This window comes from Clostridioides sp. ES-S-0010-02 (genome assembly GCA_020641055.1).
Lineage (GTDB): Bacteria > Bacillota > Clostridia > Peptostreptococcales > Peptostreptococcaceae > Clostridioides.
Genome location: CP067345.1, coordinates 947,402 through 1,005,072 on the forward strand (window position 1 = coordinate 947,402; position 57,671 = coordinate 1,005,072).

Annotated in this window: 51 protein-coding genes (2 of these 51 running past the window's edge); 44 read left to right on the forward strand and 7 right to left on the reverse strand. The window is 30.0% G+C overall.

The genetic code is table 11. The features are described 5' to 3' along the window. The 5 genes from JJC01_04685 to JJC01_04705 all read left to right on the forward strand — a co-directional run. A protein-coding gene (locus JJC01_04685) for a PTS sugar transporter subunit IIB (protein ID UDN59160.1) crosses the window boundary here: on the forward strand, nt 1–177 show its 3' portion. 135 nt of this gene lie to the left of the window's left edge; 177 of the gene's 312 nt are visible here — the last part of the coding sequence; its start codon lies beyond the left edge, outside the window; the stop codon is at nt 175–177. A 21-nt stretch (nt 178–198) separates the two neighbouring features. After that, nucleotides 199–1,515: a PTS sugar transporter subunit IIC gene (locus JJC01_04690; GenBank protein ID UDN59161.1), complete on the forward strand. Its 1,317-nt coding sequence runs from the start codon at nt 199–201 to the stop codon at nt 1,513–1,515. 74 nt (nt 1,516–1,589) lie between these two features. Further along, nucleotides 1,590–2,900, forward strand: a complete 1,311-nt coding sequence (locus JJC01_04695; protein ID UDN59162.1) for a 6-phospho-beta-glucosidase — start codon at nt 1,590–1,592, stop codon at nt 2,898–2,900. 22 nt (nt 2,901–2,922) lie between these two features. After that, nucleotides 2,923–3,654, forward strand: a complete 732-nt coding sequence (gene chbG / locus JJC01_04700) for a chitin disaccharide deacetylase (protein ID UDN59163.1) — start codon at nt 2,923–2,925, stop codon at nt 3,652–3,654. An 11-nt stretch (nt 3,655–3,665) separates the two neighbouring features. Then, entirely contained in the window at nt 3,666–3,983 is a 318-nt protein-coding gene (locus tag JJC01_04705) for a PTS lactose/cellobiose transporter subunit IIA (GenBank protein ID UDN59164.1), read from the forward strand. Nucleotides 3,984–4,105: 122 nt separating this feature from the next. On the opposite strand, the gene JJC01_04710 is transcribed toward JJC01_04705, so the two are convergent. Continuing rightward, on the reverse strand, nt 4,106–4,570 hold the full coding sequence (locus JJC01_04710; GenBank protein ID UDN59165.1) for a hypothetical protein: 465 nt from the start codon (nt 4,568–4,570) through the stop codon (nt 4,106–4,108). A gap of 280 nt (nt 4,571–4,850) precedes the next feature. On the opposite strand from JJC01_04710, the gene JJC01_04715 reads away from it, so the two are divergent. The 5 genes from JJC01_04715 (at nt 4,851) to JJC01_04735 (ending at nt 10,109) form a co-directional block, all read left to right on the forward strand. Further along, nucleotides 4,851–5,789, forward strand: a complete 939-nt coding sequence (locus tag JJC01_04715) for an ABC transporter substrate-binding protein (GenBank protein ID UDN59166.1) — start codon at nt 4,851–4,853, stop codon at nt 5,787–5,789. A gap of 129 nt (nt 5,790–5,918) precedes the next feature. Continuing rightward, nucleotides 5,919–6,932, forward strand: a complete 1,014-nt coding sequence (locus JJC01_04720; protein ID UDN59167.1) for an iron ABC transporter permease — start codon at nt 5,919–5,921, stop codon at nt 6,930–6,932. 5 nt (nt 6,933–6,937) lie between these two features. After that, the gene (locus tag JJC01_04725; GenBank protein ID UDN59168.1) at nt 6,938–7,960 is read left to right on the forward strand and encodes an iron ABC transporter permease; all 1,023 of its coding nucleotides are present in this window, start codon (nt 6,938–6,940) and stop codon (nt 7,958–7,960) included. Between the two features lie 14 nt (nt 7,961–7,974). Continuing rightward, nucleotides 7,975–8,757, forward strand: coding sequence for an ABC transporter ATP-binding protein (locus JJC01_04730; protein UDN59169.1), 783 nt, complete (start codon nt 7,975–7,977; stop codon nt 8,755–8,757). 11 nt (nt 8,758–8,768) lie between these two features. Beyond that, a complete protein-coding gene (locus JJC01_04735; protein UDN59170.1) occupies nt 8,769–10,109 on the forward strand; it encodes an MATE family efflux transporter in 1,341 nt (446 codons plus the stop codon). Between the two features lie 62 nt (nt 10,110–10,171). Here the strand turns inward: JJC01_04735 and JJC01_04740 are convergent, their stop codons facing one another. From JJC01_04740 to JJC01_04765, 6 genes are all read right to left on the reverse strand, one after another. Continuing rightward, a complete protein-coding gene (locus JJC01_04740; protein UDN59171.1) occupies nt 10,172–12,454 on the reverse strand; it encodes an EAL domain-containing protein in 2,283 nt (760 codons plus the stop codon). Between the two features lie 355 nt (nt 12,455–12,809). Next, the gene (locus JJC01_04745; GenBank protein ID UDN59172.1) at nt 12,810–13,973 is read right to left on the reverse strand and encodes a UxaA family hydrolase; all 1,164 of its coding nucleotides are present in this window, start codon (nt 13,971–13,973) and stop codon (nt 12,810–12,812) included. 12 nt (nt 13,974–13,985) lie between these two features. Then, a complete protein-coding gene (locus tag JJC01_04750) occupies nt 13,986–14,261 on the reverse strand; it encodes a UxaA family hydrolase (GenBank protein ID UDN59173.1) in 276 nt (91 codons plus the stop codon). Nucleotides 14,262–14,281: 20 nt separating this feature from the next. Further along, a complete protein-coding gene (locus tag JJC01_04755) occupies nt 14,282–15,256 on the reverse strand; it encodes a 2-keto-3-deoxygluconate permease (protein UDN59174.1) in 975 nt (324 codons plus the stop codon). A 267-nt stretch (nt 15,257–15,523) separates the two neighbouring features. After that, nucleotides 15,524–17,437 (reverse strand): sigma 54-interacting transcriptional regulator, encoded by a 1,914-nt coding sequence (locus JJC01_04760; protein ID UDN59175.1) that lies wholly within the window; start codon nt 17,435–17,437, stop codon nt 15,524–15,526. Nucleotides 17,438–17,615: 178 nt separating this feature from the next. Beyond that, entirely contained in the window at nt 17,616–18,830 is a 1,215-nt protein-coding gene (locus tag JJC01_04765) for an FAD-binding oxidoreductase (GenBank protein ID UDN59176.1), read from the reverse strand. 231 nt (nt 18,831–19,061) lie between these two features. Between JJC01_04765 and JJC01_04770 the strand changes: the two genes are divergently transcribed. From JJC01_04770 to JJC01_04935, 34 genes are all read left to right on the forward strand, one after another. Further along, complete coding sequence (locus tag JJC01_04770) at nt 19,062–20,444, forward strand: TldD/PmbA family protein (protein UDN59177.1); 1,383 nt, start codon at nt 19,062–19,064, stop codon at nt 20,442–20,444. Between the two features lie 11 nt (nt 20,445–20,455). Beyond that, a complete protein-coding gene (locus JJC01_04775; protein UDN59178.1) occupies nt 20,456–21,805 on the forward strand; it encodes a TldD/PmbA family protein in 1,350 nt (449 codons plus the stop codon). Nucleotides 21,806–21,984: 179 nt separating this feature from the next. Further along, on the forward strand, nt 21,985–22,518 hold the full coding sequence (locus tag JJC01_04780; protein UDN59179.1) for a manganese catalase family protein: 534 nt from the start codon (nt 21,985–21,987) through the stop codon (nt 22,516–22,518). A gap of 83 nt (nt 22,519–22,601) precedes the next feature. Then, nucleotides 22,602–23,411: an alpha/beta hydrolase gene (locus JJC01_04785; protein UDN59180.1), complete on the forward strand. Its 810-nt coding sequence runs from the start codon at nt 22,602–22,604 to the stop codon at nt 23,409–23,411. A gap of 197 nt (nt 23,412–23,608) precedes the next feature. Beyond that, nucleotides 23,609–25,654: a sigma 54-interacting transcriptional regulator gene (locus JJC01_04790; GenBank protein ID UDN59181.1), complete on the forward strand. Its 2,046-nt coding sequence runs from the start codon at nt 23,609–23,611 to the stop codon at nt 25,652–25,654. 257 nt (nt 25,655–25,911) lie between these two features. Continuing rightward, nucleotides 25,912–27,111, forward strand: a complete 1,200-nt coding sequence (locus JJC01_04795) for a membrane dipeptidase (GenBank protein UDN59182.1) — start codon at nt 25,912–25,914, stop codon at nt 27,109–27,111. A gap of 50 nt (nt 27,112–27,161) precedes the next feature. Continuing rightward, nucleotides 27,162–27,857, forward strand: a complete 696-nt coding sequence (locus JJC01_04800; GenBank protein UDN59183.1) for a DUF5058 family protein — start codon at nt 27,162–27,164, stop codon at nt 27,855–27,857. A 12-nt stretch (nt 27,858–27,869) separates the two neighbouring features. Next, nucleotides 27,870–28,547, forward strand: a complete 678-nt coding sequence (locus JJC01_04805; protein ID UDN59184.1) for a hypothetical protein — start codon at nt 27,870–27,872, stop codon at nt 28,545–28,547. A 112-nt stretch (nt 28,548–28,659) separates the two neighbouring features. Next, nucleotides 28,660–30,261: an amidohydrolase family protein gene (locus JJC01_04810; GenBank protein UDN59185.1), complete on the forward strand. Its 1,602-nt coding sequence runs from the start codon at nt 28,660–28,662 to the stop codon at nt 30,259–30,261. A 1,008-nt stretch (nt 30,262–31,269) separates the two neighbouring features. Then, entirely contained in the window at nt 31,270–32,595 is a 1,326-nt protein-coding gene (locus tag JJC01_04815) for a purine/pyrimidine permease (protein UDN59186.1), read from the forward strand. Nucleotides 32,596–32,978: 383 nt separating this feature from the next. Further along, nucleotides 32,979–33,458, forward strand: coding sequence for a (2Fe-2S)-binding protein (locus tag JJC01_04820; protein UDN60126.1), 480 nt, complete (start codon nt 32,979–32,981; stop codon nt 33,456–33,458). Nucleotides 33,459–33,540: 82 nt separating this feature from the next. Continuing rightward, nucleotides 33,541–35,703, forward strand: coding sequence for a molybdopterin-dependent oxidoreductase (locus JJC01_04825; protein ID UDN60127.1), 2,163 nt, complete (start codon nt 33,541–33,543; stop codon nt 35,701–35,703). 133 nt (nt 35,704–35,836) lie between these two features. Then, a complete protein-coding gene (locus JJC01_04830; protein UDN59187.1) occupies nt 35,837–36,571 on the forward strand; it encodes an SDR family oxidoreductase in 735 nt (244 codons plus the stop codon). 27 nt (nt 36,572–36,598) lie between these two features. After that, on the forward strand, nt 36,599–37,558 hold the full coding sequence (locus tag JJC01_04835) for a methenyltetrahydromethanopterin cyclohydrolase (protein UDN59188.1): 960 nt from the start codon (nt 36,599–36,601) through the stop codon (nt 37,556–37,558). Nucleotides 37,559–37,594: 36 nt separating this feature from the next. Beyond that, on the forward strand, nt 37,595–38,575 hold the full coding sequence (locus tag JJC01_04840) for a thiamine pyrophosphate-dependent dehydrogenase E1 component subunit alpha (protein ID UDN59189.1): 981 nt from the start codon (nt 37,595–37,597) through the stop codon (nt 38,573–38,575). Further along, entirely contained in the window at nt 38,575–39,552 is a 978-nt protein-coding gene (locus JJC01_04845) for an alpha-ketoacid dehydrogenase subunit beta (protein ID UDN59190.1), read from the forward strand. Before JJC01_04840 ends, JJC01_04845 begins: the two co-directional genes overlap by 1 nt. A gap of 17 nt (nt 39,553–39,569) precedes the next feature. Then, the gene (locus JJC01_04850) at nt 39,570–40,835 is read left to right on the forward strand and encodes a 2-oxo acid dehydrogenase subunit E2 (GenBank protein ID UDN59191.1); all 1,266 of its coding nucleotides are present in this window, start codon (nt 39,570–39,572) and stop codon (nt 40,833–40,835) included. A gap of 138 nt (nt 40,836–40,973) precedes the next feature. Then, nucleotides 40,974–42,371, forward strand: a complete 1,398-nt coding sequence (locus JJC01_04855) for an amidohydrolase (protein UDN59192.1) — start codon at nt 40,974–40,976, stop codon at nt 42,369–42,371. Nucleotides 42,372–42,399: 28 nt separating this feature from the next. Then, nucleotides 42,400–43,407: a dihydrofolate reductase family protein gene (locus tag JJC01_04860; protein ID UDN59193.1), complete on the forward strand. Its 1,008-nt coding sequence runs from the start codon at nt 42,400–42,402 to the stop codon at nt 43,405–43,407. 58 nt (nt 43,408–43,465) lie between these two features. Then, nucleotides 43,466–44,866 carry a dihydrolipoyl dehydrogenase gene (gene lpdA, locus JJC01_04865; GenBank protein ID UDN59194.1) on the forward strand — a complete coding sequence of 467 codons (1,401 nt, stop codon included), beginning with the start codon at nt 43,466–43,468 and terminating at the stop codon, nt 44,864–44,866. A 119-nt stretch (nt 44,867–44,985) separates the two neighbouring features. Then, on the forward strand, nt 44,986–45,333 hold the full coding sequence (locus JJC01_04870) for a TIGR03792 family protein (protein UDN59195.1): 348 nt from the start codon (nt 44,986–44,988) through the stop codon (nt 45,331–45,333). A 163-nt stretch (nt 45,334–45,496) separates the two neighbouring features. Next, nucleotides 45,497–46,840 (forward strand): purine/pyrimidine permease, encoded by a 1,344-nt coding sequence (locus tag JJC01_04875; GenBank protein UDN59196.1) that lies wholly within the window; start codon nt 45,497–45,499, stop codon nt 46,838–46,840. A 25-nt stretch (nt 46,841–46,865) separates the two neighbouring features. Further along, entirely contained in the window at nt 46,866–47,540 is a 675-nt protein-coding gene (locus JJC01_04880) for a flavodoxin family protein (protein ID UDN59197.1), read from the forward strand. A 230-nt stretch (nt 47,541–47,770) separates the two neighbouring features. Further along, nucleotides 47,771–49,060, forward strand: coding sequence for an HlyC/CorC family transporter (locus tag JJC01_04885; protein ID UDN59198.1), 1,290 nt, complete (start codon nt 47,771–47,773; stop codon nt 49,058–49,060). Nucleotides 49,061–49,088: 28 nt separating this feature from the next. Continuing rightward, complete coding sequence (locus JJC01_04890) at nt 49,089–49,769, forward strand: HAD family phosphatase (protein ID UDN59199.1); 681 nt, start codon at nt 49,089–49,091, stop codon at nt 49,767–49,769. A 101-nt stretch (nt 49,770–49,870) separates the two neighbouring features. Next, nucleotides 49,871–50,404, forward strand: a complete 534-nt coding sequence (locus JJC01_04895; protein ID UDN59200.1) for a putative ABC transporter permease — start codon at nt 49,871–49,873, stop codon at nt 50,402–50,404. 195 nt (nt 50,405–50,599) lie between these two features. Continuing rightward, nucleotides 50,600–51,619 (forward strand): Gfo/Idh/MocA family oxidoreductase, encoded by a 1,020-nt coding sequence (locus JJC01_04900; protein ID UDN59201.1) that lies wholly within the window; start codon nt 50,600–50,602, stop codon nt 51,617–51,619. Nucleotides 51,620–51,655: 36 nt separating this feature from the next. Then, nucleotides 51,656–52,627, forward strand: coding sequence for a Gfo/Idh/MocA family oxidoreductase (locus tag JJC01_04905; GenBank protein UDN59202.1), 972 nt, complete (start codon nt 51,656–51,658; stop codon nt 52,625–52,627). A 242-nt stretch (nt 52,628–52,869) separates the two neighbouring features. After that, entirely contained in the window at nt 52,870–54,060 is a 1,191-nt protein-coding gene (gene dltD / locus JJC01_04910; protein UDN59203.1) for a D-alanyl-lipoteichoic acid biosynthesis protein DltD, read from the forward strand. Further along, nucleotides 54,026–54,166 carry a hypothetical protein gene (locus tag JJC01_04915; protein ID UDN60233.1) on the forward strand — a complete coding sequence of 47 codons (141 nt, stop codon included), beginning with the start codon at nt 54,026–54,028 and terminating at the stop codon, nt 54,164–54,166. The genes dltD and JJC01_04915 overlap by 35 nt, the downstream gene beginning before the upstream one ends. Before the next feature lie 14 nt (nt 54,167–54,180). Next, entirely contained in the window at nt 54,181–55,695 is a 1,515-nt protein-coding gene (locus JJC01_04920) for a D-alanine--poly(phosphoribitol) ligase (protein UDN59204.1), read from the forward strand. Next, entirely contained in the window at nt 55,695–56,843 is a 1,149-nt protein-coding gene (gene dltB / locus JJC01_04925; GenBank protein UDN59205.1) for a D-alanyl-lipoteichoic acid biosynthesis protein DltB, read from the forward strand. The genes JJC01_04920 and dltB overlap by 1 nt, the downstream gene beginning before the upstream one ends. 18 nt (nt 56,844–56,861) lie before the next feature. Continuing rightward, nucleotides 56,862–57,092 carry a D-alanine--poly(phosphoribitol) ligase subunit DltC gene (dltC, locus tag JJC01_04930; GenBank protein UDN59206.1) on the forward strand — a complete coding sequence of 77 codons (231 nt, stop codon included), beginning with the start codon at nt 56,862–56,864 and terminating at the stop codon, nt 57,090–57,092. Nucleotides 57,093–57,400: 308 nt separating this feature from the next. Beyond that, on the forward strand, nt 57,401–57,671 hold the 5' portion of the coding sequence (locus tag JJC01_04935; protein ID UDN59207.1) for a DeoR/GlpR transcriptional regulator. The gene runs 515 nt beyond the window's last position; 271 of the gene's 786 nt are visible here — the first part of the coding sequence; it begins with the start codon at nt 57,401–57,403; its stop codon lies off the right edge, out of view.

Consider the following 57,671-nt stretch of genomic DNA (forward strand, 5'->3'; position numbering starts at 1 on the left):
ATAGAAAATTGTGATGTCTTACTTTTAGGACCTCAAGTTAGATATGTATTAGGAAAAGCAACTGAAATGGCAAAACCATATAATATTCCAGTAGAAGTTATAAATATGATGGATTATGGAAGATGTAATGGGAAAGCTGTCTTAGATAGAGCAGTGGAATTAAATAATTCAAAATAAAGTTGTACTGGAGGATGTAAAATGGAAAAATTCATGTCATTTATGGATAAATATATAGTGCCTGTAGCTGCAAAGGTAGGAGCTCAAAGGCACTTAGTAGCAGTAAGGGATGCATTTATAGCAATGATACCTATAACTATGGTAGGTGCATTGGGAACATTGATAAACAACTTGCCATTAGAAGCATATAAAAATCTGATGGCAAGTATATTTGGAGAAAATTGGACTATGTTTGGAGGAGACCTTTGGTGGGGAGCTATAGGTACGATGGCAGTATTTTTAGTAATAGGTGTTGCCTATTTCCTAGCAAAGTCTTATGAAAGTGATGGATTACAAGCTGGTCTTATAGCACTATCTATCTTTTTTATAATGGCTCCACAAATTGGTAAGATAGTTCCAGAAGGTGGTACTAGCGCAGTTGAAGGATGGGGAATGATACAACAGACTTACTTAGGAACAGCAGCACTATTTTCTTCTATATTAATAGGGTTGTTGTCTGCTGAGATATTTGTAAGATTATCTAAAGTAAAGAAATTAACTATAAAAATGCCAGATGGAGTTCCACCAGCAGTTTCAAGATCATTTGCAAAGTTAATACCAGGAATGTTGACTATAATGATATTTACTGTAATAGGAATATTTATAAAAATGATTTCAGATGGAAATTTCTTAACAGATATTTTGAATACTTACTTAGGAGCACCACTATCAAATGTAGCTGATAGTTTAGGTTCTACAATGCTTATTGCATTTATAATTCATATACTTTGGACTGTTGGTCTTCATGGCGCAAATATAGCACTTCCTTTTACAGAAACAATACTTATGAAATTAGGTGGAGAAAACGCTGCCTTAGCTCAAGCAGGTGCAACTGAAGGCTATCATGTACTTGCAGGTTCATTCTTTGATGCATTTGTGTATTTAGGTGGTTCAGGAATGGTATTAGGATTAATTGTAGCTTTATTAATAGCAGGAAGAAGACGTAAAGAGATGATATTGTTAGGGGGACCTCCAGCAATATTTAACATAGGAGAACCATTAATATTTGGGCTTCCAATAGTTTTAAATCCTATTTTTATGATTCCATTTGTACTTGCACCAGTAGTATGTAGTGCTGTATCATATTTAGCAATAGATTTTGGATTAGTAGCACCAGTAATTTTACCTAAAATACCTTGGGTAACACCTCCTATATTAGGTGGGGCAATGGCTACAGGTGATTGGACTGGAGGAGCTTTAGCACTATTTAATTTAATATTGTCAATATTAATATATATTCCGTTTGTTATAGCATCTGAAAAAATGGAAGCTAAAAAATTAACAAAAATTGACAACTAGGTAATTTTATTCGGAAATAAATAGATAAAGTTTTGTAATATATACTAAATTATAAGTAAGGATGGTATAATGAGATGAAAAATGGGCTAAAAATAGTTACAATTGGAGGAGGTTCAAGTTATACTCCTGAACTTGTAGAAGGTTTTATAAATAGATATAAGGAGCTACCTGTAAAGGAGTTATGGCTTGTAGATATAGAAGATGGAAAAGAAAAACTAGAGATAGTAGGAAATCTAGCTAAAAGAATGGTAAAAAAAGCTGGAGTAGATATGAAAATAAATCTTACTTTAGATAGAAGAGAAGCTTTAAAAGACGCAGATTTTGTAACAACACAACTCAGAGTAGGTCTTTTAGATGCAAGAATTAAAGATGAAACTATTCCTTTATCTCATGGAGTTATGGGACAGGAAACTAATGGCGCAGGTGGGTTGTTTAAAGCTCTTCGTACAATACCAGTTATATTTGATATAATAAAAGATGTGGAAGAATTATGTCCAAATGCATGGATGGTGAACTTTACAAATCCAACAGGAATAATAACAGAAGCTGTATTCAAATACACTAACTTTAAAAAATATATAGGTCTATGCAATGTACCAATTCATTTAAAAAATGATGTAGCTAAACTATTCAATGTAGAAAGTGATAGAATAAGTATGGATTTTGCAGGTCTTAATCATATGGTTTATGGTCTTAATGTAGCTTTAGACGGAGAAGATGTTACAAAAGAAGCAATAGATAAATTTGTTAAAGCAGATATAAGCATGCAAAATATAAAGGCAATTGATTTTAATGCTGATTTTATAAAATCTTTAGGTGCTATACCTTGCCCATATCATAGATATTATTATAAAACTAAAGAAATGCTTGAAGATGAGTTAATAGAATTTAAAGAGGGAAAAGCTAGAGGTCAAGTGGTTAAAGAATTAGAAGAACAATTATTTGAACTATATAAAGATGAAAAGCTAGATATAAAACCACCTCAACTTGAAAAAAGAGGAGGAGCTTATTATAGTGATGCTGCTTGTAATCTAATAAGTTCTATCTACAATGATAAAAAAGACATCCAAGTAGTTAATACATTAAATAATGGGGCTATAAGAGACTTTAAAGATGAGCAGGCGGTAGAAGTAAGTAGTGTAATAACAAAAAATGGACCAAGACCATTAAGTATAGGCTATTTACCAGATTCTGTACATGGGTTAGTAAGTCAAATTAAGTCATTTGAAGTTTTAGCAGCCAAAGCAGCTGTATATGGAGATTATGAATCTGCTTTATTGGCACTTTGTATAAATCCATTGATTCCATCGGATGATTTGGCAAAAACTATATTAGATGAAATGTTAGAAGCTCATAAAGATTATCTTCCTAGATTTAATAGATAGTTTATAGAAAGTAGGTTATGGTATGACTAAAATTATAATAAATGCAGATGACTTTGGATATTGCGAAGCTGTGAATTATGGTATAATATCAGCTCATAATAATGGAATAGTTAAGTCCACATCTATGATGGCAAATATGCCTGGTGTAGAACATGGAGTAAAGCTACTTAAAGAAAATAGAGATTTAAATTGTGGAGTTCATATGACTTTAAGTTGTGGTAGACCATTATTGTCTAACTTAAAAACTATTGTTGATAAAGAAGGTTTTTTTATTAGAAGAATTACAGACGAAATTATTAAAAAAATGGATTATGATGAGATTTATGAAGAACTTTGTGCTCAAATAGAGAGAGTAAAAGAACTTGGAATAGACATATCTCATTTAGATAGTCATCATCATATTCATACTTTAGTAAATTTAAAACCAGTAATAGAGAAAATTGTAAATAAGTATAATCTTCCAATAAGAGGAGGGTTTGAATACGATTTAGAGTATTCAAAAATAGTTCCATTAATAGATAGCTTTTATAAAGAAAATGTGAGTGAAGAGTATTTTACAAAAAATATAGAAGAAATAATGAAGTATGATGTAGTGGATATTATGTCTCACCCAGCTTTTTTAGACGATTATATTTTAAATTCTACATCTTATGCAATTGATAGAACAAAAGAGCATAAAATACTTACATCTAAAAAAGTCAAAGAGTTTTTGAGAGAAAATGGATTAGTCATATCAAGCTATAGAGATATTTAGGAGGTATACAGATGGATGAGAAGATGATAGAAATATCTTTTGGAATAATTGGATTTGCAGGCGATGCAAAAGGTCTAGCTTTTGAAGCTATAAAAGAAGCAAAGAACGGAAATATAGATGAAGCTAGAGAGTGTATTGAAAAGTCAAAAGAGTCAATTCATAAAGCACATAAGTTCCAAACAGAGTTAATACAAAATGAAGCTAGTGGTAATAAAACTGAAATGAGTGTTATATTAGTTCATGCACAAGACCATTTAATGACATCTATGAACTTTCAACAACTAGCAGAAGAATTTGTAGATTTGTATGAAAGATTGGAAAGCAAGTAGTCTAATTTAACTATTATGAAAGAGTGTTTTTAATAATTTCTATAATTATTAAAAACACTCTTTTTTATTAAAATATGTTAAAAAGTTATAACTTAGCAATTTATTATTCTTTTATTAATGTTCTAAAATTTAGATTTCTCGTAATTGTAAGGTATACTAGTACCTACAACTACATCTTCAATTTTTTCAATAATAAGCCAATCATCCATATTTCCTTGATGGTCGAAATCAAGAGGTGTTATTTCTTGAACATTTTCAAATTCAACTAAGCATAAGCATTTTTTATGCCAACGAACTTTTTGCTTATCAGATAAATTTAGTTTTGGTTGATTTTCATCTAGAACTTTACAAATTTCGTCTTCTGTTAATTTAATATAGTTGTCTACTTTTTTAACAGTAGCTTTTGCAGAAATTCTTGAAGTTCCTTTTTCCATAAAATAAAGTAACTCTCCTTGAAATACTCTGCTATGTGGTATTTTTCTACCAGCAGCACCTCTAATTACCATTGTCTTCGTTCCAGCTAAAATTTTATCTAATACCTTTTCTCCTTTTTTACCTGCATTATCACAATATACTAAATGTACCACGCTTTAAATCCTCCTTACTAAATTACTATTCTGTATCTTGCATTTTATCATTGTTTAACTGAAAAGTCATTCTATTTATTATATTTACATAAAGAACAGATATAAAATTTATTGTTCAATGAAAGAAAACCTTATCTATAGTATATTTAATTAAGATTAATTAGGAATTTTTATCCTTTTGCAAAATAATATTGACTAAAACTAGAAAAATGCTATAATAAATATGTGCTTATGATAATCAATATCATGTAAGTATAATAAACAAGTAGGAGAAATAATCATGAAAAAAATAAAATCATTAGCAATATTTATATCTATTATAACTACGTTAGTACTTGTTACGGCATGTTCAGATAGTAACACAGATAATAAAGAAAAATCAGATACAAGAGTTGTACAATCTGTTAAGGGAGAGGTGAAGATACCATCAAATCCTAAAAAAATAGTTGATATATCAGGAAGTAGTGAGGAATTGTTAATAGCTGGTCATAAACCTATTGCAACGGCAAATGTAGACTCATATGAAACTGATAAATTGCCAAGTTACATAAGAGAAGAACTTAAAGATGTAAAGATAGTAGGTCACTCTATGATGGATACTATGGATATGGAAGCTATATTAGAAGCAAATCCAGATTTAATAATAATGAGTCAAAGACAAGAAAAAATCTATGACCAATTAAAAGAAATAGCTCCTGTAGTCATGATGAAAGATTATGCAAATGACTGGAGAAGTAAGTTAACTGATGTTTCAAAAATATTTGATAAAGAAGAGAAAGCTAAGGATTGGTTACAAAAGTATGATGAAAAAGCTACAAAACTAGGTAAAGAAGTTGTAGAAAAAAATGGAGAAAAAACTTATTTACCAGTATTAGCAAGTTCGGGACAATTTATGGTGTTTAGTGATGGAGGAATTGGAACTTTAATTAATGATGATATGAAATTAGCTAGACCTAAAAATATGCCAAAGCAAGATGGAATAACATTGCCAATGGTAAGTATGGAGGGTCTTACAGATATAGATGCAGACCATATAATTGTGATAGCTACAGAATCAGATAAAAAAGATTTAGAAAATAGTGCTATATGGGCTCAAATGAGAGCAGTAAAAGATGGAAATGTAACAATACTTGATGCAGCTCCATTTTTCAGCCAATCATATAATCCAATTGGAAAAGAGTTGTTATTAGAATCAGTTAAAAATGAATTAACAAAGTAATTCTTAACTTATTAGGTGTGAGATAATGATGTTCATTTTTCACACCTATTTTTAATAAGTTTAAAATCATAAAATACTTAATAAATATATTACTGCACTGGAATTAAAAGGGAAAAGGAGGTAGGATAATTGACTACACTTAGTAAAAAAAATCTGACTTATTCGTTGATATTAATAAGTATAGTTGCACTTGTATTTGGAATTGTATTATCCATAACTATTGGGGCTAAAGATATGAATCTATCGACTGTTATAAGTAGTTTAATAAATATGGAAGATGGAATAAATATGAGAATAGTGAAGGATGTTAGACTTCCAAGGGCAATAGCAGCAGCACTTGTTGGAGGATTTTTAGCAGTTTCAGGTGCTATAATGCAAGGAATAACAAGAAATCCTATAGCTGAACCTTCTGTTATAGGAATTACACAGGGAGCTACATTTGCTATTGCAATATCATTAGTACTTCAACAAAAATTTCCTAAACTTATACATGGGAACTTTAGTGTAATGATATTTGCATTTATTGGAGCAAGTATAAGTGGTTTATTTATATATTTTGTAAGTTCAAAATCAAGAGGAAGAGTTAATAATGTAAAATTAGCTCTTGCAGGGGTAGCTCTTGGTACATTGTTAATTTCTTTGGCCTCTGCAATATCTATGTACTTTAATCTATCTCAGCAATTAAGTTTTTGGATATCAGGAGGACTTGTAGGCGTAACGTGGGAAGGTATAAAGCTATTATTTATAGTTGGAGGTATTGGATTTATCCTATCTATGATTATGGCACCAAGAATAACTATCTTAAGTCTTGGAGAAGAAGTGGCAATAGGGTTAGGGCAAAAAACTGACATTGTTAGATTTATATGTATAGTATTAGTAATATTAATGACTGGAGCATCTGTTTCAGTATCAGGTAATATTATTTTTATAGGTCTTATAGTTCCTCAGATAGCTAAAGGAATAGTAGGCTCAGATTATAAGTATATAATACCAAGTTCTTTGGTTCTAGGAGCTGTGCTACTTGTATATACGGATATATTAAGTAGAATGATAAATCCTCCATATGAGACTCCAGTGGGCTCTATAACAGCTCTTATAGGAGTTCCAATATTTATATATCTTGTTAGAAAGGGGAATAAATAGGTGCTATGAAAAATATTATAAAAACAAATTCTAAAACTTTACTTGTTATTTCAATTTTAATGGTACTTATTTTTGTTGCTTTTCTAGTTAGTTTAAATTTAGGTTCATTTTCTATAGAACCAATGGATGTCATAAAGACTTTTATAGGACAAGGTCAACGTAATCATGAAATTGCAATATTTAAACTGAGATTGCCAAGGATAATAATAGCTTTATTGGTTGGTTCAGCATTATCAACAGCAGGTGTAATACTTCAAGGAGTTACAAAGAATGATTTGGCTGACTCTGGAATTTTGGGTATAAATTCAGGAGCAGCATTATTTGTAGTAGTTTATATATATCTTATGAATGGTAATGTTTATGAAGGTATGAGTAATCTCACTGTATTTACAATGCCAGTTGTTGCACTTGTAGGAGCTTTGTTTGGAGCATTTTTGATATATTCTCTTGCATGGAAAGGTGGAATAAATTCATCAAGGTTACTACTGATTGGTATAGGTGTAAATATAGCTTTTACTTCAATTTTGACGATATTTCAATTGAAATTTACAACACAAGAATTTAATAGAGTTATGGTATGGACATCAGGTAGCATTTGGGGAACTAGTTGGAAATATGTAATAGCTGTACTTCCATTTATAGTGATTTTTATGGGAATAACTATGTATAAGGCTAAGTATATTGATGTCTTGAACTTAGGTGATGAAGTGTCTACAAGTCTTGGTGTAGATGTGGAGAAGCAAAGAAGAAGACTCATAATATATGCAGTAATTTTATCTGGTGTATCAACATCAGTAGCAGGTAGTATTTCGTTTTTAGGTTTAATAGCACCACACATAGGAAGAAAGATAATAGGTCCGAGACATAAAAGACTAATACCAGTATCAGCGCTGATAGGTACATTATTACTTTTAGTGGCAGACACTATATCTAGAAATCTTCTTGCTCCTATAGAAATACCAGTAGGTATAGTTGTATCCATAATAGGAGTACCATACTTTATTTATTTAATGTTGTCAAATGATTAGGAAAGGGTGTTATTATGAATTGTATAAATACTAAAAATCTAAATGTATCATATGGAAATACCGATATTATAAAAGATTTAAATTTAAATATACCAAAAGGAAAAATAACTACTATAATAGGGGCTAATGGTTGTGGAAAGTCTACAATACTTAAAACAATAGGGAGAATTATTAGCCCTAAAAATGGAAGTATATATATAAATGGAGAAGATATATATAAGAAAAAATCTAAGGAGATAGCAAAGAGTATGGCTGTACTTCCACAAAGCCCTCAAGCTCCTAGCGGGCTTACTGTTTCAGAGCTAATTTCATATGGAAGATTCCCTCATAAAAGTGGATTTGGAAATTCTAGTAGAGAAGACAGAGATATTGTAAATTGGAGCTTAGAAGTTACTGGAATTTCAGAATTTAAGGATAGAAATATGGAAGATTTGTCAGGCGGACAAAGACAAAGAGCATGGATAGCTATGGCTTTGGCACAAGAGACTGATATACTTTTGTTAGATGAGCCTACAACATATTTAGATTTAGCTCATCAATTAGAAATACTAAAATTATTAGAGGAATTAAACAAAAAACAAGGAAGAACTATTGTCATGGTAATACATGAACTTAATAACGCAGCAAGATTTGCTGACCACATGATAGGTATTAAGAAAGGTAAGATAGTTTGTCAAGGTAATGCATACGATGTTATGACAAAAGACAATCTGAAGGAGTTGTTTAATATCGATGCAGAAATAGCTACAGACCCAAGGACAAATAAACCAATTTGTATAACTTATGACATGGTATAAATGGTGACAACATGGAAAATCAAGAAGCATTAAGACATGAAAAAATATGGATTTTATTATTTAGATACTCAATACCTGCAATAATAGCTATGATGGTAACATCGCTTTACAATGTAGTAGATAGAGCCTTTATTGGTTCTATGGAAGGAGTTGGGTCTATAGCTATTGCAGGACTTGGTGTAACTATGCCAGTGTTTACACTGATAATAGCTTTTGGAATGTTAGTATCAGTAGGTGCTAGTACAAGCTTGTCTATAAAGCTAGGAGAAAGAAATAAAAAAGAAGCGGAAAAAATATTGGGTAATGCCCTTACACTATCTATAATTATTTCTATAATTATAACTGTATTAGGATTAGTTTTTTTAGAAGACATACTTTTTCTTTTGGGAGCAAGCAAAGATTCAATATCTTATGCAAAAGACTATATGAGTGTTATATTGGTTGGAACTCCATTTAATCTAATTGCATTTTCTTTAAATAATGCAATTAGAGCAGAGGGAAATCCTAAGTTAGCAGCTAGAACAATGATAGTAGGTTGTATACTAAATTTGATATTAGACCCAATATTCATATTTGTGTTTAACTTAGGTATAAAAGGAGCAGCTATAGCAACTGTACTCTGTCAAGTAGTGGTGTTTACTTGGGTAGCACATTATTTTATAAGAGGAAAATCTAATTTAAAATTAAAAAAATACAATTTAAAATTAGATACAAATATAATAAAAAAAATATTTGCAATAGGTATGACACCATTTGCAATGGAAGTAGCTATAAGTATAACTCATGTATTTACTAATAACTCTCTAAAGGCTTATGGTGGAGATTTAGCTATTGGAGCTATGACAGCTCTTACATCTATTTTATTGATGTTTATGATGCCAGTATTTGGTCTAAATCAAGGTATGCAAACTATAATATCATATAATTATGGAGCAAAGCAATTTGAACGTGCAAAGAAAACCTTAATATTGTCTATCATAGTATCTATAGTTATATTATCTTTTGGATTTTTAGTAGTGCAGGTATACCCTGAAGTATTTGTTGGCATATTCAATAAAGATTCAAATCTAATGGAAATAGCTGTAAGAGGTATAAATATAAATTTAATCACCTTACCTATAATGGGGATTTCTATTGTTGGGCCTGTGTATTTTCAATGTGTGAGTAAAGTTAAACATTCTATGTTTTTGACTCTTTTGAGACAGTTTATCTTATTTATACCATTAATTATTGTACTTCCAATTCGATTTAATTTAGATGGAGTTTGGTTAGCACAGCCAATTGCAGATTTTATTGCTATGATAATTGTATTATTGTTCTTAAGACGAGAATTTAAGATGAATCAAGCATAAGATGTTGAAAAATAAAAAGTCCTGTCTCAAAATGATTAAAATCATTTTATAGAGACAGGATATTATTTTACAGCATCGTTTGTATTGACTTCATCTAGTGTTTTTCCAAAAGTCATTTTTTCAAATATTTCTTGAGGAATAGGTTTAGAAAAAACATATCCTTGTATCATATCACAATTAATTTTCTTTAGATATTCCATCTGTAAGATTGTTTCAACACCCTCTGATACACTATTCATATTTAATTTTTTTGCTAGCTCAACTACAGATTCTATTACATAATTTTCAGATACATTATCTGCGTTGGGAGAACTAAAAAATGCTCGGTCAAGTTTTAGAGTATCAACTTTTATTTCTTTTAGCATGTTAAGTGAAGAATATCCACTTCCAAAATCATCTAGTGAACATTGAAAACCTTCCTCATGGATTTGGTCTATTACATTGAGTAACATTTGTAAGTTATCAAAGATGAGTGTCTCAGTTAATTCGATTTCCAAAAGTTTAGCAGGGACATCGTATTTATCACGAATTGTTTTGTATTTTTCTAAAAAATCTTTATTATTTAAATGAGCACGTGAAAAATTAACTGAAATAGGTATTGGAGTTTCCCCATTATCTATCCATTTTCGTATCATGGCACACGATTTTTCAAACACATAATGGTCAAGTTTGATGATGAAGCCATTTTTTTCAAAAAAAGGAATAAAATCATTTGGTGGAATAAGACCTCTATCTGGGTCTTGCCATCGCACTAATGCTTCTGCACCTACAATATTATTGTTTTTAAGGTTTACTTTAGGTTGGAGATAGACTACAAATTCATTATTATCTAATGCTTCTTCCATTCTATTTTCCATTTCTTTTTCTTTAAGCATTCTCAAACGTTCTAAATCACTATAAAATACACATGTGTAAAGTGGATGAGTTACAGTATTTCCTTTAATGTTTTTTCGTGCTACATTTGCACGGTCTTGAATTGATACTAGTGGTATATTTGGGTCATCAATTTTATAGACACCTATAGAAAGAGCTATAAAATATTTACATTCTTTATCTTTGTTAAAACTGTTAATATCATTTGTAATATTTTCTATGTACTTAAGAATTTCTTTTTGTGAAATAGTTTTAATAAGAATATTAAACTGGTCATTAGAAACTCTACAAAGTAATTCTTCTCGTTCCAAATAATTAGCAATTACATCATGTATATATTTTAATGTTTTATCTCCAGCATTACTACCAAAAGAATCATTAATAAGTTTGAATTTATTAATATTTATAGATACTAATGAATAGGTTCCTGCTGAAGTTGATTCTATGATTGCTTTAGCTTCCATATCAAAACGTGCCTTACTATAGCCTTTAGTTACAGGGTCTACATAGGCGATTTTTATAAGTTGCTCTCTATTTTTGCGATTTATAAATATAATCAACATGATAAGTAATAAAAATAATATAATAATTAAAATGTTGATAAAGACTGCTTTTTTTAGAAGTAAATCAAACTGTGCATTTGCTACCTTTACTGGAACAATTGAAAGTAGATATAGGTTTTCCTCTTCCAGAGGAACATAGTGCATAGCTTTATAAATACCATCATCCAATGTAAAGTACATAGAACCTTTTTTGTTCTCTTTTAAATTTGTCTTCATTTCTCTAAGAGTATCTTTACCAGTATAGCTTCCATGTTTTTTAATTGTGTCAAAAAAGTTTACAACATTTTTTGGTGCGTTTTTGTTGTCTGAACTTACAATGAAATTTCCATTTTTGTCAATGATTTGAGAAAATCCTTCACCCCCAAAACTCTCCACGCTTAGTAACGTTCTCATAGTATCAAGAGTATTCCAAGCAGTAATAGCTCCAGTTATTTTATCATCTTTATAAAGTGGTACAGAATATAAAATTCCATATATACCAGATTGAGATTTGATTGGAGTAATTGTCTCTTCACCTTGAAGAGCTTTTCTATAAAAATACTGCCCTCTAACATTACCTGTACTTTCATCAGTGCCTATAAAATTCCCACTAGAATCAGCAACACCTAACCAATCAAACTTCAGTAATTTTGATTTTTTAGATAAATATTCAGTGACATTTTTATTGTTATCACTAAACTGAAAGTAAGTATCTCCTATAGAGTATAATATTTTAAATATACTTTTACATTTTTCATTAATTGTAGTGGAGACACTCTCTGAGATTTCTGTAAGATACCGCTCTGTTTCACGATGAGTTACTTTACGCAGTGTCATAACAAAAGAAACACAAACTAAGGACACAATTATAAGGAGTGTTAGTAATAAGGTAATTATTATTTTTTTATTTTGTACGCTTTTAGTATACATTTTTTATGTTCCATCCTCCATCCTTTATTGGCTTACAAAGAAGACTCCTCTCAGACATATTATACCAAATATTTCTATCTGTGAAGGTACTAAATTTTATCTTTACGTCTATTCTTATGTAAATTATTTTAAAAAGTAGAGAAGCTATTCTTATAATTTATACTAGAATTTAATTAAATAATATTGTTATGAATTAGAATATTTTATAAATAAAAAAAGAACTGTTTTCAAAATTATTTTAACTATTTTGATACAGTCCTTTTTGAGGTTGAAAAAACATTTATAAAAGATTTTTAATTTATAGTATATGTATAAATATTGAATTCATAAAACAATACCTTATATTTATTACAAACTAGAAAGTAGATGCAATTCTGTAAATACCAAATTCTCTATGGCCAAGGCTTTCAGCTTTAGTGTGTTTACCATTACATACTTCCACTATTTCATCGAATATTTCCTTACCTATATCTTTAATTTTAGCGCCCTCTGTTATAATTCTACCTGCATTTATATCGATATTATCTATCATTTTATTGTATGTATCACTGTTTCCAGTAATTTTAATAACTGGCGAAATTGGGCTTCCTGTTGGAGTACCTCTACCAGTTGAGAAGATTACAATCTGTGCACCACCTGCCACCATACCAGTGATAGAATCTATATCTTGACCTGGAGTATCCATAAAATATAAACCTTTTTTATCTGAAGGTAAAATCTCAGCATATTCAAGAGCACCCTTGAATGGTTTGTTCCCTGCTTTATACATACAGCCAAGTGATTTTTCTTCAATTGTTGATAATCCACCAGCTTTATTACCTGGAGTAGGTTGACCACTACGTAAATCTTCTCCCATAGTAATTGCTCTTTTTTCTACATCATTTACAAATTTAAGAAATTTTTCTTTCATGTTTTCATCTTCAAAGCGAGTAGCCAATAAATGTTCTGCACCAATTACTTCTGTAGTCTCACTTAATATACTACTGCCACCCTCATCTATAAGAAGATTTGATGCAATTCCTATTGAAGGGTTTGATGCAATTCCACTTGTTGGGTCAGAGCCACCACATTCAAGTGCCAATGTAATTTCGCTCATATCAAATTCAACTCTTACTTCTTTTGATATTTCACGAGCCATCTGACTTGCTATTTCAGCACCTTTAGCTATTGCTTTTAGTGTTCCACCACATTCTTGTATAACAACATAGTCGACTTTTTTTCCTGTTGTAGATATTTCAGATGCTAAATCTTTTGCTTGAATACCATCACATCCAAGTCCAACTACTAAAACAGCAGCTACATTAGGGTTTTTACCAAATCCTATCAATGTTTTTTCTGTAAGCTCTATATCAGAGCCAATTTGACAACATCCATGTTGGTGTGGGATAGCTATTGCTCCAGGAACAAGTGCTGCAACTCTTGTAGCTGTCTCACTTGAACAGACAGATGTTGGAATAACTAAAATATGATTACGAATACCATATTGTCCATTTTCTCTTAAATAACCCATTAATTTCATTTTTATTACCTCCTATTTTTTATCTCCGCGACCACGCGTACTTTCAATATTATGTACATGAACATAGTCACCAGTTTTTATGTCAACTGTTGCAATTCCTATAATCTCTCCATATTTATAAACAACATCACCTTTTTTCACATCTTCTGTAGCCATTTTATGAAAAACAGGAATATTATCATTTACTATATAAGATTTTCCATCAATTGAAACTTTTTCACCTTTAACTAAAGGTCTAACACATGTAACTAGATTGTCTTTTTCATTTGCATGAATAATTGCATTCATATTTTTACCTCCTAAAAATATTAGTTTACTTCTATGTTTTTATTTGTTTTAAAAATAGCTTTTTTTCTTTTTTCTCTTTTATCCAAATAGGAGACGAGCATTGGACAGCATATTGCTGTAACAATGATAGCTGCAGCAACTTGTACTGTTGAAACAGCCGCAATTGTAGCAAGTGTAGGGTCAATAGCGGCTAAAGCTTCAGGAGTACCAGCCGCATTACCTGCTGTCGTACCAGTAGCTGCACCTACTGCTGGATGTTCTGCACGTATAAGTTTCATTACAAAATATCCACCCATACCTGTTATTAGAGTTACAGCAAGACCTAGTATAACTCCAGGGAATCCAGCAGTTATAATTTGGTTAAAGTTTAATGCAGCTCCTAAAGGAAAAGCAAAGAAAGGTATTAACAATGTTGTACCAGGTGCAAGAAATTCTCGTATATCTTCATCGAGATTACCAAGTATAAATCCAAGTAATATTGGTATGAGTGCTGCAAATAAAGCTACTATAGGCACATTTGCAAGTCCAGTTACTCCAAAGGCAAGCATCGTAAAAAATGGACCATCATTTAGAGATAAGATAGATATCGCACCAACATCTGTAGAATCTCCATATTCACCAGCAAGAGCAGCAAAGAGACCTCCATTTGAATTAGTCATAGTAGCAACTATAGCAAGAGGTGTAATACCAATTATGCCTTTAGGCCCAATGAATTTACTAACAATAATACCTAGTACTGCACCAATTACAAATTTTGTTGCCGTGAGTACTATGCCCTTAGTCAAAGGTTTGCCTGCTTGTCTTATGTTGATTTGAGCGCCATTACATAGACAAAATAGAGCAAGTATACTCATTGCACCAGTTTTAAATAAGGAAGTTGTAAATCCTCCAATTTCAAGAGCATGTGGACATACTGTATTAAATAGTGCTCCCAATAGCAGGGGACAGACCATAAGTCCTCCTGGTATCTTTTTCACCGATTTTAAGATATGCATCTAGTATCACTCCTTTTAATTTTTATATAAGTATTTAAAAGCAATTACTATGCCAATATAGGTGTTATATAGTTTTTATTTTTATAAGTATTTTTAATATTCGTATAAAATACTGTAGATTGCTTAGATTAAAAAAATTATATGGAAAAATGTAGCGAAAAAAATAATCTATTTATTATGTAGTAGAATTTTAAATAGAAATAAAGAAACGTTTTATGTATTAAAATTAAACATAAAACGTTTCGATATATTATATATGTATTATTTTTAAACATCACTTTCAATTTCTTTTAACTTTCTCCATAGGGTGGAGCGAGTGATTTTTAGTATTTCACAAGTTTTTGTAGTGTTTCTATTATTTTCATTATAGACTTTATAGATATATTTCTTTTCTAGTGTTTTTAAGTCTAAGTTATTACATTTAAAATCAGCCTTATCTGTATCATTTATAGTATTTGCATATTCACTATTGTATTTTTCTGATAAAATTGAATCAAATGATTCTATAATAACAGCTCTCTCGATTATTCCTTCTAATTCTCTTATATTTCCTTCATATTCTTTTTCAAGAAGAGCTTGTCTGATATTTGGAGTGATAATTAAAGGTATCTTATTGTATTTAGCTGAATATTTTTTTATGAAAAATTCTGATAATTTTATGATGTCTTCTTTTCTCTCCTTGAGTGAAGGAAGATACAATGTTAATATATTTATTCTAAAGTAAAGGTCTCGTCTAAATAAACCGTCACGCATCATATCTTTTAAGTCTTTATTTGAAGCACAAATTATTTTTACATCTATGGGAATAACTTTATCACCACCAATTCTCATAACTTGCTTTTCTTGCAAGACTCTTAATAATCTTCCTTGAAGTTCAATTGGAATTTCACTTATTTCATCGAGAAAGATTGTTCCTTCATGTGCCAATTCAAATACACCTGTTTTTCCTTTTTTTCTTGCTCCTGTGAATGAGCCCTCCTCATATCCAAAGAACTCACTTTCTATTAAAGATGGAGGTATTGCAGCACAGTTTACAGCAACAAAAGGAGCATTTTTACGTTTGCTATAATTATGAATACTTTGACAAAATAACTCTTTACCAACACCAGATTCCCCTGTAATAATCATTGGAGTATCATAGCAAGCATATTTTTTTGCAACTTCTATACAGTCTTTTGTTTTTTCACTTGCATAGATTATATCATCAAATGTGTATTTAGCAGATAGACCTTTGTTTAATAGACTTCTTCTTATTGTATGTTCAAATGAACTTATTTCCTTACTGTCTTGAAATGTAGAAACTGCTCCTTGAATTTGACCATCAACGATAATTGGAACTCTATTTGTAATGATTTTTGTACTTCCTATATTCTGTATTTCACCAATTTGTGGTTCCATGGTTTCAACTACTTGAGGTAAAACTGTGTTTGGAATAACATCTATAACATTATGATAAAGTGCATTTTCTTTTTTTATACCAAATATTTTTTCAGCACTCTTATTAAATAATGTGATTTTAAAATTTTTATCAACTGTTATTATTCCATCATGTACAAAATCTGTCATAGCTTCTATCTGTAATCTTCTTTTTTGCTCATCTTTAGTTGCGTCGAGTATTTGTTCAGCTTGTTGAATGGCTCTAAGTATGTTTTCTTCTCTAGATTCAATTAATATTCCCTTACAATTAAGTCTTTCAACAATATGTGCAACAGTAGTATCACCTATATATGTATTGATGCCTTTTTTTCTATATTTTTCTATAGCATCATAAATTTCTTCTTCCTTTTCAATTTCAATCATCGTTATTTTCTTATTCAATATTTCTTCTATAATATCAAAGCCATATATAACATTATTAAATCCAATTATCCCAAATGGTTCATTTGAATTTTTAACTTCCTTATAGCTTTCTATAATATCATAAGCATCTACTTTAATCTCAACTATAGGTATGTTATATGTTTCTTTTAACATATTGTAAGTTCCACCTCTACTTATGATAATTCTAGTACCATGGTTAATACTTTTTTCGGCGAGTGGTATTCCTTCTTTTAAATTACCAAATACAACATCAATGTTTGTATACTTATATTTTTTTACTATGTGAATCGATTTTTCATAGGTTCCTTTAGTAGGAGCAATAACAAGTATTTCTTTCATAATAATTCCTCCATATTTCATCAAATAAACTTAAAGATTATTATCATAACTAAATTTTATCAGTGATATTTTAATATTTTACTTTATATTTAATTCTAAATAAAGTATTTTTAAATAAATTATTATAAAAGACTGCCTAAAAATAAGATTTTAGAATTCTAAAGTTTTTTTAGTACAGTCTTTTAATATATAATAACATCTATTTGTCGAATCTATTTACCTTAAATAATCTCATATTTTTATCTTCTTCTCCAAGGTATAGCTTACTAAGCATTATACCTCCTAATATTGCAAAAAGTATTCCATTAGCTCCATAGCCTAAACAGTACCATAAGTTATGATTTTTGTTATCAGGTCCAATAAAACCTAAGTTATCTAAAGTAGAAGCAAAGCAACCACAATACTTGTATTCAATTTGTATATCTTTTATATCCTTAAACATGCCCTTTAGCCTTTGTTCTAAAATATCATATTTTTTATTTGCTAAAGCCTCATCTTCTATATCACTAAAGTCTACATCTTCGCCACCTATAATCAATCTATTATCTTTAGTGGTTCTTAGATAATTATATGGGTCACAATTGTCTCTAATCAGAATATTGTCTTTCCAAGAATCAATATCTTTAAGTGGTTTTGTAGCTATATTAAAGGTATTAGATTTAGTTGCAAAATTTCTATTTGTAAATAAACTTGTATTATATCCTGTAGCCACAATTAGTTTTTTGCCATAAACTTTATAACCATAAGACACTTCAGCTGTTACTTTATCATTTGAAAAGTCTATTTTTTTTACTTCTGTATTTTCATATACTTCAAGACCTTTTTTTAGACTTACATCAATGAGATGCTGACTATATTTATATGGGTCTAGCTCTCGTCCACCATTTTTTGCTATCAATCCTGACTTTAAATCAAAACCAAAAGGATTTGTAGATTCATCAATATACTCAACATCAAATCCATTTTCTTTTCTTAAATCATATTCTTCTTTTATAGCTTTTATTTCAAGTTTATTGGCAGTGTAAAGTAAAGTATCTCTTTTTGCATAATCACACTTATTTCCATGCAATTCTATAAATTTATCTAACTCTTCAAGTGCTGATACACAAAGATTATAAGCTTTTAAGGCATCAGTTAGAGTCATTACTTCTGTCAAATCTATCAAATTGTCATCCAATTCATACTGTAAAAGTGATGTGGTTACACTAGTACTTCCATGCGCAATCCTTCCTTTTTCAAGGATAACTGATTTTATATTATTTTTAGCTAAATAGTATGCACAAATACATCCTGTTACGCCACCTCCAACGATTATAACATCTGTATCAATATCATCAGTAAGGTATGGAAATTGTCTTGGAATTTTATTTATACTGGTAAAAATAGGTTTACCTTTTACATATTCTTGATTCATATATTTCACTCCTAAAATTTATTATGTATGAGTGTATTATTTTCTATAGTAAATAATATTATACATTTTAATTTCTTATATAAATGGGTATGTATAAATAAAAATGTGATAACATTTTAGTGTAAAACATATGTATAATATATTCATAAGCAATTTGGTATATAATGATGATTAACAAGTAAAAAAGATTGAATAAAAGTTAAATAAAAATTTAAAATAGGAGGTAAATTTATGCTTTCAAAAGATATTGCTTCAAAGGTATTAGAAAAGTGTCTAGTTACTGGAGGAGATTTTGCTGAGATTTTTGAAGAAGACACTATAAATAATTCTATTGGCTTAATAGATAATAAAGTAGAAAATGCAATAGGTGGAAGAACCTATGGTATAGGAATAAGAATATTTAAAGGGTTAAAGAGTATATATGCTTATACAAGTGACAATTCATTAAATAGTTTGTTGGATGTAGCGTATAAAGCTGCTGTTGCATTAGGTAAATTGGAAGATGGAAAAAGTGTAATATTAAATGACAGTATTAAAATAAATAACATACATAATATAAAAATTTATCCAAATTCAATAGGTAATAGAGATAAAGTAAATGTTATGAAGGTTGCATATAAGAGTGCAAAAGAATTTAGTAGTGATATATCTCAAGTAAGTGTTAGCTATTCAGATAAAGACCAAAAAATATTAATTGCAAACACTGAAGGTATATATGTTGAAGATAGAAGAATAAGAACCAGACTGGGAATAAGTTCAATTGCATCTAAAGGTAATGAAAATCAAACTGGATTTGAAGGACCTGGAGGTTGTAAAGGATTTGAAATATTTGAAGATATAGACCCAGAATACTATGCAAAAGAATCAGCTAGAGTAGCACATACTATGTTGCATGCTAAAAATTGTCCAGCAGGTAATATGATGGTAGCAATAGATAATGGCTTTGGTGGAGTAATATTTCATGAAGCTTGTGGACATTCTTTAGAAGCTACATCAGTTGCAAAGGGAAACTCCGTATTTGCAGATAAATTAGGTCAGCAAATTGCATCTACGAAGATTACAGCTATAGATGATGGTACAATACCAAATTACTGGGGCTCTATGAATATAGATGATGAGGGAAATCCAGCTCAAAAAAATATACTGATTGAAAATGGGATTTTGAAGTCTTATATGATAGACAAACTTAATGGTAGACGAATGGGAATGAATCCTACAGGAAGTTCTCGTAGACAGAATTATAAATTTGCTCCTACTTCGAGAATGACTAATACTTATATTGCTGCTGGAGAAGATAAACCAGAAGATATTATAAAGTCAATACCAGATGGACTTTATGCTAAAAAAATGGGTGGTGGGTCTGTAAATCCTGTAACAGGAGAGTTTAATTTTGCAGTTTCAGAAGGTTACTTGATAAAAAATGGAGAAATACAAGAGCCAGTTAGAGGTGCTAGTTTAATTGGAAAAGGTAGTGATGTACTTATGAATATAGATATGGTTGGTGATAACTTAAAACAAGCTCAGGGTATGTGTGGTTCATCATCAGGAAGTATACCAACTAATGTAGGTCAGCCTATGATAAGGGTAAAAGAAATTACTGTAGGTGGAAGATAGGAGGGATAATTATGGAACTTAAAAGTTTTAAGGATATATTATTTAAAAAAGCTCTAAGTGAAGGATTTGAAGAGTGTGAAGTGTATTATTCCACAGGGGAAAATTTAAGTATAAATATATATGAAGGAGAAGTTGAGAAATACAATCTTGATAAGTCTTTTGGTTTATCTTTTAGAGGTAAGGTAAATGGAAAGGTAGGTTATTCTTATACAGAAATTTTAGATGATAAAGCTGTTGATATGTTGATAAAAAATGTAAAAGATGGGGTAAGAGCTATCGAAAATGAAGATGTACAATTTATATATGAAGGCGATAAGCACTATAATGATGTAAAGACTTATTCTAAAGAGTTAGAAAATTTAGAAGCAGATAAGTTGATTGATTTAGCTCTAGAAATGGAAAGAGAGACTAAAGCTTATTCAGATAAGGTAGTAAATTTATCTAGATGCACTATATCTTATTCTGTATCAAGTAATGGTATATATAATACTAAAGGTCTCGATTTAAGTAATAAAACTAATATGCTTATAGGGTTTGTAGTTCCTATCATAGAAGACAATGGACAAAAGTATGATGGAGTGGGATATAATATAGCAAATTCTATTGAAGAAATAAAGCCTTGTGAGATAGCAAAGCTTGGAGTTGAAAATGCTTTATCTAAAATAGGTGGAAAGAGTATACCATCAGGCAAATATAAAACTATATTGTTTAATGAAGCAATGGTATCTTTACTTAGTACATTTTCTGGAATATTTAATGCTGATTCAGCCCAAAAAGGATTATCTTTGTTGAAAGATAGAGAGGGAGATATGATAGCATCTCCTATAGTTACAATAGTTGATGACCCACTTTTAGAAAATGGTATGGCATCTACTCCTTTCGATGATGAGGGAGTAGCTACATTTAAAAAAGAAGTTGTTTCAAATGGAAAGCTTATAACTTTACTTCATAACTTAAAGACAGCCAATAAGGCAAATATAAAGACTACAGGAAATGGAATAAAATCTTCATATTCATCACCTATAAGCATATATCCCACTAATTTTTATATAGAGAAAGGAGATAAATCTCTAGATGAAATTATGAAGGATATAGGTGAAGGATTGATGGTTACTAGTTTTGCAGGTCTTCATTCAGGGGCAAATTCAGTAACAGGAGATTTTTCTTTAGCAGCTAAAGGTTTTTATATTAAAGATGGTAAAAAAGCATTTCCAGTAGAGCAAATTACAGTAGCTGGTAATTACTTCGATTTATTAAAAGATATTGAAGTTATAGGAGACGATTTAGAATTTCCAATGAGTAGTATAGGTTCACCTTCAGTTGTTATTAAAGAGTTATCAGTAGCAGGAAAAGATGAATAGATACAGAAAATAATTGCACAAATATAAAGGTAAATATAAATCCATGTTAATTTTTATTAGCATGGATTTTTTATTAATTTAAGTTATTTATTAAACCCTAACTATCCTAATAAAGTTATATGTCAAAGCTTTGATGAATACAATTAATATCATATGCTAATTTTAAAGGAGGATGTATTATGAGTGATGCACATTACGATATGCACAAGAGAAAGGGCTACTCAAGTGATGAGCCGTATCCAGAAATAAAAGTTTTAGGGCCGAATAAGTATTATGCAGAGCTATTAATGGATGATTATTCTGGTGTAGCGAGTGAATTTACAAGTGTAACCCAGTACTTATACCATGACTTTGATTTAGATGAAAATTATAGAGAACTGAGTGAAATGTGGATAAATATATCTATAACAGAAATGTTACATATGGAGATATTAGCAAAGACTATAAGATTATTGGGTGGAAATCCTATATATAGAGGTTCGACAAGTTCTTGTGGTGCATATTGGAATGGTGGTTTTGTATTTTATGGAGATTCTATTTGTAGTAGATTAAAATCGGATTTACATTTAGAGTATGTGGCTATTGAGAATTATTACAAGGATATAAGTATTATTGAAGACCCTTATATAAAAGCTATATTAAATAGAATAATTTTAGATGAAAAGGTCCATGTAGGTTTGTTTAAAAAAGCAATAGAAAAGTATTGCAGATAAACTCGAAAGTTTATTTATTCATCATTTTATTCATATATATAAAATGACTATCATACATTTTCTTGAAGGGAGTTGCTATTGATATGTATTATGTATATGTAAATGATATAAATATAGCAGTTTATGATTTAAATCCGAGTGCTAAAAAAACAGTACTTTTTATACATGGCTGGCCATTAGGACATAAGATATTTGAATATCAAACAAATATATTACCAAAACTCGGATATAGAACCGTTTCAATTGATTTAAGAGGGTTTGGTAAGTCTGCTGCAACATCAGGAGGGTATAATTATAGCCAATTAGCAGATGATATTTATAAGGTGGTACATGCCATTGGATTAAGAGATTTTACCCTTGTTGGTTTTTCAATGGGAGGAGCAATTGTACTTAGATATATGAGTCTGTTTCATGGCTATGGAGTATCAAAATTAGCATTACTTGCTGCTGCTGCACCATCGTTTGTACAAAGACCTCCAGAGTTTCCATATGGTATGACACGTGAGGATGTTAATAAACTGATAGCTCAGGCATGTACTGATAGACCAGAAATGGTAAGTAATTTTGGAGAAAAAGTATTTGCATCGAATCCATCAGAAAGCTTTAGAAGGTGGTTTAACGACATTGGTTTTAGTGCATCAGGTATTGGAACTATTGGAACAGCTGTATCTTTAAGAGATGAAAAATTGTTTAATGATTTAAAATGTGTAAGAGTGCCTACTGGTATATTTCATGGGAAATTAGACCAAGTATGCCCATATGAATTTGCAGTTTTTATGAATGAAAAAATAGAGGATTCAACTTTATATACTTTTGAGTATAGCGGTCATGCAATATTCTATGATGAACTTAAACTATTTAATCAAGAATTTTTGCAGTTTTTAGAGGAATAGAAATATCTTATTAATAATTAAAAATATGGTGATATTATATAAAATGGTATAGATTAAAATCTATACCATTTTATTTTTGAGTAGAAAATATTACCAAATGGTATAAAATATGATTTTTAAGATTTAAAATTTTTTTAAAAAGTGCTACAATAGACCAAATTATTAGTTTCTATATTAACTAAACAGGAGGTGATGGTATGAAAAAACATAATATTTTATTTGTATCAACTGATGACAAAATAAATATAGATATCTCAAAACAATTAGAAAATATATTTGGAGAATTTTGTAATATAGATAATTTAGTCTATATGGATAGCATAAATATTGAACTATTAAAGTATGAACTTATAGTGTGTTCAGATAATGAGATAAAAGAGCATATACACAATAATATCGATAAAAATATACCTATTGTAATAGTACATCGTACAATAAATATTGAAAATATAAACCAGATAATAAGTATAGAAAATGATTCTGAAGTTATGGTTATAGATGATTATAAAGAGTCAGCAGATGAAACAGCCAAGATAATTAGAAAATTAGGATTAATTCATATTAATTTAATACCATATTATCCAGGATGTGATAAGTCTAAATGTGAGATTGGAATTATTACAGGAAGTAGAAATAGAGTACCACAGAACTTAAAGCAAATAATAGATATAGGTGCTAAAATAATAGATATAAATACAGTTATAGAAATCTTTACAAAACTTAATATATCTATAGATAAATTACATATTATCAAAGAAAAATATAATGAAGACACAGTAAGTGGATATAGATACTATACAACTATGAATAAAACTATGAAGAGTTTTTTGGAGATTATCGATGAAGGGATTGCTTCTATTGATAAATTAGGGAAGTTTATATATTGCAATAAAGTATTTTCTAATCTAGTTGGAGTAGACCAAAATCAGATTATATCTAATAATTTTATGGATTTATTTAGTGATAAAATTATCAAAAAAATATTTTTTCAAGAGGATGAAGTCAGTGATGAAGTAGTAAGCCTAAATAACAAAAAACTCATAATTAATAAAGTAAATGTGTATGAAAATAATGAGCGAATAAAAAGTATTATAAGCATTAAAGATATAAGTGCAATTCAGATGCTTGAGGATAAGATTCAAAATAAATTTCATACAAAGGGATTTGTATCAAAGTACACATTTGAGAATGTTGTAGGTGAGACTAAAATAATAAAAGAAAAAATTAATATCGCAAGAAAGATAGCATCTACAGATTTTTCTGTGTTGATACTTGGAGAAAATGGAACAGGAAAGGAAATATTTGCTCAGGCAATACATAATGAATCTCTAAGAAAAGACAAGCCATTTGTTGCAGTTAATCTATCTTCTTTGTCAGATACACTTATTGAAAGTGAGCTTTTTGGCTATGAAGAAGGAAGTTTCACAGGTGCGATAAAAGGCGGAAAAATAGGGATATTTGAAAGAGCGCATACAGGAACAATTTTTTTAGATGAGATAGGTGATATATCTCTAGAGGTACAGCAAAGATTGTTGAGAGTCTTACAAGAAAAAGAAGTTATGAGAATGGGTGGAAGTAAAATTATACCAGTAGATGTTAGGATTATAGCTGCTACAAATAAGGATTTAAAGAAAAAAATTAAAGAAGGTTCTTTTAGGGAAGATTTGTATTATAGGATTAATGTATTACATATAGAAATACCAAGGCTTAGAGAGCGTAAGGAAGATATACCTCTTATAAGTAAGTATTTTTTGGATGAAATAAATAGTAATAAATGTTTTACAGAAAAATCAATGCAAGTATTAAAATTGTATGAGTGGCCAGGTAATGTAAGGGAGCTTAAGAATTTGATTTATTATATTGACACTATAGTGGAGGAAGATAGAGTAGACTATGAGCATTTGCCGGAACAATTTAAATTTGAAAATAACAATACTTTAGTTAATGAAAACTTTGATTCAATTATATTGGATTTCAAACAATCAAATTTCTTTAATGAAAGTATTTGTATATTGATGAGTATAGAAACTTGGAATAATAAAAATATATCATTAGGAAGAAATAAATTACAAGAAATCTTAAAAGAAAAAAGTATGACATTAAGTGTAGACCAAATTAGAAAAAGAATAGATAAATTAAAAAATCATGGATTGCTGTCATCTGGAGTAAAAAAACAAGGGAGTTTTATAACTGATGAAGGAAAGAATTTTATATCATATATAAAATTTAAGGGGGAAATATAGGGGTATATAAATGTAAAATCCCCTAAAAACTCCCTATAATAATCTTAAATAATTAAAATTATTTTAAATATTGAGATAATTTTAAAAATATTAAATTAAAAATAAAAAATATTATTTCTAATAAACAGTAGTAAATCATCACTTTACTACTGTTTTTATTTTTGAAAGATTTAGTATGCAATTAAAATTTATATTTTGGCATATCAATTGCTACATAGTGAAAATATAAAAAACTGTAGAATTTGGAGGATATTGTTATGAAGTCAGCTTATAAAGGCTATGAAGCTTATAGTTATTTAGAAAAGGGAAAAGATATCTCATCTATTGAGATGTGTAAAGGAGATAAGAGAGTAAAAGAATACCTTATCGAGTTAGATGATATTCAAGAAGCTAAGGTTAAAAATATAGTGGATGACAAAATATTTATATCACTACATGAACATCCAGTTTTATTTCCAGAACACTTAGAAAGAGATATATTTGAATACAATAGAGAGGGTAAACAAAGATGTGCTTATGAAGCATTATCAAGAGGATATTACGATGCTATATTTGATAATTTAATGGATGGTGTATGTACAATAACATCAAGCTCAGGATGGAAGTGGGATGATATATTAATAGATTTAGGTATGAGATTATGTGACTTAGCACACCAAGATTTTGTTATAAAGTGTGAAAAAGTAGAAGATATATACAGAGCAAAAAAAGAAGGAAAAGTGGCCTTGATACCTACTTTAGAAGGAGCTGCACCAATAGAAAATGAACTTGATAGAATAGATATTTTGTATGGATTTGGCATAAGGTTAATGGGTATAACATATAGTGAATCTAATGCATTGGGTTCAGGATTGAAAGAAGAAAAAGATGGTGGACTTACGAATTTTGGTAGAAAAGCTGTTGAAAGAATGAATAAGATTGGAATGGCAATAGATTGCTCTCATGTTGGAGTTCAAACGACACTTGATGTTATAGAACACAGTAAGGACCCAATAATATTGAGTCATGTTGGGGCAAGAAGTCTGTGGAACACAAAGAGATTAACGCCAGATGAAGTACTAATAGCATGTGCGAAAAAGGGTGGGGTTATAGGTGTAGAAGCAGCACCACATACTACAATAACTGAAAAAAACAAAGAACATTCAATAGAGTCATTTATGGAACATTTTGAGTATATTAAAAATCTAGTAGGGATAGACCATGTGGCTTTTGGACCAGATACAGTATACGGTGACCATGTTAAATTACATTCAGTGTTAGCTGCTAAATTTGATATTAAAAAAATAACTGGGACAAAGGAGCATCCTAAAGTAGAGTATGTAAAAGGTCTTGAAAATCCAACTGAAACTTCAAAAAATATTGTCAGATATTTAGTAAAACATGGATATAGTGATGAGGAAATAGAAAAGGTGTTGGGTGGAAACATACTTAGAGTATTGAATAAGGTTTGGAAATAAGGCTTAAATGTTTTAATAAAATTTGAGGATTTATAGGGAGGTTTTTTGCAATGGATTATTTAAAATTAGCCAATCATCCACTTTTGTGGATAGCAAGTACAGTAGCTGTATCAATAGTAGTAGTACAATCTCTTGTATTTGCTATAAAATCTTGTAAAGTTGGGAAGACGATGGGAATAACTGATAAGCAAATAAAATCAGCTATTAAGAGTAGTGCTATTTCAGCTATAGGCCCATCAATGACTATATTTGCTGGGATGGTTTCACTTATAGTAACTATGGGTGGACCTATAGCATGGATGAGATTATCATTTATAGGTTCTGTAATTTTTGAATCTATGTCAGCTGGGTTTGGAACAGATGCTTTAGGGATAACTTTAGGTTCTCCTGAGATGACAAAAGTAGCATTTACAAATGCAGTTTGGACTATGATATTAGGTTCTTTAGGGTGGATAATATTTACATTATTGTTTGGGCATAAGTTAGATAAAATAACGAATGTTATTTCTAGTGGTAAGAAATCATTTATACCAATAATATCTGTAGGAGCAATGTTAGGTTCATTTGCATACCTAAATGCTGATAGAGTGTTGCGTTTTGACAATGGAACAATTGCATGTATAAGTGGAATGATAATAATGGTAATACTTTGTATGATTGAAAAAAAGAAAAATATAAAATGGCTGAGAGAGTGGGGTCTTACAATATCAATGTTTAGTGGGATGATAATAGGTTCAATAATATAAGGGGGGAGTTTTATGAGTAAAGTAAAATCTATATACAATGAAGAGTACTTACCTTTTATGATAAGGTATGGTAGATTGACATTATCTTTAGGTATTATAGCAGCATTAGTTCCTGGAATAATTTTAAGTTTTGGATTTGGTCTTATGCCTCCAATATCAGCATTATTAGCAAGTACAATGGCAATAGTTAGTATGAGCGCACCAAACTACATAATAGAGCCAGTTTCTTATTCACCAATTTTAGGGATACCAGGAACTTATATGAGTTTTCTTTCTGGAAATATATCTAATATGAGACTGCCATGTTCAATAGCAGCTCAAAAAGCAGCAGAAGTTGAATCTGGAACAGAAGAAGGTTCAATAATATCTACTATAGGAATAGCTGTATCTATTCTAGTAAATATAAGTATTTTGACTTTTGGAGTAATTTTAGGAGGAAGTGTGTTGTCTAAAATACCACCTGAAGTAGTAGAAAAATTGAATTTAATCTTACCAGCTCTATTTGGGTCAGTGTTTGGACAAGTTTTTTTACAAGATAAAAAACTAGGATTAGTAGCAATTGTAATAGCTGTATTGACTATTATATTATCAAAGCAAGGTATAATACCACAATCTTTAGTAGTTCTTATATGTGTATTTGGTACTATATTGATTGCAAGAGTTATGCATAAAGATAAACTTAGAGACTAGTAAAAAAGGATAAACTTAGAGGCTAGTAAAATTAAAGAAGTAAAAAGTTTAAAATATAAAGAATTATAGTAAAGGCTACTGCAATAAAATTATATTTTAAGAGGTGAATAATGTGGCATATGATTTAGTTTTAAAAAATGGATTTATAGTAGATGGTACTGGAGAAAATGGTTTTTATGGAGATATAGCTATAAAAAATAATTTAATAGTAAGAATAGATTCTGAGATAAATGATGATACAAATAAAATGATAGATTGTCATAAAAAAGTTGTAACACCTGGATTTATTGACCCTCATGTTCATGAAGAAATAGTAGCAATACTAGATGGTAAATTTGAAAAATTCCTAAAACAAGGTGTTACAACAACTATAAATGGTAATTGTGGTCACTCTATAACACCATATTCTTCTGAAAATATATATGAATATATGTATAAAAATGGTCTATTACTTGAAGAAGAAAAAAAGTATCTTATAGATAAAAATAAGCATTGGGATAGTTTTATAGAATATTGTGACCTTATATCTAAGAGTGGAATAGCTATTAATATGGGATTTTTATTGGGTCATGGGACTATAAGATGGAGTGTTATGGGAGGGTCTAAAGATAGACCTCCTACAAAAAAAGAAAAAAATGAAATTACAGATATAATAAATGATGGCATGAAAAGTGGTGCTTTTGGAATATCTACTGGATTGGCATATATACCAAGTAAGTATGCTGATATTGATGAACTTGTTGATATTGCAAAGTTAATTAAGGAACATGATGGTATATATACATCCCATATTAGAGATTACATAGGAAGATATAATGCAGTAAAAGAAACTATAGAGGTAGGTCAAAAAAGTGGTGCTAGAGTCCAAGTATCACATTTAAGTCCAGTTGAAATAGAAGCCTTTGATGAGATATTAAAAGCTAGATACAATGGTGTTGATATAATGGTTGATACAGTACCAAGAAGTTCTGGACATTGTATGAAGAAAAAAAGAGTACTTCAATTTATTATGGCAATATCATCTAGTTTGTTTGAATTAGGTATGGATGGAGTTATGGATGCTCTTAGTAATGAAGAAGGAAGAGCTTTGATATTAAAAGAGGCATTTATACTTGGAGATAGAGGAAGTATAATACTTCTAAATACCAATGATATTGATATGGAAAAGAAATCAATACGTGAAATAGCTATGCAAAAAGGTATAGATGAAAATAAGCTATTACTAGATTTACTTTTATATGGAGATGAAGAACTTATATTTTGCCTAGGAGGAATGTACAGGGGAGATTTCCCTGATAAATTACATGATAAAAAGATAATAAATAATCCATTTGTTATGGTTGGTTCAGATTGTTTGTTTAGTGTAGGTGGAGATATGTCATGGTTTGAGCTTCAAAGAAGAGGGGCATTTCCAATTTTCTTTGATATGTATAAAAAATCAGGTGTAAGATTGGAAGAAGTAGTAAGAAGGGTAACTTCATTACCAGCTAACCAGTTTAAAATAAAGGATAGAGGTATACTTAAAGAGGGTAAAATAGCTGATATAGCGGTTATTGATATGGAAAACTACGGCTATCCTAGGTCTGAAGAGATTGACTTCTCAAATCCACAGTTATTAGCCAAAGGTGTTGAATATGTAATTGTAAATGGAAAAATTGCATTAGAAGAAGGTAAAGTTACTAAAAATCCATGTGGTGAAGTATTAAAAAGATAGATTATTAAAAAGATAAAGTATTAAAAAATAATAGAAATTTAGAAATTAAATAAATAGCTAGTAAGAAAAAACGAAGTTTGAATATTATTTAAATAAAAATCACTCTTCGTTTTTTCTCGTAATAGTAATAGATATTAATTTATAGCAATAATAAAAAGCATGAGTAATAATAAATATACAAAAAATAATTTACTTTTATAATAAAAAATTAAGATTTTTATTTATTGAAATATGTAGAAAAATTGGGAAAATAAATGGTTATAATTTTGAAAAATAAATTTTTTGTAAGTATGTAAAGATAAACTTTTTATAAAAAAATGTTAAAAAAATATCTAATAGAAGAGAATTTAAATATCAGAGAATGAGAAAATAATAAAAAATAATTATTTTTTTTATATATATTAAAATAATATTGTATTATAAAATATATATACTATGTCTGATTTAATTAAATAAACAATAAAATATTTATATTTATCCAATAATTAAAATTTTTATGATTATTATATATATCTTTATTTATTATATTTACTGAAATAGTGTTATATGGCTAAAATAAGAAGTTGTATATATTTTATAGAAATAAATATTAAACTGAACTTCGATAATAAAATAACAAAAATTTGAAAATTAAAGTATTTTAATACTGATTTTATTCTACAAATTGATTATTATTTTTACTTTAATAATTCTAAATAAAACTAAAATTAAATTGTCAGAATAATCTTGACAGTATAAAATCGTGACTGTATAATACAATTAAAAATCGGATTAATTACCTAGCTTACAAAAAATAAAAATGATGCTAAAAGCAAACGTTTTATTTTTTTAGTAACTAATCCTCCGCCACTCCTTAAATTAGAGCTTTTCTAATTTCAAAATGTATTACTAAAACTTCATAATGTAACTGTGCAATATTTATTAGGCTCTAACTTTTAAGGTTACTAATAATTTATTACATAGCTCCATACATTTGGCGGCAATGGCGGGAGCGATAAGGGGTAAGATATGGAAAATTACAAGTATGGATTTAATGACAAGCCAAAGCTTCTAACAGCAATACCGCTTAGTATGCAACATGTTTTTTCTGCTTTTGCAGGTACTATGTCAGGTGCTATTTTAGTAGCTGTGGGCATGGGTCTCTCACTAAGTGAGACTGCATTTTTGATTCAATGTTCGATGTTGATTGCAGGAGTGAGCACCATACTGCAATCTATGGGAATTGGACCAATAGGGTCACGGTTGCCAATTGTTACTGGTGGAAGTTTCACCTTTGTAGCACCATTAATTGCCTTAAGTACAAATAATGATGTTGGTATTGCTGGAGCTTTTGGAGCAGTACTTGTAGGAAGTCTAGTTTTAACTTTAGTAGGACCTCTTGCAGTAAAATATTTACATAAATATTTTACACCTACTGTTACAGGAAGTGTTGTTTTGGCAGTAGGGTTATCACTTATGAGTTCTTCATTTGACTACGCAGTATCTTTTGATGCTCATGGACCTAATGTAGTTGCTAATTTTTCTTTAGCTATATTCACATTATTATTAACACTTATTTTAAATCAATTTGGAAAAGGTTTTCTAAAAGTAGCATCCATAATAATTTCAATAGTAATAGGGTATGTAGTAGCAATAATATTTGGTATGGTTGACTTTTCTAGTATGGCACAAGCAAATTGGTTTGCAATGCCAAAACCTATATACTGGGGATTGGAGTTCAACTTGGGCGCTATTATAACCATATGTACAATTCATATTGTTACAGTTATGGAAATAATAGGAGATACGACAGGTGTTGTCAGTTCTGTTGAAAACCGTCTACCTACACAAAAAGAATTGATGAGAGCTGTGAGAGCAGATGGAGTTGGAAGTTGTTTTGCAGCCTTGTTTAATGGGCTTCCAGTTATATCAGGTAGTCCAAACATAGGAATAATTTGTATGACAGGAGTTGCAAGTAGGTACATAGTAGCACTTGGAGGAGTAATGTTAGGCGTATTAGCATTTTTCCCAAAGTTTGCCCAGATATTAGCTTTAACACCAGACCCAGTTATTGGAGGAACATTAGTTATGATGTTTGGAACAATTGCATCATCAGGTATTAAGGTTATTGGAATGGGAAAGATGACAAATCGTAATATAACAATTTTAGCAGTCTCATTGGGCATTGGTATGGGTGGTTATTTTAATCAAGCTGCATTAGCATTTTTACCAAGCATTGTAGTCACTTTAATGACTGGTATATCTGGAACAGCTTTATTATCTTTAATACTAAATATTGTATTGCCTAAGGAAAAAGAAGATGTAGTGGAAAGTAAAGTAAGTTGTAAAGCTTAGAGAATGTAATTCTAAAGGATATCCAAGAAGGAGCGCCTTGCTTCTATTTTTTTTACCAAAAATAGAATTGAACTTTGAAGGAAACCTAATAGCTTGCATTTGAGCAGAATATAATCTGAAAGGATATCCAAGAAGGAGCGCCTTGCTTCTATTTTTTTTACCCAAAAACCTTAAAAAACTAAATAATCAAAAGATATGATACTCATTTTAATAAAAGTATAATCTGAAAGGATATCCAGGAGGAGCGCCTTGCCCCTCCTTTTTTAACAGTAATTATGGATTTTACTTGTCAAAGGAGAGTAAATAACTTGGATAAATTAATCAAAGATTAAATTTCATAGAAAATATTAAAATTTAAATTATGTGGGGAGAAGGTGGAGATTATAGATGTTATTGAACTTGATATAAATGGCAGATTGAGAAAGGTGAGTATAAAAAAAAGCTGGACTTTACTTTATGTTTTAAGAGAAGTGTTTAATTTAACTGGAAGTAAGTGTGGATGTAGTACTGGTGATTGTGGAGCTTGTAAAATAATTTTAGATGGAGAAGCAGTTAATTCATGTCTGATTCTAGCAAGAAACGCAGTTGGGAAAAAGATATTGACAATTGAAGGGTTGTCAGATGGAATCAATATACATCCAATTCAACAAGCATTTATTGATTGTGGAGCTGTTCAATGTGGATATTGCACTCCAGGGATGATAATGTCGGCAAAAGCCTTACTAGACAAAAATCCAAATCCTTCTGAGGAAGATGTTAGAAAGTCTATAGATAACAATATTTGCAGATGTACAGGATATGTAAAAATTGTTGAGGCTATACTTTTATCAGCAAAAAGGATGGGGGGTATAACCTGTGAGTAATAAATTTAAAATTATTGGTGAGAGAGTCCCAATAAGAGATGCTGTACTTAAAGCTACTGGCCAACTTAAATATACTGCGGATATGAAAATTCCAAATATGCTTTATGCTAAGGTTTTATTCAGCCCTATAGCGCATGCAAAAATTAAAAAAATAGACACATCAAAAGCTGAAAAATTAGAAGGTGTAAAAGCCATAGCCACTTATAAAAACTCACCTCAAAAAGTCTTTAATAGTGCCATGAGATTTTATGAACATGAGTTGCCAGAGGTTGAACATATCTTTGATGATACTGTTCGTTTTGTTGGTGATAAAGTTGCAGCTGTTGCAGCTGAAGATTTACAAACTGCTGAAAAAGCATTGAAGCTTATTGAGGTTGAATACGAAGAATTACCATCAGTATTTAATCCAGAAGAAGCAATACAAGAGGGTGCATATCCAATCCATAAAGGTGGAAACAAGCTTGCAGTAAGTGTACAACAGTGTGGAAATATTGAAGAAGCTATGAAAAAAGCTGATTATATTTTTGAAGATAAGTATACACTTCCAGCTATACATCATGGTGCAATAGAAACTCATGTGGCTATTGCAGATTATGATTACAGTGGAAAACTTACTGTTTATAGTCCTAATCAAAATACTTTTGGCTTTAGGATAATCTTATCTAAGTTATTTGAAGTACCAATGAATAAAGTTAGACTAGTAAGTCCAGCTATTGGAGGAGCTTTTGGAGGTAAATTAGAGATTACAATTGAGCCAATTGTAGCATTATTAGCAAAACTATCAGGTAGGCCAGTTAAACTAGAACTTAACAGGAGAGAAACTATTGCTTCAACAAGAACTAGACATGGTGCAGTTGTATATCTAAAAACAGGTGTTATGAAAGATGGTCGAATTGTAGCACAAGATATGAAAGTTCTAACAAATACAGGAGCATATGCATCAAGTGCTTTAAATGTAATTGGAGCAATGAGTCATAAAGTATTTAAAGCATATAAGATTGAAAATATGAGATATACAGGAATACCAGTGTATACAAACACACCAATTGCAGGAGCAATGAGAGGATATGGTTCTCCACAAGCTTTTTTTGCACAACAATCCCAACTAAATAAAATTGCAAAAAAACTAAATATGGATATTTTAAATTTACAGCTTAAGAACTTAGTTGAACCAGATGGAATAGACCAACGATTTAAAAGTCCTCATGGTAATCCAAGACCAATAGACTGTATAAAAAAAGGTGCTGAAATATTTGACTGGAAAAAACAAATAAGACAGCAAAATGAATCAAATGGTAGGTTTTTAATTGGTGTAGGTATGGCAGTTGGTTCACATGGAAATGGATGCTTTGGGGCACATAGAGATATAACAGCCTTAATGTTGAAAATGAATGAAGATGGTTCAGCTGTATTATATACAGGTACTCATGATATGGGAAATGCATCTGTAAGTGTCCAGGTGCAAATTATATCTGAAGTACTTGGAATAAGCCAGGAAAAAATAGAATGTATACAGGCAGATACAGAAGCATCACCATGGAATTTAGGAGATTACGCAAGTAGAGGAGTTTTTGTATCCGGAAATGCAGCTTTAAAAGTAGCAAACTCAGTAAAAAAAGAGCTTTTAAAAGAAGCATCCCAACTCTTAAAAGAGGATGAAGAATATATAGAATTTAAGGACGATAGAGTTTATTCTATCAAAAATAACAACAAACAAGCCACTTTATGCGATGTCATGATACATGCTCAAAGGGTAAGTTTAAGAGAGATTATAGGAGCTGAAACTTTTGCATCTCAAACTGGAGCAAGTTCATATGGTGTACATTTTGCTAAAGTTGAGGTTGATACTAAACTGGCAAGTGTAAGAGTTTTAGAATATGTTGCAGTACATGATGTGGGTAAAGCTTTGAACCCAATGTCTGTAGAAGGTCAGATTGAAGGAGCAATTCAAATGGGAATAGGATATGCGTTAACTGAAGCGCTTGAGTTTGATAATAGAGGAAAAATAAAAGCTAATTCATTTCGCTCGTATCATATGATAAAGGCTAGTGAAATGCCACAAATAAAAGTTGGAATGATAGAATGTGGAGAACCTGGAGGTCCATTTGGAGCTAAGAGTATAGGTGAATGTTCTGTTGTACCATCAGCACCAGCAGTAGCAAATGCAGTAGCAAATGCGTTAAACTGTGATTTTTATAGTTTGCCATTAAAGAAAAATATTTTAATGGATAATATAAATATTTAATGTTGTTTTATACAAAAGAAATTAGTTATACAAAGTAAAAAGATATTTATTTAAAATACTTTAGATATTGAAATGTAAGACATTTTTCTAAATATAAGTTTGAATTATAAGAATGTAGAGGATGTGATGGATTGTGAATTTAAGATTTAAAGATAAGGTTGTTGTGATAACAGGAGGAGGGCAAGGATTAGGGGCAGGATTTGCTTTAGATTTTGCTATTGAAGGAGCAACAGTAGTCTTAATTGGTAGAACTAAAAGTAAATTGGATAATGTTGCAGAAAGAATCATTAAATCTGGTGGTAAAGCCTTTGTTTCAGTTTGTGATGTAAGCAAACCAGAAGAAGTAGAAGTTTGTTTTAGTGAAGTAATAGATAAATTTGAGTGTGTAGATGTATTGATTAATAATGTAGCTCTCCATAAATCAGCTCCAGTAGTTGATACTACAATTGAAGATTGGGATGCTCAGATAAAGACTAATTTAAGTGGAACTTTTTATTGTACTAAGGCTGTTCTTAGAACAATGATTGATAAAAAGTATGGAAAAATAATAAATATTAGTTCTACAGCAGCAAAACATTTTTTTCCGGGTTTTGGGGCATATGCTGCTTCTAAAGGTGGGATGGTAAGTTTTACTCAAACTTTATCAGAAGAAGTAAAAGAGTATGGAATCAATGTAAATGCAATATATTTAGGTATGACTAATACTGAATATACAAGAAAAAGATTTGACTATGATGATGCAGTTACGATACCACTTGAAGAAATGTTGCAAGTGGAAGAAGTATCAAAAGTTGTAACTTTCTTAGCATCTGATGAAGCAAGTCCAATAATGGGAGCTGCAATTGATGTATGTGGGAAGAAGGCATAAATAAAATATATATTGAGAGGTATAAAGATGATAAGTTTAAACAAGAAAGCTATGGTGGTAGTAAGAGAGATACTGGAAGATGCAGAAGCATTAGGGTGTGAAGTTGTTAAGATGGATTGTGGAGCAACTATAATTGATATGGGATTAAATTGTAGTGGAAGCTGGAAAGCAGGTGTTTTATTTACTAGGGCTTCTATAGGCGACCTAGGAACAGTATCATTAGGAGATTTTAAATTAAATGATGAATATTCTTTCTCAGCAGTTGAAGTATTTATAGATAAACCATTGATTGCATGTATGGGTTCACAGATTGCTGGATGGAAACTTGGAGAAGGTGAATTTGCAACTATTGGGTCAGGACCAGCAAGAGCTTTAGCAAGAGTTAAATCAGACTGGTATTTTGAAATGACTCCATATAAAGACACTTATCATGAGGCAGTCCTATGTATCCAAGATATAAAATATCCTAATGATGAAACGGTCTTAGAGGTTGCAAATGCTTGTAAAGTAAAACCAGAAGACACATATATATTAATTTCACCAAGTACATGTATTGTAGCATCAATGCAAGTGTCAGCAAGAATTATTGAGCAAGTATGCCATAAGATGTTTGAAAAAAACTTTGATGCAGGTCAAATTGTACTTGCTAGAGGAAAAGCACCAATCGCACCTGTATTAAAAGATGAACTTAAGACTATGGGAAGAATAAATGATGCATTGATTTATGGTAGTGAAACTGAGTTTTGGGTGGATTCGACTGATACTGCTATTGCAAAAACTATACACCAGTTGGCAGGGAAAACTTCGTCTCCAAATTATGGAGAGTTGTTTGAAGATGTATTTGAGAAGGCAGGAAGAGACTTTTTCTATGTAGACCATGATGTACACTCAATAGGCAAAATACAGATACATAATATAAATACTGGGAAATCATTTTCGGCAGGAGAAATAAATTACTCAGTACTTGAAAAAAGTTTCTTAAAATAAACAACTTAAAAATTTATTGATTCAGGGGGAGATAAGATGGCATTAGGTAAGTTAAGATTAGAAAAATTATACCATGACATGGTTATGATTCGCAGATTTGAAGAAGTAATAGAAGTATATGCTGCCAATGGAACAATACCAGGATTTGTTCATTTAAGTATAGGGCAAGAAGCTTGTCAAGCAGGCATAGTTGATGCACTTAGAAAAACAGATTATAAATTTCCAGACCATAGAGGTCATGGAACTATAGCACTTTGTGGTACTGACCCAAAACTTGTAATGGCAGAAATTTTTGCTAAGGCTACAGGAATAAATGGTGGTAGAGGCGGTTCAATGCATATAAATGATATTGAATGTAGAAATATGGGGTTTAATGGAATACAGGGTTCAACTATGGTAACTTGTCTTGGTACAGCTTTTGCATCTGTGTATAAAGAAACAGATGATGTTACAGCAGTATTTCTAGGAGATGGAACTTTAGGAGAAGGAACTTGCCACGAAAGTCTTAATATGGCAGCAACATGGAAACTTCCTATAATATATTGCCTACTTAATAATCAATATGCTATATCTACACACTATACAGATTCACATCCTCAAAAAGAATTAAAAACTTGGGGCGAGGGGTATGAGATTCCAAGTTATAGGGTAGATGGAAATGATGTAGAAGCAGTAATTGAGATAGTGGAAATAGCAGCAGATAGGGCAAGAAAAGGTGAAGGACCAACTTTAATAGAATTTCTCACTTATCGCTGGCAAGGTCATTTTGCAGGAGACCCAGCAGCATATAGACCTGAAGAAGAAGTTAAGTATTGGAAAGATAGAGACCCAATCAAGTTAACTAGAAAGATACTTATTGAAAGAGAAGGTATGTCAGATGAATCACTTAAGCAAATAGAAGAAGAAATAGAGGCTGATGTTCAAGAAATGCTGAGATTCTCATTGGAGAGTCCATCACCAGATATTAAAGATGCAGTTACACACACATATGTTGATAGAGAGGTGGAGATAAGATAATGGGAAGAAAACTTTCATATGGAATGGCAATAAATGAAGCACTTCATCAAGCTATGGAAAATGATGATAGAGTTTTTATACTAGGTGAAGATGTAGCTAAAATGGGTGGAGATTTTGGGATTACTAAAGGAATAATGGCTAAGTGGCCAAATAGAATAAAAGATACAGCTTTATCAGAATCAGCTATATTGGGATTATCAAATGGTGCAGCACTTTGTGGACTAAGACCAGTTCCAGAGATAATGTTTGCAGATTTTTTGGGAGTTTGTTTTGACCAACTTGTAAATAATGCAGCAAAATTAAATTTTATGTTCCAAGGAAAAGCACATTGCCCAATTACTGTTCGTGCTGTACAGGGAGGTGGTATACGCTGTGCATATCATCATTCAGTTTGTGCAGAGTCATGGTTTATGAATACACCTGGGCTTGTAGTAGTTTCACCAACAACACCTTATGAAGCTAAAGGGATGTTGCTTTCAGCTATAAAAAACGATAATCCTGTATTATTTTTAGAACATAAAATGCTATACAATGTCAAAGGAGAAGTGCCAGTTGAGCCATATGAAATTCCTCTATATGAAGCTGAGATTGAAAAAACTGGAAGTGATATTACTATAGTAGCTACTCAAATGATGTTAGGGTTAGCACATAAAGCAGCAAGTCAACTTGAAAAAGAAGGGATTAGTGTAGAGATAATCGACCTTAGAACTGTATTTCCTTATGATAAAAAAACTATAGTAGAGTCAGTTGCGAAAACTAGTCGATTGGTTATTGCTCAAGAAGGTCCAAGAGTTGGAGGATGGGCAGCTGAAATATCTGCAATGATAAATGAAGATGTATTTGAGTATCTAAGTGCACCAATAAAAAGAGTTACATCAATTGATGCTCCAGTAGCATATGCACCAGTTTTAGAGGATTTTGTTTTACCAAAATTAGAAAATCTAATTAAGGCTTGTAAGGAAGTTATGCAATATTAGTCAGGGGAGGATAAACAATGATTACAGAGGTTAAGATGCCGAAGTTTGGTCTTTCTATGGAGGAAGGAACAATTGGCACATGGTTGATTGAAGAAGGAAGTGTAGTAAATAAGGGTGATGAAATTTTAGAAGTTGAAACTGACAAGATTACTAATACTGTTGAAGCACCAGAAAGTGGGGTATTGAGAAAAAAATTTTTTGAAGAGGGCGATATTGCTAATTGTGGAGAACTAATTTGTATAATTGCAGAAGCCAATGAAGATATTAGTGGATTTAATTTGATAGATAAAACTGATAATGAAAAAGAGGTAGATATTTTAAGTTTAGAAAATGCAACTAAGAAAAAAGATTTAAATATAGACAAAAAAATAACTCCGAGAGCTAAAAAAATAGCTGAGGAAAAAGGAATTAACTATTCAAATATAGAGGGTACAGGAATACATGGTTCAATAACAATTGATGATTTGAAAAATTTCATGAACAATAATCCAGTAGAAGAAGTTATGGAAGTCAATCAAAATAAAGTAGTAGAAAAAGAAGTACGGCAAGAAGTTACCAATATTTCTCAAGTTAATAACATTAAGGTAAATATAGGAGAAAATGATTTGGTAACTAAGATGACACCAATTCAAAATGTAATAGCAAAAAAAATGCATGAGAGTTTATTGACAACAGCTCAAACTACAATTGCCACTGAATTAGAAATTACTAACTTATCAAAAGTATATAAAGGATTGAAAGAAAAGTATAAAAAAGTAGGAGTTAAATTAAGTTATACAGCTCTTATAATAAAGGCTGTAGCTGAAGCACTTGAAAATCATCCTAAACTTAGAACACAAATAGTTGATGAAAATCATTTTAAAGTAAGTAGCGAAATTAATATAGGTGTAGCTGTAGATATTCCAAATGGCTTGGTGGTACCTATAATAAAAAATGCAAATTTAAAAGACTTAAAAACAATATGTATTGAACTAAGTGATTTAAGTGATAGAGCTAAAAATAACAAGTTAAATTCTGATGAAATGAGTAATGGAACTATTACTATAACTAACTTAGGGATGTTTGGAATAACATACTTTACCCCAGTATTAAATACACCAGAAAGTGCAATTTTAGGTATTGGAAGTATAATAGAAAAAGTTCTTGTAAAAGATGGTGCATTTTACGCTGGTTCAACAATGAATATGAGTTTAACTCATGACCATAGAGTAGTAGACGGAGCTCCTGGAGCACGTTTTCTTCAAGAAGTAACACAAAATCTTTTAGATTTTAGATGGATGTAATTCAGCCAGATTTAAAGTGATTTTATAGTATACCAGTAATCTGACAGATAGTTTGTTATGCGTTTCTCGAAAGATTTTTTCTCTCCAAACTATCTGTCAAAATTAAGATATAGCAAAAAATTATATGGAGGTTACTACATGAGAAAAGTAGATTTGATAATTAAAAACGCTTATCTAATTTCAATGAATAATGAGAGGGAAATACTAAATGATGCTTGTATAATAATTGAAAAGAACAAGATAATTGATATAGGAAAGAAGAATTTACTAGAAAAATACATCTCTGAAAAAATTATAGATGCTAGAGGTAAATTTGTTTTACCTGGATTTATAAGTACTCATTCTCATCTATTTCAGACTTTGCTAAAGGGATTAGGAAGAGATAAATTATTGTTAGACTGGCTTGATAGCTCTGTTAGAAGAGCTATACATAAAATAGATGAAGAATGTTGCTATTATGCAGCTTTAACAGGATGTATAGAAGCAATTAGAACAGGTACAACTACTATACTTGACTATATGTACTGTCATGGAAAAGAAGGTCTTGATGATAGTATAATTCAAGCATTTGAAGACTTAGGAATAAGAGGAATACTTGGTAGAGGATTTACAGATACAAGCAAATTCCCAAAAGAATTTGGTTGTACCTATCATGATACAGAACAAAAGTTTTTTGATGATGTCAGAAGATTAGAGAAAAAATATAGAGACCACTCGAGAATAAGTTTAGCATTAGCTCCTGGTATTATATGGGATAACACAGAAGAAGGATACAAAGAAATGAGAAATATAGCCAATGAGCTTCATATTCCAATAACTATGCATTTACTTGAGACTAAGGACGATGATAAATACTGTTTAGAAGATAGAGGTATGAAGACTGTGCCATATCTTGAAAAAGTAGGAATTTTAGGGCCTGACTTTATTGCAGTCCACTGCATACAAATGTCAGATGAAGATATAGAGTTATTTAAAAAATATGATGTTAAAATATCTCATAATCCAGTATCTAATATGGTTCTAGCAGCAGGAGTAGCACCAATTCCAAAGCTTATTGAAAATGGATTGACTATAAGTTTAGCTTGTGATGGCTCAGCGAGTAATGATACTCAAAATATGTTAGAAGTAATGAAAATGACTACATTATTACAAAAAGTTACTCATAGAGATGCAAAGCTTTTACCTTCGTCAAGTGTACTGGAAATGGCAACACTTGGAGGAGCAAAATCCATAAATAAATTAGACTGCTTAGGGTCAATAGAGATAGGAAAAAATGCTGATATTATAATTTATAATCCATATAAAAGTGCAATTTCTATACCAGTTCACGACCCAATTAGTTCATTAATATATTCATCTACTCCAAATAATATAGAAACTTCTATTATAGATGGAAAAGTAGTTATGGATAAGAATCAAATAGTTAATATAGATGAAGAAAAAGTAATCTATAAAACTCAAAAAATATCAAGTAAGTTAATAGAGGATGTTGGTCTAGGAAATATGCAATGGGGAAAAAGAATTTATGGATTATAAAAAATAATTGAGAGAAGGTGGTCAAAGTATGAATAAGCTTGAGTTTTTCAATATACCAAAACATAACTTAAAAATAAATTTATTAAATAGAAATGAAAAGATATTAGACAATATAAAAGAAGAATCTAATGAAAATATCTGTATACCAGATGCTTTAGAGTATTATACAGAGTTGTTTTTTCCAAAATCAAAAGATAAAAGACCATATATATTTTCATCTATGGTGCTTTCATCTGATGGAAAAATGGCATATGAAGACAATAAAGCAGGCCCTTTAATTGGAAAAAATAATTTTGTTGATCCAGATGGAGCCTTGGCAGATTTTTGGGTTTTAAATGTTCTAAGAGCATATTCAGATGCTGTAATTATAGGGGCTAGAACGTTGCAAAATGAACCTGGGATAACATGCCATGTATTTGATGAAAGTTTGACACAGCAAAGAAAAGACTATTTAAATAAAAAATATCAGCCATGTGGAGTAGTAGTTTCTTTTGATGCTAGAGATATTCCATTTGACCATTATACATTTAGAGTTGATAAGAGTCAGGAATATAAAATGGTTATAGCCACATCTCCAAATGGTTGGGATTATATAAAAGAAAATTCTCCTTTAAAACACATATGTATAGGGAGTTTTAATTCAATTAAGGATGTTGATGATTATAAATTTGAAGAATTATACAAAGATTTTGATGTTTGTCCTGTAATTGTTACTGGTAAAGATAGTACTCCAGACTCTAAGATATTACTTTATGTACTTAAAAATCTAGGGATAGAAAAAATGTGTATCGAATCTCCTTCATACTGTACTCACCTAATTGAAAATGAATTATTAGACGAATATTTTATGAATTATTCCATGGTATTTGTTGGTGGAAAAATGACTCCAGGCTGTACAACAGCTTATAGCCATTTAGAACATCCACATTCGGAACTATTGATAGTAGGAATGCATAGAAATAATTTTATTTTTACACGTCAGAAACTTTGCTATGGTATTAAAAATAAAGTAGATTTAACAAGCTATAAATATTGATACTAAAATTTTAATTATAGATATTAATATCTATAACTTAAAAGGAGGAAAAATAAATATGAACGCTGATTTAATCGTAATTGGTGGTGGTCCAGGTGGGTATGTTGCAGCGATTCGAGGAGCTCAACTGGGGTTAAAAGTTATAATTGTAGAAAAGAATGAATTTGGAGGTACTTGTCTAAATACAGGTTGTATTCCTACAAAGACACTATTTAAAGATGCACAGGTTTTAAATTATTTTAATTATGCTGAAGAATATGGGATAAAAGTTGATGAATATAAATTAGACTTGGAAAAAGTTCAGAAAAGAAAGAAACATATAGTTAAGACCTTAACTAGTGGTGTAAAAGGATTATTAAAAGCAAATAAAGTGACTGTAGAAAAGGGAGAAGCAAAGTTAATAAGTAAGGATTCTGTAGAGATAAAATTAGAAGGTGGCTCAAAGAAGATAATTAAAGGAAAAAATATTTTAATTGCATCTGGTTCAAAATCTTCTAAGCCTCCTATTAAAGGGATTGATTTGGAGGGAGTAATAACAAGTAAAGAAGCTTTAGAAATAACTAAGTTGCCTCAGAAATTAGTAATAATTGGAGGAGGAGTTATAGGAATTGAGTTTGCAGGAATTTTAAATGAATTTGGTTCAGATGTAACTATAGTTGAGTTCTTGAATAATATAATTCCTATGGTTGATAATGAGGTATCTAGTAGGTTAACTAAACTACTTAATAAAAGGGGGATTAAAATACTACTTTCATCAAAAGTAGAAGAAATATCTAAGAGTGATAAAGAACTAGTAGTAGATATAAATCAGAATGGAGAAAAAACAAAGATTGCTTGTAATAATGTACTTGTATCTACAGGAAGAGAGTTAGATGTAGATGGACTAAATCTAGATAATTTAGGCATCAAATATGATAAAAAGGGAATAAAAGTCGATGAAAATTACTGTACATCTGTACCAGGTATTTATGCAATTGGAGATGTAATTGGAGGAATAATGCTTGCACATGTTGCATCTGAAGAAGGCAAAGTAGTTGTTGAACGAATTGTAGGGGAAAAAACAAGTGTAGATTATGACTTAGTACCAAATTCCATTTTTACTTTTCCAGAGGTATCTACAGTTGGATTGTCTGAAGAAGAAGCCAAAAATAAAAACTTAGACTATGTCGTTGGTAAATTTCAGTTTTCTGGTAATGGAAAAGCTCTTACAATGAATGATTCAGATGGTATGGTTAAGGTAATTGCTTCAAAAGATAAGACTACAATATATGGGGTTCATATCATAGGTCCTAATGCTAGTGATTTAATTCATGAAGCTGTAATTGCAATGAAAGCAATGTTGACAGTTGAAGAAGTTGCAAGTACTATGCATGGACATCCAACCTTATCAGAAGCTTTTGCAGAAGCTACTATGGGAATAGTAGGTAAAGCAATACATGTACCTCCTGCTAGAAGGTAGTCTTGCAAGAAGTAAAAATGAAGAGTGGTTATATGCAAGAATATTATGTTGAAAGTACTTAAATGTAAAAAGCATTTAAATAAAAAAGTAGTCAAATATTAAAGAGGGAAGTATATAATATGAAATTAAAATCATTTGAAAGACCTTTATTTATTGAAGAGCTAACTTTTAGGATAGATACTAAATTAATAGAAAAGTACTTACAATTAGATTATGAGATTTGGATTAAAGGTCTAGAATTATTAGAAGGATTTGCTGGTTCTGAGATATGGATTAGTGAAAGTAATCCAGGAGAAATAACATCAATAATATATTGGACAGATTACAAGTACTATAAAAATATTGATAAAGATTGGCTAAGTGATAGAAAGAAAAGAATGTCTGAATTAATGGGAGAAGGAAATTTAGAGTTTGTAAGAGCAGAGCATGATGTCAATAAAAAGTATAAACTTAGAGAATATAAATAATAAGATTAAGTGCACTAAACAACTATACATAAATAATATTTTAGTTAAAATAAATATCATTTAAGTTAAGAATTAACTAGATTAAGATGTGTATAGCTCAAAATTAATTGTTAATAAATTCATGGTCGTAAAGAAAAATAAAATTTATGGGAGGATTTATTTTATGAAAGAGCACGATACATCAAAATTTCATCTAGAGGGAAAACCGCCTTTTAAGGAAGCTTTACCTTTAGGATTACAGCATTTTGTTTCAATGATAGCTGGTAATATGGTTCCAGCTATGCTTATATCGAATATAGTAGGGCTTGATAAACAGATGTCAACTATGCTTATGCAAGGTGCTATGTTGGTAGCTGGAATAGCAACTTTACTACAATTGTACTCAATACCACTATTTAAAGGGCATAGGCTTGGTTCAAAGCTTCCTGTAATAATGGGAACAAATTATGTGTTTTTAGGTGCATGTCTTTCAGTAGCTGGAAAATATGGGCTTAAAGCTCTTTTTGGAGCTCAAATTGGAGGGGCAATAGTAGTGTTTTTTATAGCCTTTGGAATTAAGAAGATAAGACATTTATTTACTCCAATTATAGCAGGTACAATGATTGCCTGTATGGGTATTAGTCTATTTCCAACCGCTGTAAAAAATTTAGCTGGGGGAGAAGGCTCAGCCACATTTGGAGAACCTATAAATTTCGCAATAGGACTTATAGTTGTTGTAGTCATAATTTTGCTTATGAAATTTGGCAAGGGTTTGGTTCAAGATGCTGCAATTTTAATAGGTATAATATTTGGTTATTTAGTATCACTTGCATTTGGATTGGTTGATTTTTCTGCAATTCAAGGGACATCAATACTTTCTTTTCCAAAGCCATTGGTATTTGGTCTAGAATTTAGACTTGATTTGATATTAATGTTTGCCATTTTATTTATGGTAGCTATAGCTGATATGATGGGAGCAGCAACAATTGCTACAATGGGAGCTATGAATAGAGAGGTTACAGATAAAGAATTAGAGTCTGCTACAATGGGAAATGCATTAACATCTATAATTGCATCTGTATTTAGTTCAATACCAACAGGAGTATTTGGTCAAAATGCTGCAATCGTAGCTATAAATAAAGTTACTAGTAGATTTGTATTGTCAATTACAGGAGTAGTATTAATTTTAGTTGGATTTTCGCCATTATTGGGTGCAATAATAACTACTATACCTTCATGCATAATAGGAGGGGTCGCTTTAATCGTATTTTCATCAATTGCTATGGCTGGTTATGATATGATAAGTCAATGTGGATTTACGTCAGATAACAATCTTATAGCAGGAGTTTCAATTACCTTAAGTATAGGTATAACTTCAGTTCCTCAGACTTTAGAAAAGTTTCCAGAGATTATTAGAACCTTAGTTGGAAATTCTTGTATAGTATCAGTATTTATTGTAGCAATGATAATTAAATATATATTATCAATAAAATCGAATAAGTCTAATGATATAAACATAGAGGCTTAAATTAAAATTTGTGGGAGGTATAGTTATGGCTAAGATACTAGGAATATGTGGAAGTCCAAGAAAAGGAGCAACTGAATATGCAATACTACAAGCTTTAGAGGAAGCTAAAGAAATACCAGGAATAGAAACTGACTTTTGGACTGTAAGAGGAAAAAATATAGGTCCATGTATACATTGTGATGCTTGTATGAGAAAAGCAGAAAAATGTACTATACAAGATGATATGGGCGAACTAGAAAAAAAATTGCTAGAAGCAGATGGATTTATAATAGGTTCTCCTGTTTATGATATGGGAATAACTGCTCAATTGACTGCTGTGTTAAATAGATTAAGACATATGTATTTAGTACATGGATGTAATTTGCAAAATAAAGTAGGAGCTGCTATAACTACTGGTGGAACTAGATATGGTGGACAAGAAATGGCCAGATTACCAATAATAAATTTCTTTTTAATGCATGAGGTATTGGTAACAGGAGGACTTATTGGAGGATACACTGGTGCTAGTATTTGGAGTAAAGATGCAAAAGAACAAGGTGCAAAAGATGATGAAGTAGGCATGAATACGATAAAAAGACTTGGGAGAGGTCTAGCAGAAGCTGTTAAAATATCTAAATATGGTCTTGAAAAATGGAATATTGAAAAAGAAGAATTAGGAATAACAAGTGAAACTGAAAAAAGTCCTGTAAAAGACCACTAAAATTTATATTGACCATACGTAAAATTTAATTAGCCCCTCTTAATATATGATACAACCCATCATAAATATTAAGAGGGGTAATTTTGTATTTAAAATTATTTGTAATAAAATAAGATATATTAATAAATATGATAGAATATATATTATAAATTAAATTTTATAAATATAAGGGGGGAACTTTGAGTTCTTATAAATTTCTTATGTTATAAGATTATAAGGGCCAATATTTTATGCGGGAGTTATTAAATGTAACACTTATAATAGTACTTGTTTTAATAAATGCATTTTTTGTAGCTTGTGAATTTGCTATGGTAAAGCTTCGTAGTTCTAGGATAGATACTATGATAGCTGAAGGTAATAATAATGCTAAAAGGTGTAAAATAATAAAAGATAATCTAAATTCATATCTTTCTGCATGTCAACTTGGGATAACACTTTGTTCACTTGCACTAGGATGGATGGGAGAATCTACAGTTAAAGAGTTAATATTGCCAATAATAAGTATATTTAATCTTAGTGAAAGTGTTATATATACAATATCAATTTCTATTTCCTTTTTAATTATAACAATGGTAGAAGTTGTAATAGGGGAGCTTGTTCCTAAAGCCTTAGCACTTTACAATACAGAGAGAATAATGCTAAGTACATCTTTTTTGTTGATTGGATTTTATAAATTGACATATCCAATAATATACTTTTTTAATCTAAGCACTGATTTATTTCTTAAGCCATTTGGATATTCACAAGCAGATGAAGTTGATGAGCCACATACAGGTGATGAAATAAGATTATTAGTTGAAGAAAGCTATAAAAGTGGGCTTATAGATGAATCAGAGCAAAGATTAGTTGACAATATTTTTGAATTTGAAGAAAAGAAAATTAGAGAGATAATGGTACCTAGAACTGATATGATTTGTATATATGAAAGTGACTCGGAGGAAAAGATATTATCTATTTTGAGAGATGAAGGTGTTACTAGGTATCCAGTATGTAAGAAAAATAAAGATGATATATTAGGATTTGTACATATAAGAGATTTGTATAATCAAAAAATAAACAGAAATAAAATTGAACTAGGAGAAATACTTAGAGATATTATATATATATCAGAAAATTGTACTATAGATAAGGCTCTTGAGAAATTAAGAAAAGAAAAACTCCAACTTGCTATAGTGGTAGATGAATATGGTGGTACATCTGGTGTAGTAACAATTGAAGATATACTGGAAGAGATAGTAGGAGAAATTCAAGATGAATTTGATAAAGAAGAAACTCATATTAAGAAAATAGGAACAAGTTCTTACTTAGTTGATGGAACTGAATCAATCAATGATATCAATAAATACTTTGGGCTTGATATAGAACATGATGGATTTGATAGTATAGGTGGTTGGATATCCTATATGCTTGGTTCAAACATTAAAGTAAATCAAAGTGTAACTTTTGAAAATTACAATTTTACTATATTAGAATTGGATAAATTGAGGGTTGTAAAATTAATCATAAAAAGTGTAATATAATTATATCAAAAAATATTGGAGGAATTGTATGCAAAAAGTAGAAGGAATTATTTTTGATATGGATGGAGTTTTGTTTGATTCAGAGAGAATCTCTCTTGAATTTTGGATAGAGACATTTGAAAAGTATGGATACACTATGACTAAAGAAATATATACATCTGTTATGGGAAGGAATCGTAAAGGGATAATAGAAGGTCTTACTAAGATATATGATAGCTCTGTGCCGATATTAGATTTGTATGATGAGAAAACTAAAAATATGATTGAATTTATGGATAGAGAAGGAGCTCCTATCAAATTAGGAGTTAATGAATTAATATCTTTTTTAAAGAAAAATGGGTATAAAATGGCAGTTGCAACCTCTACAAAGCGAGAAAGAGCAGTTAAAAGATTAGCCAAAGCAAATTTAAAAGAATACTTTGATGCTATAGTTTGTGGAGATGATGTTGTAAACTCTAAGCCAAATCCAGAAATATTCTTAAAGGCAGCCAAAAAGATAAATGTTAATCCCGAAAATTGCATTGTTATAGAGGATTCCCCTATGGGAGTAGAGGCTGCTTATAATGGGGGTATAAAATGTATAAATGTACCTGACTTAAAAGAACCAGATGAACAAATTAAAGCACAATCACATAAGATACTTGAAAATTTATTAGAAGTTAGAGAATACCTAAAAAGTTTAGAATCTAAAGAATGTTGTAGCCTATAATATGAAATATTAAATCAAAGAATTTAAATTTAATTTCTTTGATTTAGAATAAATCCATGAATATGAGAAAAAATAATTATAAACAATTAGGAGGAATATTCATGGATAGTGTAGGTTCTCTATTATATTTTTTATTTAATTTTTTCTTGTATGGTTTTATAGGTTGGATAATTGAAAATTTATATAGTTATTTTACTCAAGGTCATTTTCAAGAAGATGGATTTTTGAATGGTCCGTTTAAACCAATGTATGCAATTGCAATGTCTATTATAATAGAAGTCTCAAGGTTTATTGACCCAAATAATATATTTGCATTGCTTTTACTATGTTTAGTAGTGCCAACAACAGTAGAGTACATCACAGGCATAATTATGAAGGTATATTTTAATAAGGTATATTGGGATTATTCAGACTATAAGTACAATAATAGAGGAATAATATGTTTAAAATTTTCTATGTACTGGACTATATTGACTTTTGTTGGAGTAAGGTATCTTCAAGTGTATGTAGTTGATAATTTATATAGTTTAATAATACCTTATTGGCCAATTATAGTAACTGTATTATTGATAGCATTGTTTGTGGATGAAATTTTTACTATAAAATTCCTGAGAGGAAATAGAGATATAATATAACTTTAGAAGTATAAGGTAAGTTTAGATTGTAGTTAAAAGAAAGCTATGCTAAAATGGTGAAATCATTTAAAGTTGGCTTTCTTTTTTATTTGATGAAGTTAACATTCTAATAAGTTTCAAAAGTTTATATAGAGTATTATTTATTATATGGTATTACTTATTTAAAATAAATTATAAAGAATGAGGAGTGTTTGAATGGTGAGTAAAATAAGATTTTGTATTATTGGTACAAGTAATATATCAAAACTATTTTTAAGAGCTGCATCTAGGATTGAAGAGTTTGAACTAGTTGCTGTATATTCAAGAGATTTAGAAAAAGCTAAGGAATTTGGAAAGATGCATGGGGCAAGTCTGTTTTTTGACGATTTAGAAACCATGGCTAAATCAGATGGTATAGATGCTATATACATAGCTTCTCCAAACGCAATGCATTCAAAACAAGCTATTACCTGTCTAAAACACAAAAAACATGTGTTGTGTGAAAAATCATTAGCATCTAACTTAGAGGAAGTAAAATTAATGATAAAGGTTGCAAGAGACAATAATGTATTGCTTATGGAAGCTATGAGAATTACATGTGTTCCAAATTTTAAAGCAGTTAAAGAAAATTTACATAAGATAGGTAAAATAAGAAGATTTTTTGGAAGCTATTGTCAGTATTCTTCAAGATATGATAAATATAAAAATGGAATTATAGAAAATGCATTTAAAAAAGAACTGTCAAATGGTTCATTGATGGATATTGGAGTGTACTGCATACACCCTATGATAAATCTATTTGGTGCTCCAAAATGTGTAAAATCATTTTCTCATATGCTTCAAACTGGAGTAGATGGAGAAGGTTTGGCTATATTCCAATATGATGGTATGGATGCAGTAGTTCAGTATTCTAAAATAGCTGATTCTTACATACCATCTGAGATACAAGGAGAAAAGGGAAGTATAATAATCGAAAAACTTAATTTGTTTGAAAGGGTGGTTATTAGATATAAAGATGGAACTGAAGAAGATATATCTATTTTAAAGGAAAAAGAAGAAGAGAAACCTAGAGAAATAGAAGGAATATATCATGAACTTATTGAGTTTATAACTCTTATAAATAATAATAAAATAGAGTCTGGTATAAACTCACATGAAAATTCAAAGATAGTAATGGGAATTATGGATGAGATAAGAAGACAAGGAAAGATTGTCTATCCAGCTGACAGTCTGTAATTTATTTAAAAATATATAGGATATGAGGTGGTAAATATGGAGAATATAAATTGGGCTATATTGGGTCCTGGAACTATTGCATCAGAATTTGCACAAGCTATGAGTGAGGTGAATTGTAAAGTGTATGCTGTTGCTTCAAGAAGTCTTGAAAGAGCAAAAAACTTTGCAAATAAGTTTGATATAGAAAATGTGTATGATGATTATGATAAAATGCTAGAGAATAAGAATATAGATGTAGTGTATATATCTACTCCACATTGCAATCACTATGAATATATAATGAAAAGTCTAAAAAATGGTAAACATGTGTTGTGTGAAAAAGCTATAACAGTAAATGGAAGTCAACTAACTGATATTATAACTTTAGCTATTGAAAAGAACTTAATAGTAGCAGAGGCGATGACTATTTATTATATGCCTTTATATAAAAAATTAAAGGAGATAGTAGAGTCTGGAAGTTTGGGAAAAATTAAAATGATACAAGTATCCTTTGGAAGTTGCAAGGATTATGATGTTAATAATAGATTTTTTAGTCAAGATTTAGCTGGTGGGGCATTGCTTGATATTGGTACATATGCACTTTCATTTGCTAGGTACTTTATGTCATCTCAACCGAATGAAATTTTAACAACTGTTAAGAAATTTGAAACAGGTGTGGATGAACAATCTGGAATAATTTTAAAGAATTCTGAGAATGAGATGGCTGTAATATCATTAACTATGAGAGCTAAGATGCCAAAAAGAGGTATTCTTGCATGTGAATTAGGATTTATAACTGTAGAAAATTTCCCAAGAGCATCAAAAGCTACAATAACTTATACAGATGGTGGAAGAATTGAAACTCTAGAATATGGTGATACAGAAAAAGCTTTAAAGTATGAAATTGAATATGTCAATAATTGTATATTAAATAAAACAAAAGCCAATACTCTAGAATCATCTATAGATGTCATGAATTTAATGGATGAAATAAGAAAGCAATGGGGATTAAGATATACTTTTGAGTAAATTTAATTTTAAAATAAGTTAAATTGTATACACAATTAAGTATTAAAATGTCAAATTATAAAAAGAAGAAAATCACTAAAAAGATTCCTTTTTCAGTGATTTTCTTCTTTTTTTTTACAAATTTGTAACAGAATAAAAAAAAGTTTTGGAGATTTTATTACAATTTTGTAGTTGAATATATACATTAAAACTAATATGATTAATAATAACATAAATTTGAATATTTTTAGAGGAGAGAAAATATGAGAAAATTGATATACTTTATTACACCATTTATAATAGGCGTAGTATTTTTATTTGGGTTAGACAAATTTCTTGATTCTAAAACTGATGAACTTTTGAGGGAGAAAAATCTACTTCCAATTATGGATGATACTTTAAGTGATATAAAGGATAAAGGTGTTACAGCAAATAATCATTTTTTGAGAGAAAAAGATATTATGATTTTGGGGTCATCAGAACTTAGTAATTCAACAAAACAACATCCAAAGTACTATTTTAATACAGATAGGAGCAAAAACAAAGTATTTGCAATTGGTAGAGCTTATACTCAGACATTACAAGATGCTGCAGTGTTAGGAAGTATGAATCCTAATATTGATAATAAGAAGGTTGTCTTGTTAATTTCTATGCAATGGTTTATGGAAAAAGATGGAGTCACAAGTCACCATTACCAGTCTAGGTTTTCACCAATACAATTTTATCGTTTTTTAGATAATCCAAAGATATCTAAACAAAATAAGATTGAATATATAAAAAAATCAAGTAAGCTTTTATGGGGTAGTGACGAATATAAGGCAGAAGCATTGTATGCCAAGCTATATGAACCTAAGACAGTGTATGAGAAAGCTGAGAAGGTGTTATTAGAGCCTTATTTTCAAGGGAGAAAATACTGTATAGAGCTTAAAGAAAAAGGGATACTGTATAAGAAATTAATTAGGCTAGATAAACACAAAAAAGAAGGAAGAAAAAAACCTATAAATTGGTCACATGAGAAAAAGAAAGCTATTGAAGATGCTAAGAAGAGAGTAGGTAACAATCCTCTAAACATTGACAAGTATTATTACAATGAGCATTTTAAAGATGGTCTAGAGCAATATAGAGGAAGAGACAAGGGCATAGACTTAGTAACATCTAAGGAATTTGAAAGTTATAAGCTTTTATTAAATGTATGCAAGGACTTAGATATTAAACCAGTTGTTGTACTAATTCCAAGTATGGGCAAATTCTATGATTTAACTGGTATCTCTGAGAAAGAAAGAAATCAGTTTTATGATAAGGCACAGAATATAGCAGAAAGTAAAGGCTTTGAAGTTATGAATCTTAAAGATAAAGGTAAAGAGAAATATTATTTAAGAGATGTAATGCATCTTGGAACGAAAGGATGGGTAGATGTCTGTGAGAGATTATTTAAAATATTTAAAGAGCAATAAAGAATTAGTAACTAGTATTTGTTTAACTATGATTATAATATTGGCAATAGGTGTTTTAACATTTACACCATTTAAAGAGTTGCCATTTATTTATAATGGATTTTAAAGGAGAATTTTTATATGAAAATTATTGAAGGAATAAAAAAATATTCAAATACAAATAGAATAGCATTGACATGTAATGGAGATAAACTTTCTTATAAAGATTTAAATGAGTATTCAGATGCTATATCAGTTTTTCTAAAAAATGTATACAAAGAAGAAGATACTCCTATAGTAATCTATGGTAATAAAGAAAATATGATAATGGCATGTATGATAGGAGCTTTAAAATCAGGTAGAGCATATGTTCCTCTTGATATTAGTTTTCCACTAGATAGAGTTTTTGAAGTTACTAAGGAAGTAAAGCCAAAAGTATTATTTAACTTTAGTGATGAAAAAGACTTTGGAGATATCAATGTAATTGATAAGAATAAATTAAATGATATAATAAGTGAGTATAAAGGAAAGTCATTACATAAAGAAAACTGGGTAAAAGGTGACGAGAATGCATATATACTATTTACATCAGGTAGTACTGGAAAGCCAAAAGGGGTTCAAATAAGTTCAAATAACTTAGATAGTTTTGTAGATTGGATAAGTCCTTATTTAAATATAGATGGAAGTGAAAAAGTAATAATGAATCAAGCAGCATATTCTTTTGACCTTTCAGTGACAACAATATATCCTGGTCTTGTTCATGGAGCTACATTATTTTCAATATCAAAAGATGTACTAGCTGATTATAAAGAGCTATTCAAACAATTTGGCGAATCTAATATTGCAGTATGGGTATCAACACCTTCTTTTGCAGGTGTATGTGTAACAGAAAAAGAGTTTAATAGTAAGATGCTTCCTAAACTTGAATCCATGATATTTATAGGAGAAGCACTTTCAAAAAATCTTACTAAAGAACTTATGAGTAGATTTCCAAATACAAGAGTTATCAATGGATATGGACCAACTGAAGCTACTGTTGGCGTAAGTGTAAATGATATGACTCAAGAAGCTATAGATGATGAAAAGAGCCTTCCAGTTGGATATCCTATGCAAAATTGTAAAATAAAAATACTTGATGAAAATGGAAATGAACTGAAAGAAAATGAAAAAGGTGAGATTATAATAGTTGGACCATCAGTTTCAAAAGGTTACTTTAATAATAAAGAGAAGACTGAAGAAGTATTTTTCTATGATGAAATAGATAGTGTAAAGTGGCGAGCTTATAAAACTGGTGATATGGGATATCTCTTAGATGGAAATATATACTATTGTGGAAGAAAAGATTTTCAAATTAAGTTAAATGGATTTAGGATTGAAATAGAAGATATAGAAAATAATTTGAGAAAAGTTCATAATGTAAAAAACGCAGTAGTTTTACCAATATATAAGGATGAAAAAATTGCTTATTTAAAAGGTATTGTTGAGTTAAATGAGAAGAATGATTTAGGTAATATCAAAAATGGGATGATGATAAAAAAGGAACTAGGAAAGTATATACCTTCGTATATGATTCCAAGAAATATTGCAATAATTTCTGAGTTTCCAACAAATATCAATGGTAAAATAGACAGAAAGAAACTTATGGAGGAAATTTAATGATTTTTTCACAGTATGGAGATTATTTTTATCTTTACATATTATTATTAACATCAATACCAGCAGTGATTTTAGGTTTAATGGGTAAAAATATAAAGTATTATGGTATGTTGGCAAGTTTATTTATGATATTTTTGATTGTAGGAATAGATGTTCAGTTTAAATACTTGTTGATATTTATCATTTTAGAAGTAATAATAGTCAAAGGATACGAATATGTAAGAAGAAAAACTAAAAACAAATATATCTATTGGGGATTTTTGTCTGCATCAATGCTTCCGATAATAATTAATAAAATATCTCCAGTTACATCTTTTGGATTGATTGGATTTATTGGAATATCATACTTAAATTTCAGGGCTATACAAATGGTTATTGAAATTTATGATGGTGCTATAAAAGAAGTTAAGATTTCAGATATGCTTTATTTTATGTTGTTTTTTCCAACACTGAGTTCTGGTCCTATTGACAGGTCAAGACGATTTGAACAGGATTTAGAGAAGAAAATATCTAGAAAAGAGTATCTAGAAGAATACTTATTGCCTGGAATAAAAAACATTGTTATGGGAGTAGGTTATAAGTTTGTTATAGCATTTTTGATAAATACATATTGGGTGTCAATAATACCTAAAGATATGAGGTTTATAAACATTTTAAGTTATATGTATGCATATAGTTTATACCTGTTCTTTGATTTTGCAGGATACAGTTTATTTGCTATAGGTACAGGATATATATTTGGAATAAAAGTACCTATAAACTTTGATAAACCATTTATAAGTAAAGATATGAAAGAGTTTTGGACAAGATGGCATATAAGTCTTTCAAGATGGTTTGGAGATTATATTTTTTCAAGATTTGTTATGTCTTCAATGAGAAAGAAAAGATTTAAGAAAAGAACTACTGCTGCTCATGTAGCTCAGATGATAACAATGATAACAATGGGATTTTGGCATGGACTAACTTGGTTTTACATTACTTATGGTGTGTATCAAGGCTTAGCACTTGTCTTAACTGATATATATCAGAGAAAATCTAAATTTTATAAGAAACATAAAAAAGAAAAATGGTTTGAGAGAGTTCAAATTTTCATTACATTCCATATTGTATGTTTTGGATTATTGATATTCTCAGGATATTTAGCTTAATTTTAAGGAGGCAAATTTATGCAGGAAACAGTTATAGAAATATTTGAAGATGTATTAGGAACTGATGAGATAAGAGATGATTTAGACCTTAACTTATTTGAAACAGAGCTTTTAGACTCATTAGCTATAATTGAAGTTTTACTTGAGATTGAAAATAGACTTGGAATAGAACTTCAACCAACTGATTTAGAAAGAAAAGACATGTCTACTGTAAATAATTTAGTAAAATTCTTAGAAACAAGAAAATAAATTAATAACTAAACGTTTAATTATTAATTTACATAATAAAAGATTATAAAGTCCATCTAATATTGATATTTGATGGATTTTTTTATTGTAAAGAGATATAACTTAGTTGTATAAATAATAAAATAGTGAAAAGTTTAAGGTATGAATGAAAGATTGCATGCTATATAAATTAATAGTAATATCTATTGTAAGATATACTATATTAAATTGAGTGAAATATCTTTTGTCATATATTAGAATTACTTTATGAGCTTAGATGTTAATTATAATCTTATAAAAGTAGAATACATATTTAGGAGGAGAACTTAATGTCTTTAAATTCAATAGATAGAAAAAAAGAAATATTAGAACTGCTAGATGCAAAAGGAAAGGTGAATACTAAAGAATTAGTAAAAAAACTAGAAGTATCATCGGAAACAATAAGAAGGTATTTGGAAGAATTAGAAAGTGAAAATAAGTTAAAAAAGGTTTATGGTGGTGCTGTAAAAATAAATTATGGAGTAATTGAGCCAGAACATATAAAAAGAAATAGCACTAATTTAGAAAAGAAACAAAGTATTGCTAAGTATGCAGCTAAAT

Excerpts from the sequence above, each read along its gene's own strand:
- JJC01_04880 (UDN59197.1), top strand. The coding sequence starts at position 46,866 with ATGGCTAAGATACTAGGAATATGTGGAAGTCCAAGAAAAGGAGCAACT.
- JJC01_04890 (UDN59199.1), top strand. The coding sequence starts at position 49,089 with ATGCAAAAAGTAGAAGGAATTATTTTTGATATGGATGGAGTTTTGTTT.
- JJC01_04735 (UDN59170.1), top strand. The coding sequence starts at position 8,769 with ATGGAAAATCAAGAAGCATTAAGACATGAAAAAATATGGATTTTATTA.
- JJC01_04750 (UDN59173.1), bottom strand. The coding sequence starts at position 14,261 with ATGAATGCAATTATTCATGCAAATGAAAAAGACAATCTAGTTACATGT.
- JJC01_04860 (UDN59193.1), top strand. The coding sequence starts at position 42,400 with ATGAATAAGCTTGAGTTTTTCAATATACCAAAACATAACTTAAAAATA.
- JJC01_04850 (UDN59191.1), top strand. The coding sequence starts at position 39,570 with ATGATTACAGAGGTTAAGATGCCGAAGTTTGGTCTTTCTATGGAGGAA.
- JJC01_04920 (UDN59204.1), top strand. The coding sequence starts at position 54,181 with ATGAAAATTATTGAAGGAATAAAAAAATATTCAAATACAAATAGAATA.
- JJC01_04900 (UDN59201.1), top strand. The coding sequence starts at position 50,600 with ATGGTGAGTAAAATAAGATTTTGTATTATTGGTACAAGTAATATATCA.
- JJC01_04905 (UDN59202.1), top strand. The coding sequence starts at position 51,656 with ATGGAGAATATAAATTGGGCTATATTGGGTCCTGGAACTATTGCATCA.
- dltD (UDN59203.1), top strand. The coding sequence starts at position 52,870 with ATGAGAAAATTGATATACTTTATTACACCATTTATAATAGGCGTAGTA.
- JJC01_04825 (UDN60127.1), top strand. The coding sequence starts at position 33,541 with ATGAAAATTCCAAATATGCTTTATGCTAAGGTTTTATTCAGCCCTATA.
- lpdA (UDN59194.1), top strand. The coding sequence starts at position 43,466 with ATGAACGCTGATTTAATCGTAATTGGTGGTGGTCCAGGTGGGTATGTT.
- JJC01_04695 (UDN59162.1), top strand. The coding sequence starts at position 1,590 with ATGAAAAATGGGCTAAAAATAGTTACAATTGGAGGAGGTTCAAGTTAT.
- JJC01_04790 (UDN59181.1), top strand. The coding sequence starts at position 23,609 with ATGAAAAAACATAATATTTTATTTGTATCAACTGATGACAAAATAAAT.
- JJC01_04815 (UDN59186.1), top strand. The coding sequence starts at position 31,270 with ATGGAAAATTACAAGTATGGATTTAATGACAAGCCAAAGCTTCTAACA.
- chbG (UDN59163.1), top strand. The coding sequence starts at position 2,923 with ATGACTAAAATTATAATAAATGCAGATGACTTTGGATATTGCGAAGCT.
- JJC01_04765 (UDN59176.1), bottom strand. The coding sequence starts at position 18,830 with ATGAATCAAGAATATGTAAAAGGTAAACCTATTTTTACCAGTATAAAT.
- JJC01_04870 (UDN59195.1), top strand. The coding sequence starts at position 44,986 with ATGAAATTAAAATCATTTGAAAGACCTTTATTTATTGAAGAGCTAACT.
- JJC01_04740 (UDN59171.1), bottom strand. The coding sequence starts at position 12,454 with ATGTATACTAAAAGCGTACAAAATAAAAAAATAATAATTACCTTATTA.
- JJC01_04690 (UDN59161.1), top strand. The coding sequence starts at position 199 with ATGGAAAAATTCATGTCATTTATGGATAAATATATAGTGCCTGTAGCT.
- JJC01_04745 (UDN59172.1), bottom strand. The coding sequence starts at position 13,973 with ATGAAATTAATGGGTTATTTAAGAGAAAATGGACAATATGGTATTCGT.
- JJC01_04795 (UDN59182.1), top strand. The coding sequence starts at position 25,912 with ATGAAGTCAGCTTATAAAGGCTATGAAGCTTATAGTTATTTAGAAAAG.
- JJC01_04775 (UDN59178.1), top strand. The coding sequence starts at position 20,456 with ATGGAACTTAAAAGTTTTAAGGATATATTATTTAAAAAAGCTCTAAGT.
- JJC01_04780 (UDN59179.1), top strand. The coding sequence starts at position 21,985 with ATGAGTGATGCACATTACGATATGCACAAGAGAAAGGGCTACTCAAGT.
- JJC01_04855 (UDN59192.1), top strand. The coding sequence starts at position 40,974 with ATGAGAAAAGTAGATTTGATAATTAAAAACGCTTATCTAATTTCAATG.
- dltC (UDN59206.1), top strand. The coding sequence starts at position 56,862 with ATGCAGGAAACAGTTATAGAAATATTTGAAGATGTATTAGGAACTGAT.
- JJC01_04885 (UDN59198.1), top strand. The coding sequence starts at position 47,771 with ATGCGGGAGTTATTAAATGTAACACTTATAATAGTACTTGTTTTAATA.
- JJC01_04755 (UDN59174.1), bottom strand. The coding sequence starts at position 15,256 with ATGCATATCTTAAAATCGGTGAAAAAGATACCAGGAGGACTTATGGTC.
- JJC01_04845 (UDN59190.1), top strand. The coding sequence starts at position 38,575 with ATGGGAAGAAAACTTTCATATGGAATGGCAATAAATGAAGCACTTCAT.
- JJC01_04705 (UDN59164.1), top strand. The coding sequence starts at position 3,666 with ATGGATGAGAAGATGATAGAAATATCTTTTGGAATAATTGGATTTGCA.
- JJC01_04840 (UDN59189.1), top strand. The coding sequence starts at position 37,595 with ATGGCATTAGGTAAGTTAAGATTAGAAAAATTATACCATGACATGGTT.
- JJC01_04895 (UDN59200.1), top strand. The coding sequence starts at position 49,871 with ATGGATAGTGTAGGTTCTCTATTATATTTTTTATTTAATTTTTTCTTG.
- dltB (UDN59205.1), top strand. The coding sequence starts at position 55,695 with ATGATTTTTTCACAGTATGGAGATTATTTTTATCTTTACATATTATTA.
- JJC01_04875 (UDN59196.1), top strand. The coding sequence starts at position 45,497 with ATGAAAGAGCACGATACATCAAAATTTCATCTAGAGGGAAAACCGCCT.
- JJC01_04805 (UDN59184.1), top strand. The coding sequence starts at position 27,870 with ATGAGTAAAGTAAAATCTATATACAATGAAGAGTACTTACCTTTTATG.
- JJC01_04770 (UDN59177.1), top strand. The coding sequence starts at position 19,062 with ATGCTTTCAAAAGATATTGCTTCAAAGGTATTAGAAAAGTGTCTAGTT.
- JJC01_04730 (UDN59169.1), top strand. The coding sequence starts at position 7,975 with ATGAATTGTATAAATACTAAAAATCTAAATGTATCATATGGAAATACC.
- JJC01_04800 (UDN59183.1), top strand. The coding sequence starts at position 27,162 with ATGGATTATTTAAAATTAGCCAATCATCCACTTTTGTGGATAGCAAGT.
- JJC01_04760 (UDN59175.1), bottom strand. The coding sequence starts at position 17,437 with ATGAAATATGGAGGAATTATTATGAAAGAAATACTTGTTATTGCTCCT.
- JJC01_04725 (UDN59168.1), top strand. The coding sequence starts at position 6,938 with ATGAAAAATATTATAAAAACAAATTCTAAAACTTTACTTGTTATTTCA.
- JJC01_04835 (UDN59188.1), top strand. The coding sequence starts at position 36,599 with ATGATAAGTTTAAACAAGAAAGCTATGGTGGTAGTAAGAGAGATACTG.
- JJC01_04785 (UDN59180.1), top strand. The coding sequence starts at position 22,602 with ATGTATTATGTATATGTAAATGATATAAATATAGCAGTTTATGATTTA.
- JJC01_04715 (UDN59166.1), top strand. The coding sequence starts at position 4,851 with ATGAAAAAAATAAAATCATTAGCAATATTTATATCTATTATAACTACG.